Source organism: Escherichia fergusonii ATCC 35469 (genome assembly GCF_000026225.1).
Classification (GTDB): Bacteria; Pseudomonadota; Gammaproteobacteria; order Enterobacterales; family Enterobacteriaceae; genus Escherichia; species Escherichia fergusonii.
In genome coordinates, this window is sequence record NC_011740.1 from 1 (window position 1) to 57,671 (window position 57,671).

At 50.8% G+C, this 57,671-nt stretch carries 54 protein-coding genes and 1 other annotated feature (1 of these 55 running past the window's edge); of the genes, 36 read left to right on the forward strand and 18 right to left on the reverse strand.

Annotated elements, in window-relative coordinates; genetic code table 11:
• Positions 1 to 57 precede the first annotated feature (57 nt).
• From thrL to EFER_RS00280, 5 genes are all read left to right on the forward strand, one after another.
• Positions 58 to 123: a thr operon leader peptide gene (gene thrL / locus EFER_RS00255; RefSeq protein WP_001386572.1), complete on the forward strand. Its 66-nt coding sequence runs from the start codon at positions 58 to 60 to the stop codon at positions 121 to 123.
• Positions 59 to 179: a sequence feature (Thr leader region), on the forward strand. (Overlaps the previous gene by 65 nt.)
• 25 nt (positions 180 to 204) lie before the next feature.
• Positions 205 to 2,667: a bifunctional aspartate kinase/homoserine dehydrogenase I gene (thrA, locus tag EFER_RS00260; RefSeq protein ID WP_001264663.1), complete on the forward strand. Its 2,463-nt coding sequence runs from the start codon at positions 205 to 207 to the stop codon at positions 2,665 to 2,667.
• A 1-nt stretch (position 2,668) separates the two neighbouring features.
• Complete coding sequence (thrB, locus tag EFER_RS00265) at positions 2,669 to 3,598, forward strand: homoserine kinase (RefSeq protein ID WP_000252740.1); 930 nt, start codon at positions 2,669 to 2,671, stop codon at positions 3,596 to 3,598.
• A gap of 3 nt (positions 3,599 to 3,601) precedes the next feature.
• The gene (gene thrC / locus EFER_RS00270; protein WP_000781090.1) at positions 3,602 to 4,888 is read left to right on the forward strand and encodes a threonine synthase; all 1,287 of its coding nucleotides are present in this window, start codon (positions 3,602 to 3,604) and stop codon (positions 4,886 to 4,888) included.
• 212 nt (positions 4,889 to 5,100) lie between these two features.
• Positions 5,101 to 5,400, forward strand: a complete 300-nt coding sequence (locus tag EFER_RS00280; protein ID WP_000771325.1) for a DUF2502 domain-containing protein — start codon at positions 5,101 to 5,103, stop codon at positions 5,398 to 5,400.
• Positions 5,401 to 5,436: 36 nt separating this feature from the next.
• On the opposite strand, the gene yaaA is transcribed toward EFER_RS00280, so the two are convergent.
• Complete coding sequence (gene yaaA, locus EFER_RS00285) at positions 5,437 to 6,210, reverse strand: peroxide stress protein YaaA (RefSeq protein WP_000906157.1); 774 nt, start codon at positions 6,208 to 6,210, stop codon at positions 5,437 to 5,439.
• A gap of 69 nt (positions 6,211 to 6,279) precedes the next feature.
• Positions 6,280 to 7,710, reverse strand: a complete 1,431-nt coding sequence (locus EFER_RS00290) for an alanine/glycine:cation symporter family protein (protein ID WP_001112547.1) — start codon at positions 7,708 to 7,710, stop codon at positions 6,280 to 6,282.
• Positions 7,711 to 7,986: 276 nt separating this feature from the next.
• Between EFER_RS00290 and tal the strand changes: the two genes are divergently transcribed.
• Positions 7,987 to 8,940, forward strand: coding sequence for a transaldolase (gene tal, locus EFER_RS00295; RefSeq protein WP_000130195.1), 954 nt, complete (start codon positions 7,987 to 7,989; stop codon positions 8,938 to 8,940).
• 114 nt (positions 8,941 to 9,054) lie between these two features.
• Positions 9,055 to 9,642, forward strand: a complete 588-nt coding sequence (gene mog, locus EFER_RS00300) for a molybdopterin adenylyltransferase (RefSeq protein WP_002431696.1) — start codon at positions 9,055 to 9,057, stop codon at positions 9,640 to 9,642.
• A 33-nt stretch (positions 9,643 to 9,675) separates the two neighbouring features.
• On the opposite strand, the gene satP is transcribed toward mog, so the two are convergent.
• Positions 9,676 to 10,242: an acetate uptake transporter gene (gene satP, locus EFER_RS00305; RefSeq protein ID WP_000528529.1), complete on the reverse strand. Its 567-nt coding sequence runs from the start codon at positions 10,240 to 10,242 to the stop codon at positions 9,676 to 9,678.
• A 507-nt stretch (positions 10,243 to 10,749) separates the two neighbouring features.
• Here satP and dnaK point away from each other — a divergent pair.
• Together dnaK and dnaJ are read left to right on the forward strand one after the other, a co-directional pair.
• Complete coding sequence (dnaK, locus tag EFER_RS00310) at positions 10,750 to 12,666, forward strand: molecular chaperone DnaK (protein ID WP_000516135.1); 1,917 nt, start codon at positions 10,750 to 10,752, stop codon at positions 12,664 to 12,666.
• An 88-nt stretch (positions 12,667 to 12,754) separates the two neighbouring features.
• On the forward strand, positions 12,755 to 13,885 hold the full coding sequence (gene dnaJ, locus EFER_RS00315) for a molecular chaperone DnaJ (RefSeq protein WP_001118464.1): 1,131 nt from the start codon (positions 12,755 to 12,757) through the stop codon (positions 13,883 to 13,885).
• A gap of 103 nt (positions 13,886 to 13,988) precedes the next feature.
• On the opposite strand, the gene mokC is transcribed toward dnaJ, so the two are convergent.
• Positions 13,989 to 14,141, reverse strand: coding sequence for a type I toxin-antitoxin system toxin MokC (mokC, locus tag EFER_RS00320; protein WP_000809168.1), 153 nt, complete (start codon positions 14,139 to 14,141; stop codon positions 13,989 to 13,991).
• A gap of 540 nt (positions 14,142 to 14,681) precedes the next feature.
• On the opposite strand from mokC, the gene nhaA reads away from it, so the two are divergent.
• Both nhaA and nhaR read left to right on the forward strand, forming a co-directional pair.
• Entirely contained in the window at positions 14,682 to 15,848 is a 1,167-nt protein-coding gene (gene nhaA, locus EFER_RS00325) for a Na+/H+ antiporter NhaA (RefSeq protein WP_000681374.1), read from the forward strand.
• Positions 15,849 to 15,915: 67 nt separating this feature from the next.
• Positions 15,916 to 16,815: a transcriptional activator NhaR gene (nhaR, locus tag EFER_RS00330; protein WP_000019049.1), complete on the forward strand. Its 900-nt coding sequence runs from the start codon at positions 15,916 to 15,918 to the stop codon at positions 16,813 to 16,815.
• Between the two features lie 95 nt (positions 16,816 to 16,910).
• On the opposite strand, the gene rpsT is transcribed toward nhaR, so the two are convergent.
• Positions 16,911 to 17,174: a 30S ribosomal protein S20 gene (gene rpsT, locus EFER_RS00335; RefSeq protein WP_001274021.1), complete on the reverse strand. Its 264-nt coding sequence runs from the start codon at positions 17,172 to 17,174 to the stop codon at positions 16,911 to 16,913.
• A 102-nt stretch (positions 17,175 to 17,276) separates the two neighbouring features.
• On the opposite strand from rpsT, the gene EFER_RS00340 reads away from it, so the two are divergent.
• The 8 genes from EFER_RS00340 to EFER_RS00375 all read left to right on the forward strand — a co-directional run bounded on the left by EFER_RS00340 (position 17,277) and on the right by EFER_RS00375 (position 24,669).
• Positions 17,277 to 17,495 (forward strand): DUF2575 family protein, encoded by a 219-nt coding sequence (locus EFER_RS00340; protein WP_012599853.1) that lies wholly within the window; start codon positions 17,277 to 17,279, stop codon positions 17,493 to 17,495.
• 7 nt (positions 17,496 to 17,502) lie between these two features.
• On the forward strand, positions 17,503 to 18,444 hold the full coding sequence (ribF, locus tag EFER_RS00345; protein ID WP_000767329.1) for a bifunctional riboflavin kinase/FAD synthetase: 942 nt from the start codon (positions 17,503 to 17,505) through the stop codon (positions 18,442 to 18,444).
• 42 nt (positions 18,445 to 18,486) lie between these two features.
• Positions 18,487 to 21,303, forward strand: a complete 2,817-nt coding sequence (gene ileS / locus EFER_RS00350) for an isoleucine--tRNA ligase (RefSeq protein WP_001286856.1) — start codon at positions 18,487 to 18,489, stop codon at positions 21,301 to 21,303.
• Entirely contained in the window at positions 21,303 to 21,797 is a 495-nt protein-coding gene (gene lspA / locus EFER_RS00355) for a signal peptidase II (protein WP_000083381.1), read from the forward strand. Before ileS ends, lspA begins: the two co-directional genes overlap by 1 nt.
• A gap of 107 nt (positions 21,798 to 21,904) precedes the next feature.
• A complete protein-coding gene (fkpB, locus tag EFER_RS00360) occupies positions 21,905 to 22,354 on the forward strand; it encodes an FKBP-type peptidyl-prolyl cis-trans isomerase (protein ID WP_000004655.1) in 450 nt (149 codons plus the stop codon).
• 1 nt (position 22,355) lies between these two features.
• The gene (gene ispH / locus EFER_RS00365) at positions 22,356 to 23,306 is read left to right on the forward strand and encodes a 4-hydroxy-3-methylbut-2-enyl diphosphate reductase (protein WP_001166395.1); all 951 of its coding nucleotides are present in this window, start codon (positions 22,356 to 22,358) and stop codon (positions 23,304 to 23,306) included.
• Positions 23,307 to 23,371: 65 nt separating this feature from the next.
• On the forward strand, positions 23,372 to 24,286 hold the full coding sequence (gene rihC, locus EFER_RS00370; protein ID WP_001239164.1) for a ribonucleoside hydrolase RihC: 915 nt from the start codon (positions 23,372 to 23,374) through the stop codon (positions 24,284 to 24,286).
• Between the two features lie 17 nt (positions 24,287 to 24,303).
• Entirely contained in the window at positions 24,304 to 24,669 is a 366-nt protein-coding gene (locus EFER_RS00375; protein WP_001065776.1) for a DUF805 domain-containing protein, read from the forward strand.
• A gap of 45 nt (positions 24,670 to 24,714) precedes the next feature.
• Here EFER_RS00375 and citB read toward each other — a convergent pair whose 3' ends face one another.
• From citB to citS, 6 genes are all read right to left on the reverse strand, one after another.
• Positions 24,715 to 25,398 (reverse strand): citrate response regulator transcription factor CitB, encoded by a 684-nt coding sequence (citB, locus tag EFER_RS00380; protein WP_000357986.1) that lies wholly within the window; start codon positions 25,396 to 25,398, stop codon positions 24,715 to 24,717.
• Entirely contained in the window at positions 25,391 to 27,019 is a 1,629-nt protein-coding gene (gene citA, locus EFER_RS00385; RefSeq protein ID WP_012599854.1) for a citrate sensor histidine kinase CitA, read from the reverse strand. The genes citB and citA overlap by 8 nt, the downstream gene beginning before the upstream one ends.
• A gap of 142 nt (positions 27,020 to 27,161) precedes the next feature.
• Positions 27,162 to 28,463: an oxaloacetate decarboxylase subunit beta gene (locus EFER_RS00390; protein ID WP_000377761.1), complete on the reverse strand. Its 1,302-nt coding sequence runs from the start codon at positions 28,461 to 28,463 to the stop codon at positions 27,162 to 27,164.
• Between the two features lie 12 nt (positions 28,464 to 28,475).
• Complete coding sequence (gene oadA / locus EFER_RS00395; protein ID WP_000155842.1) at positions 28,476 to 30,257, reverse strand: sodium-extruding oxaloacetate decarboxylase subunit alpha; 1,782 nt, start codon at positions 30,255 to 30,257, stop codon at positions 28,476 to 28,478.
• Between the two features lie 15 nt (positions 30,258 to 30,272).
• A complete protein-coding gene (locus EFER_RS00400; protein WP_000990547.1) occupies positions 30,273 to 30,521 on the reverse strand; it encodes an oxaloacetate decarboxylase subunit gamma in 249 nt (82 codons plus the stop codon).
• A gap of 150 nt (positions 30,522 to 30,671) precedes the next feature.
• A complete protein-coding gene (citS, locus tag EFER_RS00405; protein WP_000065678.1) occupies positions 30,672 to 32,012 on the reverse strand; it encodes a citrate/sodium symporter CitS in 1,341 nt (446 codons plus the stop codon).
• 283 nt (positions 32,013 to 32,295) lie between these two features.
• Between citS and citC the strand changes: the two genes are divergently transcribed.
• The 7 genes from citC (at position 32,296) to dapB (ending at position 38,424) form a co-directional block, all read left to right on the forward strand.
• Positions 32,296 to 33,282 carry a [citrate (pro-3S)-lyase] ligase gene (gene citC, locus EFER_RS00410; protein ID WP_223672088.1) on the forward strand — a complete coding sequence of 329 codons (987 nt, stop codon included), beginning with the start codon at positions 32,296 to 32,298 and terminating at the stop codon, positions 33,280 to 33,282.
• A gap of 29 nt (positions 33,283 to 33,311) precedes the next feature.
• Complete coding sequence (citD, locus tag EFER_RS00415) at positions 33,312 to 33,605, forward strand: citrate lyase acyl carrier protein (RefSeq protein WP_000402611.1); 294 nt, start codon at positions 33,312 to 33,314, stop codon at positions 33,603 to 33,605.
• On the forward strand, positions 33,602 to 34,471 hold the full coding sequence (gene citE / locus EFER_RS00420; protein WP_000804560.1) for a citrate (pro-3S)-lyase subunit beta: 870 nt from the start codon (positions 33,602 to 33,604) through the stop codon (positions 34,469 to 34,471). The genes citD and citE overlap by 4 nt, the downstream gene beginning before the upstream one ends.
• 12 nt (positions 34,472 to 34,483) lie before the next feature.
• On the forward strand, positions 34,484 to 36,004 hold the full coding sequence (citF, locus tag EFER_RS00425; RefSeq protein ID WP_000655796.1) for a citrate lyase subunit alpha: 1,521 nt from the start codon (positions 34,484 to 34,486) through the stop codon (positions 36,002 to 36,004).
• On the forward strand, positions 36,004 to 36,555 hold the full coding sequence (gene citX, locus EFER_RS00430) for a citrate lyase holo-[acyl-carrier protein] synthase (RefSeq protein ID WP_001012528.1): 552 nt from the start codon (positions 36,004 to 36,006) through the stop codon (positions 36,553 to 36,555). Before citF ends, citX begins: the two co-directional genes overlap by 1 nt.
• Positions 36,533 to 37,444, forward strand: a complete 912-nt coding sequence (gene citG / locus EFER_RS00435) for a triphosphoribosyl-dephospho-CoA synthase CitG (RefSeq protein ID WP_001286124.1) — start codon at positions 36,533 to 36,535, stop codon at positions 37,442 to 37,444. Before citX ends, citG begins: the two co-directional genes overlap by 23 nt.
• 158 nt (positions 37,445 to 37,602) lie before the next feature.
• Positions 37,603 to 38,424 (forward strand): 4-hydroxy-tetrahydrodipicolinate reductase, encoded by an 822-nt coding sequence (gene dapB / locus EFER_RS00440; RefSeq protein ID WP_000543619.1) that lies wholly within the window; start codon positions 37,603 to 37,605, stop codon positions 38,422 to 38,424.
• Between the two features lie 25 nt (positions 38,425 to 38,449).
• Here dapB and EFER_RS22595 read toward each other — a convergent pair whose 3' ends face one another.
• Positions 38,450 to 38,761 carry a hypothetical protein gene (locus tag EFER_RS22595; protein ID WP_000501022.1) on the reverse strand — a complete coding sequence of 104 codons (312 nt, stop codon included), beginning with the start codon at positions 38,759 to 38,761 and terminating at the stop codon, positions 38,450 to 38,452.
• A gap of 117 nt (positions 38,762 to 38,878) precedes the next feature.
• Between EFER_RS22595 and carA the strand changes: the two genes are divergently transcribed.
• The 3 genes from carA (at position 38,879) to caiF (ending at position 43,922) form a co-directional block, all read left to right on the forward strand.
• Positions 38,879 to 40,027, forward strand: coding sequence for a glutamine-hydrolyzing carbamoyl-phosphate synthase small subunit (carA, locus tag EFER_RS00450; protein WP_012599856.1), 1,149 nt, complete (start codon positions 38,879 to 38,881; stop codon positions 40,025 to 40,027).
• 17 nt (positions 40,028 to 40,044) lie between these two features.
• A complete protein-coding gene (gene carB / locus EFER_RS00455) occupies positions 40,045 to 43,266 on the forward strand; it encodes a carbamoyl-phosphate synthase large subunit (RefSeq protein WP_001126399.1) in 3,222 nt (1,073 codons plus the stop codon).
• Positions 43,267 to 43,526: 260 nt separating this feature from the next.
• Positions 43,527 to 43,922: a carnitine metabolism transcriptional regulator CaiF gene (caiF, locus tag EFER_RS00460; RefSeq protein ID WP_000333113.1), complete on the forward strand. Its 396-nt coding sequence runs from the start codon at positions 43,527 to 43,529 to the stop codon at positions 43,920 to 43,922.
• Between the two features lie 85 nt (positions 43,923 to 44,007).
• On the opposite strand, the gene caiE is transcribed toward caiF, so the two are convergent.
• The 6 genes from caiE to caiT form a co-directional block, all read right to left on the reverse strand.
• Entirely contained in the window at positions 44,008 to 44,598 is a 591-nt protein-coding gene (gene caiE / locus EFER_RS00465) for a carnitine operon protein CaiE (protein WP_012599857.1), read from the reverse strand.
• A 5-nt stretch (positions 44,599 to 44,603) separates the two neighbouring features.
• Positions 44,604 to 45,389, reverse strand: a complete 786-nt coding sequence (gene caiD / locus EFER_RS00470; RefSeq protein WP_000004398.1) for a crotonobetainyl-CoA hydratase — start codon at positions 45,387 to 45,389, stop codon at positions 44,604 to 44,606.
• Positions 45,390 to 45,498: 109 nt separating this feature from the next.
• Positions 45,499 to 47,052, reverse strand: a complete 1,554-nt coding sequence (caiC, locus tag EFER_RS00475) for a crotonobetaine/carnitine-CoA ligase (RefSeq protein WP_024256367.1) — start codon at positions 47,050 to 47,052, stop codon at positions 45,499 to 45,501.
• Between the two features lie 72 nt (positions 47,053 to 47,124).
• Positions 47,125 to 48,342, reverse strand: coding sequence for an L-carnitine CoA-transferase (gene caiB, locus EFER_RS00480; RefSeq protein ID WP_000349959.1), 1,218 nt, complete (start codon positions 48,340 to 48,342; stop codon positions 47,125 to 47,127).
• 70 nt (positions 48,343 to 48,412) lie between these two features.
• On the reverse strand, positions 48,413 to 49,555 hold the full coding sequence (caiA, locus tag EFER_RS00485) for a crotonobetainyl-CoA dehydrogenase (protein ID WP_000347117.1): 1,143 nt from the start codon (positions 49,553 to 49,555) through the stop codon (positions 48,413 to 48,415).
• Between the two features lie 30 nt (positions 49,556 to 49,585).
• Positions 49,586 to 51,100: an L-carnitine/gamma-butyrobetaine antiporter gene (gene caiT, locus EFER_RS00490; RefSeq protein ID WP_000159542.1), complete on the reverse strand. Its 1,515-nt coding sequence runs from the start codon at positions 51,098 to 51,100 to the stop codon at positions 49,586 to 49,588.
• A gap of 472 nt (positions 51,101 to 51,572) precedes the next feature.
• Between caiT and EFER_RS00495 the strand changes: the two genes are divergently transcribed.
• The 7 genes from EFER_RS00495 to kefC form a co-directional block, all read left to right on the forward strand.
• The gene (locus tag EFER_RS00495) at positions 51,573 to 52,343 is read left to right on the forward strand and encodes an electron transfer flavoprotein (protein ID WP_000692220.1); all 771 of its coding nucleotides are present in this window, start codon (positions 51,573 to 51,575) and stop codon (positions 52,341 to 52,343) included.
• Between the two features lie 14 nt (positions 52,344 to 52,357).
• The gene (locus EFER_RS00500; protein WP_001091488.1) at positions 52,358 to 53,299 is read left to right on the forward strand and encodes an electron transfer flavoprotein subunit alpha/FixB family protein; all 942 of its coding nucleotides are present in this window, start codon (positions 52,358 to 52,360) and stop codon (positions 53,297 to 53,299) included.
• A 50-nt stretch (positions 53,300 to 53,349) separates the two neighbouring features.
• The gene (locus tag EFER_RS00505; protein WP_001287742.1) at positions 53,350 to 54,636 is read left to right on the forward strand and encodes an FAD-dependent oxidoreductase; all 1,287 of its coding nucleotides are present in this window, start codon (positions 53,350 to 53,352) and stop codon (positions 54,634 to 54,636) included.
• Positions 54,633 to 54,920 carry a ferredoxin-like protein FixX gene (gene fixX, locus EFER_RS00510; protein ID WP_000203743.1) on the forward strand — a complete coding sequence of 96 codons (288 nt, stop codon included), beginning with the start codon at positions 54,633 to 54,635 and terminating at the stop codon, positions 54,918 to 54,920. Before EFER_RS00505 ends, fixX begins: the two co-directional genes overlap by 4 nt.
• Positions 54,921 to 54,978: 58 nt before the next feature.
• Complete coding sequence (locus EFER_RS00515; protein ID WP_001183184.1) at positions 54,979 to 56,310, forward strand: MFS transporter; 1,332 nt, start codon at positions 54,979 to 54,981, stop codon at positions 56,308 to 56,310.
• Between the two features lie 107 nt (positions 56,311 to 56,417).
• Positions 56,418 to 56,948 (forward strand): glutathione-regulated potassium-efflux system oxidoreductase KefF, encoded by a 531-nt coding sequence (kefF, locus tag EFER_RS00520; protein ID WP_000600701.1) that lies wholly within the window; start codon positions 56,418 to 56,420, stop codon positions 56,946 to 56,948.
• Positions 56,941 to 57,671 carry the 5' end (the start) of a glutathione-regulated potassium-efflux system protein KefC gene (gene kefC / locus EFER_RS00525; RefSeq protein WP_000377102.1) on the forward strand. The gene runs 1,132 nt beyond the window's last position, so 731 of the gene's 1,863 nt are visible here — the first part of the coding sequence; the start codon lies at positions 56,941 to 56,943; its stop codon lies off the right edge, out of view. Before kefF ends, kefC begins: the two co-directional genes overlap by 8 nt.

Genomic DNA, 57,671 nt, shown 5'->3' on the forward strand with positions numbered 1-57,671 from the left:
TTAACCAATATAGGCATACAGCACAGACAGATAAAAATTACAGAGTACACAACATCCATGAAACGCATCAGCACCACCATTACCACCACCATCACCATTACCACAGGTAACGGTGCGGGCTGACGCGTACAGGAAAAACAGAAAAAAGCCCGCACCTGAACAGTGCGGGCTTTTTTTTCGACCAAAGGTAACGAGGTAACAACCATGCGAGTGTTGAAGTTCGGCGGTACATCAGTGGCAAATGCAGAACGGTTTCTGCGTGTTGCCGATATTCTGGAAAACAATGCCAGGCAGGGGCAGGTAGCGACCGTTCTTTCTGCTCCCGCAAAAATTACCAACCACCTGGTTGCGATGATCGAAAAGACCATCGGCGGTCTGGATGCCTTAACCAATATTAGCGATGCAGAACGGATCTTCTCTGAATTGTTAAGTGGGCTGGCAGCTGCGCAGCCGGGATTTCCGCAAGCACAACTGAAGGCTTTTGTTGAGCAAGAATTCGCGCAGATTAAACATGTTCTGCATGGTATCAGCCTGTTGGGGCAATGCCCGGACAGCGTTAATGCTTCAATCATTTGTCGTGGCGAAAAGATGTCCATTGCCATCATGGCAGGCCTGCTGGAGGCGCGTGGGCATAAAGTTACCGTTATTGATCCTGTTGAGAAATTATTGGCCGTCGGTCACTACCTGGAATCGACGGTTGATATTGCTGAATCTACCCGCCGTATAGCCGCTGGACGTATTCCTTCTGACCATATGGTGCTGATGGCCGGTTTTACTGCCGGTAATGAAAAAGGGGAACTTGTGGTGCTCGGGCGCAACGGTTCCGATTATTCCGCAGCGGTACTGGCAGCGTGTTTACGCGCCGATTGTTGCGAGATCTGGACTGATGTCGATGGTGTCTATACCTGCGACCCACGTCAGGTACCGGATGCCCGATTACTTAAGTCGATGTCGTACCAGGAGGCGATGGAACTCTCCTATTTCGGCGCCAAAGTCCTCCATCCTCGAACCATCACTCCCATCGCCCAGTTCCAGATTCCCTGCCTGATAAAAAATACCGGAAACCCGCAAGCACCAGGAACGCTGATTGGCGCCAGCCGCGACGAAGATGATCTGCCGGTGAAGGGCATTTCAAATCTCAATAATATGGCGATGTTCAGCGTCTCCGGGCCGGGGATGAAGGGAATGGTCGGCATGGCTGCTCGCGTGTTTGCGGCAATGTCTCGCTCAGGAATTTCGGTAGTCCTGATTACGCAATCCTCCTCTGAGTACAGCATTAGCTTCTGTGTACCGCAGGCTGACTGTGCACGTGCTAAGCGGGCATTGCAGGATGAGTTTTATCTTGAACTGAAAGAGGGCTTGCTGGAACCTCTGGCAGTCACTGAGCGTCTGGCAGTCATCTCCGTGGTAGGCGATGGTATGCGCACATTGCGTGGCATCTCGGCAAAATTCTTTGCTGCTCTGGCGCGCGCCAATATCAATATTGTTGCGATTGCTCAGGGATCTTCTGAGCGCTCCATTTCAGTGGTAGTCAATAACGATGATGTCACTACTGGTGTGCGTGTTACGCATCAGATGCTGTTCAATACTGATCAAGTGATTGAAGTGTTCGTCATTGGTGTGGGTGGCGTTGGTGGCGCATTGCTTGAGCAATTAAAACGTCAACAATCCTGGCTTAAGAGTAAACATATCGATTTACGCGTTTGTGGTGTTGCCAACTCCAAAGCGCTGTTGACTAACGTTCATGGCCTAAATCTTGAGAACTGGCAGGCGGAACTGGCCCAGGCGAAAGAGCCGTTTAATTTAGGGCGCTTAATTCGCCTGGTGAAAGAATATCATCTGCTTAATCCGGTAATTGTTGACTGTACCTCCAGCCAGGCGGTTGCGGATCAGTATGCTGACTTCCTGCGCGAAGGTTTCCATGTGGTGACGCCAAACAAAAAGGCCAACACTTCGTCGATGGACTACTACCATCAACTGCGTTATGCCGCAGCAAAATCCCGACGTAAATTCCTCTACGACACCAACGTAGGGGCAGGCTTACCCGTTATAGAAAACTTACAAAACCTGCTGAATGCAGGGGATGAGTTACTGCATTTTTCTGGCATTCTTTCCGGCTCACTCTCTTTCATATTCGGTAAGCTGGATGAAGGAATGAGTTTCTCTGAGGCGACTACACTGGCACGGGAAATGGGCTATACCGAGCCAGATCCACGAGACGATCTTTCGGGTATGGATGTTGCGCGTAAATTGTTGATCCTCGCTCGTGAAACCGGACGTGAACTGGAACTGTCAGATATCGTGATTGAGCCCGTACTGCCACAAGGTTTCGATGCTGAAGGCGATGTTCCTGCATTTATGGCGAATCTGTCACAACTCGATGACGCCTTTGCTGCTCGGGTGGCAAAAGCCCGTGATGAGGGCAAAGTATTACGTTATGTTGGCAATATCGAAGAAGACGGCGTATGTCGGGTGAAAATTGCCGATGTTGATGGCAACGATCCGCTGTTTAAAGTGAAGAATGGCGAGAATGCGCTGGCTTTCTATACCCATTATTACCAACCACTGCCGTTGGTATTGCGCGGTTACGGTGCAGGTAACGATGTTACAGCCGCCGGAGTTTTCGCGGACCTGCTGCGTACCCTTTCATGGAAGTTAGGAGTCTGAAATGGTTAGAGTTTATGCCCCAGCTTCCAGTGCTAATATGAGCGTGGGATTCGACGTGCTGGGAGCGGCTGTTACGCCAATCGATGGTTCATTGTTAGGAGATGTCGTCGGCGTTGAAGCTGCGGACAGTTTCAGTTTGCAGAATCTGGGGCGTTTCGCCAGCAAGCTTCCATCAAAGCCACGTGAAAACATCGTTTATCAGTGCTGGGAACGTTTTTGCCAGGAACTGGGTAAACAAATTCCAGTGGCAATGACCCTGGAAAAAAATATGCCGATCGGTTCGGGCTTAGGTTCAAGTGCTTGTTCCGTGGTCGCGGCGCTGGTCGCGATGAACGAATATTGCGGCAAACCGCTTAATGATACACGCCTGCTGGCGATCATGGGGGAGCTGGAAGGTCGTATTTCCGGCAGTATTCATTACGATAATGTCGCGCCATGTTTTCTCGGTGGGATGCAACTGATGATCGAAGAAAATGGCATCATCAGCCAACAAGTTCCAGGTTTCGACGAGTGGTTGTGGGTGTTGGCTTATCCGGGAATCAAAGTGTCAACGGCCGAAGCGCGGGCGATACTTCCGGCACAGTATCGCCGTCAGGATTGTATTGCCCACGGGCGGCATCTGGCGGGCTTTATCCATGCCTGTTATTCACGTCAGCCACTTTTGGCTGCGAAATTAATGAAAGATGTCATCGCTGAGCCGTATCGCGAACGCTTGCTGCCTGGCTTTAGTCAGGCCCGTCAGGCGGTGGCGGAAATTGGCGCAGTGGCGAGCGGTATCTCCGGTTCTGGCCCAACGTTATTCGCGTTGTGTGATAAACCGGATACTGCGCAGCGTGTTGCGGAGTGGCTGGCAAAAAATTATCTGCAAAATCAGGAAGGCTTTGTTCATATTTGCCGGCTGGATACGGCGGGCGCACGGGTACTGGAATAATCGATGAAACTTTATAATCTGAAAGATCACAACGAACAGGTCAGTTTTGCGCAAGCTGTTACACAAGGGCTGGGCAAAAACCAGGGGTTATTTTTTCCGCACGAGCTGCCAGAATTTAGCCTGACGCAAATCGACGAAATGCTGGAACAGGATTTTGTGCCACGTAGCGCAAAGATTCTTTCCGCTTTCATTGGTGATGAAATTCCCAATGAAATCCTTGAAGAACGTGTACGAGCGGCATTTGCGTTCCCGGCACCGGTGAGTAAGGTGGAAAAAGATGTTGGTTGTCTGGAACTCTTCCATGGGCCGACACTGGCGTTTAAAGATTTCGGTGGGCGCTTTATGGCGCAAATGTTGACGCATATCGCAGGCGACAAACCAGTCACCATCCTGACTGCGACTTCTGGCGATACTGGGGCTGCAGTGGCCCATGCGTTCTATGGTTTGCCAAATGTGAAAGTTGTCATCCTTTACCCGCGCGGCAAAATCAGCCCACTACAAGAAAAATTGTTCTGTACGTTGGGGGGCAATATTGAAACTGTCGCCATTGACGGCGATTTCGATGCCTGTCAGGCACTAGTGAAGCAGGCGTTTGATGACGAAGAGCTGAAAGTCGCGCTGGGGCTAAATTCAGCAAATTCTATTAACATCAGCCGCTTGCTGGCGCAAATCTGCTATTACTTCGAAGCTGTCGCCCAGTTACCTCAAGAGGCGCGCAATCAGCTGGTGATCTCTGTACCCAGTGGCAATTTTGGTGATTTGACTGCTGGTCTGTTGGCGAAATCACTCGGTTTGCCAGTAAAACGTTTTATCGCCGCGACCAACGTAAACGATACGGTGCCACGTTTCCTGAAAGAGGGTAAATGGTTGCCAAATGCTACCCAGGCGACGTTATCTAACGCGATGGATGTTAGCCAGCCGAACAACTGGCCGCGCGTAGAAGAACTGTTCCGGCGTAAAATCTGGCAACTGAAAGAGCTGGGTTATGCGGCGGTAGATGATGAAACTACCCGACAGACTATGCGCGAGCTCCAGGTTCTGGGTTATACCTCTGAACCACATGCCGCTGTGGCTTACCGTGCGCTGCGTGACCAGTTAAATCCAGGAGAGTATGGCTTGTTCCTGGGAACTGCGCATCCGGCGAAATTTAAAGAAAGCGTTGAAGAGATTCTTGGTACAACGTTGGATCTACCAAAAGAACTGGCGGAACGCGCTGACTTGCCATTGCTTTCGCATAATCTGCCAGCCGATTTTGCCGCGCTGCGTAAGCTGATGATGGAACGCGTTTAACGTTCTTCGCCGGAATAGACCTGACCGTGTCTATTCCGGCATTTTTACATCAAATGTGCAGAAAATATGGAGGAAATCGACAGGTAAAAAGGAGGAATTCTCAATAAATGCGGTAACTTACAGATTGGGATTGCGGATAATAACAACCCTCGTTCCGCTGGTGTACTCTCCTGTTATCGACCCATAACGGGCAGTAATAACAGGAGTAACCTATGAAACTTTTGAAGCCAGTGCTTCTTGCACTCTCCATGATGCTGGTAGCTCCCATGGCTGTTCAGGCGGCAGAAATTACCCTTGTTCCGGCAGTAAAATTACAGATTGGTGATCGAGATAATCGCGGTTATTACTGGGATGGTGGTTACTGGCGTGACCACGGCTGGTGGAATAAACACTATGAATGGCGGGGAAATCGTTGGCATCGACATGCACCGCCGCCGCCACGTCATCACAAACCTAATAAGCATCATAATGATCATCGCGGCGACCACGGGCCAGGCAGAGGTCATCGTTAATTCACCTGGAATAGCGCTACTTGCGTAGCGTTATTCTTATTGTTCGTGACGTTTAAACACCAACTCGCCATTTGCAGACGCTTCTTCATCAAAGAAATAACCTTCGCGATTAAAGTCCTTTAACTGTTCTGGCTTCGTCAGGCGATTATCAATAATAAAACGACTCATCAGGCCACGCGCTTTCTTAGCGTAAAAACTGATCACTTTAAATTTACCGTTTTTCTCGTCGAGGAAGACCGGTTTAATCAGTTCGGCATTGAGTTTTTTTGGCTTCACGGATTTGAAGTATTCATCTGACGCCAAATTAATAACAAAACGTATGCCTTGCGCGTCAATAACTTCGTTCAATTTATGGGTAATCACATCGCCCCAAAATTGATAGAGATCTTTACCTTTTGCATTTTCAAGGCGGATCCCCATTTCCAGGCGATAAGGTTGCATTAAATCCAGTGGGCGCAATACGCCGTATAGACCAGAAAGCATGCGTAAATGCTGTTGGGCAAAATCGAAATCTTCTTCACTGAACGTCTCGGCTTGCAAACCGGTATAGACGTCGCCTTTAAATGCCAGAATAGCCTGACGGGCATTTTCCAGTGTGAAATTTGGCTGCCAGTCATGAAAACGAGTGGCATTGAGATCAGCAAGCTTGTCGCTGATATTCATCAGCTTTTTAATTTGTGGAGCAGAAAGTTTACGGGCTTCATGAATGAGTTGCTGGGAGTGATCTAACAGCTCCGGCAGCGTGAAGCGCGTGGTAGCCAATGGGCTTTGATAATCGAGAGTTTTTGCAGGTGAAATAAGAATCAACATATCCAGTCCTTGCAGGAAATTTAAGGCGACTTTAGCAAAAAAACAGGATCAATTGATCGATAGTTGCAATTACTCTCGTGGTACTTCATCCCAGGCGTCCGGGGAGAGCTGCTGTTCAATATCCGGGTAGCGCATTGGATCGAACGTTGGACGCACACCAAGTTTGCGCTGTCGCAGATAATCACTGGCAATAGTGTGCACCACGGGGGAAAGCAGCAGAATTGCTGTCAGGTTAGTGATCGCCATACAGGCCATAATGATATCGGTCAGCTGCCACATTAAGGGAAAGCTCATCACTGTGCCTAAAATCACTGTGCAGCAGGTTGCTATACGCAGCCCCCATATCGCAGTTGGATTATCCAGATGCAAGAAATAGAGATTGTTTTCTGCATAAATATAATTCGCGACAATAGAGCTGAAGGCAAACAGGATCACGATAATCGCTACAAAACTGGCGCCCCATTCACCTACCAGTACAGTCATAGCTTTCTGCACAAGATGAATACCTTCTATTGGCGCAAATGGCGTACCGTGACCTGCCAGCAAAACCAGCATTGCTGTTGCGCTACACACTACCAGGGTATCGATAAAAATGCCGATCATTTGCACGATACCCTGAGCAGCAGGGTGGGGGGGCCACGATGCAGCTGCGGCGGCAGCATTTGGTGTAGAACCCATACCCGCTTCGTTAGAAAACATACCACGCTGGAAACCACTGGTAATTGCCTGACTTAGGGTATAACCCGCAACGCCTCCGGCAGCTTCCTGCCAGCCGAATGCACATTTAATAATCGTTAACAGGATCGCTGGAATCTGCTCAATATTCATGAGGCAAATCACCACGCTGGCAAGTATCCAGATCAACGCCACGACGGGTATAAACCATTGCATCAGACGGGCTACGCCTTGTATCCCTCGCAACACAGCCAACAGCATCAGTACTGCAAGTGCCACGCCGCTGATCAGAGGCGGGAAATCAAATGCAAAATGCAACGCCCGGGAAACCGAATTAGCCTGCACACCGTTAATGATTAGCCCATAAGCAATCAACAGAAAGACGGCAAACAACACGCCCATCCAACGCATCCCGAGGCCTCGTGCCATATACCATGCCGGGCCACCACGAAATTGCCCGTTACGGTCACGCTCTTTATAGAGTTGTGCGAGAGAACACTCGGCAAAAGATGTCGCCATTCCCAGGAAGGCAACGACCCACATCCAAAAGATTGCGCCGGGGCCGCCAGTGGTGATCGCCAGCGCTACGCCAGCAAGGTTACCACTCCCTATGCGCGCAGCGAGGCTGGTACAGAGTGCCTGAAAAGCGGTTAAGCCCCCGGATTGCGGATGAAGACTATTTTTCAGACTTTTGCCAAACTGGCGGATATAACGAAACTGAACGAATCCGGTACGCCATGTAAACCAGCAACCTGCCCCAAAGAGCAGGTAGATCATGACCGAACCCCAGAGAATACTATTAATAAATGAGAAAAAATCAGGCATTAACATCCCTCTTACTGCCGGTACGCCAGAACTATCCTGTGTTAACGTTATCAACTGATTAACAGTATATACCCTGAGGCATGACTTAATCGGCGCTATCATACATGAGGTCGTCATTCATAAAGGCGGGTGATATCAACGTCGAGTCAGAAAAGTTGATGTCTTTCGTGGAGTGTGCAGCGCATTGTCTGCGGTTGCGATGTCACGATGTCGTGATATCATCGGGGGCAGACCGGTTACATCCCCCTAACAAGCTGTTTAAAGAGAAATACTATCATGACGGACAAATTGACCTCCCTTCGTCAGTACACAACTGTAGTGGCCGACACCGGAGATATCGCGGCAATGAAGCTGTATCAGCCGCAGGATGCCACAACCAACCCTTCTCTCATTCTCAACGCAGCTCAGATCCCTGAATACCGCAAGTTGATTGATGATGCTGTTGCATGGGCTAAGCAGCAGAGCAGTGATCGTGCTCAGCAAATCGTTGATGCTACCGACAAACTGGCGGTAAACATTGGGCTTGAGATCCTTAAACTGGTACCAGGACGCATCTCTACAGAAGTTGATGCGCGTCTTTCTTATGACACCGAAGCCTCTATTGCCAAAGCTAAACGCCTGATCAAGCTCTATAACGATGCAGGCATCAGCAATGATCGTATTCTGATCAAGCTGGCATCTACCTGGCAGGGTATCCGCGCCGCTGAGCAACTGGAAAAAGAAGGTATCAACTGTAACCTGACTCTGCTGTTCTCCTTCGCGCAGGCGCGTGCATGTGCAGAAGCGGGTGTTTATCTGATCTCTCCGTTTGTTGGTCGTATTCTGGACTGGTACAAAGCCAATACCGATAAGAAAGAGTACGCACCGGCGGAAGATCCGGGTGTGGTTTCTGTTTCAGAAATCTACCAGTATTACAAAGAGCACGGTTACGAAACTGTCGTTATGGGGGCAAGCTTCCGTAACATGGGCGAAATCCTGGAGTTGGCTGGTTGTGACCGCCTGACTATTGCCCCAGCACTGTTGAAAGAGCTGGCAGAAAGTGAAGGTGCGGTAGAGCGTAAACTGTCCTTCTCTGGCGAAGTGAAAGCGCGTCCGGAGCGCATCACTGAATCTGAGTTCCTGTGGCAACACAACCAGGATCCGATGGCAGTAGATAAACTGGCGGATGGCATTCGTAAGTTTGCTGTTGACCAGGAAAAACTGGAAAAAATGATCGGCGAACTGCTGTAATCATACTTAGCGTGACCGTAAATTCGGTCACGCTACCTCTTCTCAAACCTGTCTGTCATTCCCTTCGCAGTGTATCATTCTGTTTAACGAGACTGTCTAAACGGAATAATCTTGATGAATACTTTACGCATTGGACTTGTGTCTATCTCTGATCGCGCCTCCAGTGGTGTCTACCAGGATAAAGGCATCCCGGCCCTGGAAGCATGGCTGGCAACAGCACTAACCACTCCTTTTGAAGTGGAGACCCGCTTAATCCCTGATGAGCAGGCTATTATTGAACAAACGCTATGTGAACTAGTCGATGAAATGAGTTGCCATCTGGTTCTGACAACGGGCGGCACTGGTCCGGCACGACGTGATGTTACACCAGATGCAACGCTGGCAGTAGCTGACCGCGAGATGCCAGGGTTTGGTGAGCAAATGCGCCAGATTAGTTTGCATTTTGTGCCGACAGCGATCCTTTCACGCCAGGTGGGAGTCATTCGTAAACAGGCGTTGATTCTTAATTTGCCTGGCCAGCCGAAATCTATTCAGGAGACACTGGAAGGGGTAAAAGATGCTGACGGTAAAGTTCTTGTACCGGGGATATTTGCCAGCGTGCCTTACTGCATACAATTACTCGAAGGGCCATACATTGAAACAGCAGCGGAAGTAGTTGCGGCATTCAGACCAAAGAGTGCAAGAAGAGAAGTTAAAGAATAAAAAATCCCCCCGGTGCGGGGGGAATTCTAACAATTAGTGAGACTCACCAATCGGCAGAACGGTACGGCCAAACTGCTCATTCAGCACTTCACCCATTGCCAGATAGATTGCACTGGCACCGCAGATCAGGCCAATCCAGCCTGCAAAATGGATAATAGCTTCATTGCCAGCAATGTTACCTACAGCCAACAATGCAAACAGTACAGTCAGGCTCAGGAATACAAACTGCAAAACGCGTGCGCCTTTCAGCGTGCCAAAGAACATAAACAGCGTAAACACACCCCAGAGCCCCAGATATACGCCAAGGAACTGAGTGTTCGGTGCATCTGTCAGACCCATTTTCGGCATCAGCAGAATAGCAACCAGTGTCAGCCAGAAAGAACCATAAGAAGTAAAAGCGGTTACGCCAAAGGTGTTGCCCTTTTTGTACTCCATCAAGCCAGCAAAAATTTGCGCGATACCGCCGTAAAAAATGCCCATGGCGATAATGATACCGTCGAGAGCAAAGAAACCCACGTTATGCAGGTTAAGCAGAATGGTGGTCATGCCGAAGCCCATCAGGCCCAGCGGTGCCGGGTTAGCCAACTTAGTGTTGCCCATAATTCCTCAGAATCATCATTGATTGAATGGTGAAATAATTTCCCTGAATAACTGTAATGATTTCAGGGCGCGGCATAATAATCAGGCAAAAGGGCACTGTCTATGATCTTATGAAGGAAATTGCATAATTTTTGCTACAGGTTGGCGGAGATCGGCGCGATTAGCAGGTGGTCAAACATACCTGCCACAACGCCGTGGAAAGCTCATGGTTGCGGGTATTAATAACTGCATTTCACTAATATTTTAATTTTATTAACTTTTTTTGATGAGATTAGCTTAATCGATTACTGTGCAAAATGCATTCTGCTGGCTGACGTCATTTTTATAAGCAAATAAACAAAAATTTTTTTGTTCTCCCCCTTGATGACGTGGGTTACGACCCCATCTAGTAGTCAACCGCATGAGTGAGTCTGCAAAAAAACGAATTGGGTAAGTTGAAACTGTCAGTTTCGCCCCTATTACAGACTCATACCACATGATGACCGAATATAAAGTGGAGACGTTTAGATGGGTAAAATTATTGGTATCGACCTGGGTACTACCAACTCTTGTGTAGCGATTATGGATGGCACCACTCCGCGTGTGCTGGAGAACGCCGAAGGCGATCGCACCACGCCTTCTATCATTGCCTATACCCAGGATGGTGAAACTCTGGTTGGTCAGCCGGCTAAACGTCAGGCAGTGACAAACCCGCAAAACACCCTGTTTGCGATTAAACGCCTGATTGGCCGCCGCTTCCAGGACGAAGAAGTACAGCGTGATGTTTCCATCATGCCGTTCAAAATTATTGCTGCTGATAACGGCGACGCTTGGGTCGAAGTTAAAGGCCAGAAAATGGCACCGCCGCAGATTTCTGCTGAAGTGCTGAAAAAAATGAAGAAAACCGCTGAAGATTACCTGGGCGAACCGGTAACTGAAGCTGTTATTACCGTACCGGCATACTTTAACGATGCTCAGCGTCAGGCAACCAAAGACGCAGGCCGTATCGCTGGTCTGGAAGTAAAACGTATCATCAACGAACCGACCGCAGCTGCGCTGGCTTACGGTCTGGACAAAGGTACTGGCAACCGTACTATCGCGGTTTATGACCTGGGTGGTGGTACTTTCGATATTTCTATTATCGAAATCGACGAAGTTGACGGCGAAAAAACCTTTGAAGTTCTGGCAACCAACGGTGATACCCACCTGGGTGGTGAAGACTTCGACAGCCGTCTGATCAACTACCTGGTTGAAGAATTCAAGAAAGATCAGGGCATTGACCTGCGCAACGATCCGCTGGCAATGCAGCGCCTGAAAGAAGCGGCAGAAAAAGCGAAAATCGAACTTTCTTCCGCTCAGCAGACCGACGTTAACCTGCCGTATATCACTGCAGACGCGACCGGTCCGAAACACATGAACATCAAAGTGACTCGTGCGAAACTGGAAAGCCTGGTTGAAGACCTGGTAAACCGTTCCATTGAGCCGCTGAAAGTTGCACTGCAGGACGCTGGCCTGTCCGTATCTGATATCGACGACGTTATCCTCGTTGGTGGTCAGACTCGTATGCCAATGGTTCAGAAGAAAGTTGCTGAATTCTTTGGTAAAGAGCCGCGTAAAGACGTTAACCCGGACGAAGCTGTAGCTATCGGTGCTGCTGTTCAGGGTGGTGTTCTGACTGGTGACGTAAAAGACGTACTGCTGCTGGACGTTACCCCGCTGTCTCTGGGTATCGAAACCATGGGCGGTGTGATGACGACGCTGATCGCGAAAAACACCACTATCCCGACCAAGCACAGCCAGGTGTTCTCTACCGCTGAAGACAACCAGTCTGCGGTAACCATCCATGTGCTGCAGGGTGAACGTAAACGTGCGGCTGATAACAAATCTCTGGGTCAGTTCAACCTGGATGGTATCAACCCAGCACCGCGCGGTATGCCGCAGATCGAAGTTACCTTCGATATCGATGCTGACGGTATCCTGCACGTTTCCGCGAAAGACAAAAACAGCGGTAAAGAGCAGAAGATCACCATCAAGGCTTCTTCTGGTCTGAACGAAGATGAAATCCAGAAAATGGTACGCGACGCAGAAGCGAACGCCGAAGCTGACCGTAAGTTTGAAGAGCTGGTACAGACCCGCAACCAGGGCGACCATCTGCTGCACAGCACCCGTAAGCAGGTTGAAGAAGCAGGCGACAAACTGCCGGCTGACGACAAAACTGCTATCGAGTCTGCGCTGACTGCACTGGAAACTGCTCTGAAAGGTGAAGACAAAGCCGCTATCGAAGCGAAAATGCAGGAACTGGCACAGGTTTCCCAGAAACTGATGGAAATCGCCCAGCAGCAACATGCCCAGCAGCAGACTGCCGGTGCTGATGCTTCTGCAAACAACGCGAAAGATGACGATGTTGTCGACGCTGAATTTGAAGAAGTCAAAGACAAAAAATAATCGCCCTATAAACGGGTAATTATACTGACACGGGCGAAGAGGAATTTCCTCTCCGCCCGTGCATTCATCTAGGGGCAAATCAAAAAAGATGGCTAAGCAAGATTATTACGAGATTTTAGGCGTTTCCAAAACAGCGGAAGAGCGTGAAATCAAAAAGGCCTACAAACGCCTGGCCATGAAATACCACCCGGACCGTAACCAGGGTGACAAAGAGGCCGAGGCGAAATTTAAAGAGATCAAGGAAGCTTATGAGGTTCTGACCGACTCGCAAAAACGTGCGGCATACGATCAGTATGGTCATGCTGCGTTTGAGCAAGGCGGCATGGGCGGCGGCGGTTTTGGCGGCGGCGCGGACTTCAGCGATATTTTTGGTGACGTTTTCGGCGATATTTTTGGCGGCGGGCGTGGTCGTCAACGTGCGGCGCGCGGTGCTGATTTACGCTATAACATGGAGCTCACCCTCGAAGAAGCTGTACGTGGCGTGACCAAAGAGATCCGCATTCCGACTCTGGAAGAGTGTGACGTTTGCCACGGTAGCGGTGCAAAACCAGGTACACAGCCGCAAACCTGTCCGACCTGTCATGGTTCTGGTCAGGTGCAGATGCGCCAGGGCTTCTTTGCTGTGCAGCAGACCTGTCCACACTGTCAGGGCCGCGGTACGCTGATCAAAGATCCGTGCAACAAATGTCATGGTCATGGTCGTGTTGAGCGCAGCAAAACGCTGTCCGTTAAAATCCCGGCAGGAGTGGACACTGGAGACCGCATCCGTCTTGCGGGCGAAGGTGAAGCGGGCGAGCATGGCGCACCGGCAGGCGATCTGTACGTTCAGGTTCAGGTTAAACAGCACCCGATTTTCGAGCGTGAAGGCAACAACCTGTATTGCGAAGTCCCGATCAACTTCGCTATGGCGGCGCTGGGTGGCGAAATCGAAGTACCGACTCTTGATGGTCGCGTCAAACTGAAAGTGCCTGGCGAAACCCAGACCGGTAAGCTGTTCCGTATGCGCGGTAAAGGCGTCAAGTCTGTCCGCGGTGGCGCACAGGGTGATTTGCTGTGCCGCGTTGTCGTCGAAACACCGGTAGGCCTGAACGAGAAGCAGAAACAGCTGCTGCAAGAGCTGCAAGAAAGCTTCGGTGGCCCAACCGGCGAGCACAACAGCCCGCGCTCAAAGAGCTTCTTTGATGGTGTGAAGAAGTTTTTCGACGACCTGACTCGCTAACCTCCCCAAAAGCCTGCCCGTGGGCAGGCCAGGTAAAAAACAGGGTGCGTTGAAGATATGCGAGCACCTGTAAAGTGGCGGGGATCACTCCCCGCCGTTGCTCTTACTCGGATTCGTAAGCCGTGAAAACAGCAACCTCCGTCTGGCCAGTTCGGATGTGAACCTCACAGAGGTCTTTTCTCGTTACCAGCGCCGCCACTACGGCGGTGATACAGATGACGATCAGGGCGACAATCATCGCCTTATGCTGCTTCATTGCTCTCTTCTCCTTGACCTTACGGTCAGTAAGAGGCACTCTACATGTGTTCAGCATATAGGGGGCCTCGGGTTGATGGTAAAATATCACTCGGGGCTTTTCTCTATCTGCCGTTCAGCTAATGCCTGAGACAGATAGCCTCAAGCACCCGCCGCTATTATACAGCGCTTTTAATTTCCCCTTACTTACTCCTTTCTGTTTCCTGAAAGCACTACGCAAAAATGAAGAATTATTTTTAATTTCTTTGTTTTTCAAAAGATTATTTGTATCTCGTCGGACTTTCTCGTGAGCAGGCTGAATATCCGCAAATTCCCCATTATGCAAAGCGTTTTCAAGGCATGATCATTTTTATCCAATATTCTTAAGATTAATCTTTTTCAGACAGTACAATACATACAATACGTGAATGACTTATGAGTGAAATTGCTCATAAAACTCGAATTATCCGAATTAAAAGCCATAAATAATCTAATTTTAGCGATTTGTTGATCGGTGTAATATAGAAATAACGAAGTGTTCACGGTGAAGAGAGAAGAAAAAGTGAAACATCTACATCGATTTTTCAGTAGCGATGCCTCGGGGGGCATCATACTTATCATTGCCGCAGTATTGGCAATGATAATGGCGAATAGCGGAGCAACCAGTGGATGGTATCACGACTTTCTGGAGACCCCAGTACAGTTGCGGGTGGGAGCCCTTGAGATCAATAAAAACATGCTGTTATGGATTAACGATGCACTTATGGCAGTGTTTTTCTTATTGGTCGGCTTAGAAGTCAAACGTGAACTGTTGCAAGGTTCTCTGGCGAGTTTGCGCCAGGCAGCATTTCCAGTGATAGCGGCGATTGGTGGGATGATTGTCCCGGCACTGCTTTATCTGGCATTTAACTATTCAGATCCCATTACTCGTGAGGGTTGGGCAATTCCTGCGGCTACAGATATCGCATTTGCTCTTGGTGTACTTGCTTTGCTGGGTAGCCGTGTACCGCTGGCGTTGAAAATCTTTTTGATGGCGTTGGCAATTATCGATGATCTGGGCGCTATCATTATCATCGCACTGTTTTACACCAATGACCTGTCGATGGCGTCACTGGGTGTTGCGGCTTGCGCCATTGCGGTATTGGCGGCGCTTAATCTTTGTGGGGTTCGTCGTACAGGTGTTTACATACTGGTTGGCGTGGTCTTGTGGACTGCCGTTCTGAAATCAGGCGTACATGCGACGTTAGCAGGCGTTATTGTCGGTTTCTTTATCCCCTTGAAAGAGAAGCATGGACGGTCTCCCGCAAAACGTCTGGAGCATGTTCTTCATCCATGGGTTGCTTATTTGATTCTGCCATTGTTTGCTTTTGCCAACGCCGGTGTTTCGTTACAAGGCGTCACTGTTAATGGGCTGACTTCGGTATTGCCTCTGGGGATCATCGCCGGGTTGTTAATCGGTAAACCTTTGGGGATCAGCTTGTTTTGCTGGCTTTCCTTGCGTCTTAAACTGGCGCATTTGCCAGAAGGGACACATTTTTCGCAAATTATGGCGGTGGGCATTTTGTGTGGCATTGGCTTCACCATGTCGATCTTTATTGCCAGCCTGGCTTTCGGCAGTGTTGATCCAGAATTGATTAACTGGGCGAAACTGGGAATATTAATCGGTTCACTACTTTCGGCGCTAATTGGTTATAGCTGGTTACGTCTTCGTTTAAACGCGACGACATGATCGGTACAAGAGAGCAGGGAGCCATGATCGGCTCCCTTTGTGGTACATATCAGGGAGAGAAAAAAGAATGTCTCATATGAATTACAACCATCTTTATTATTTCTGGCATGTGTATAAAGAAGGTTCGGTGGTTGGTGCGGCTGAGGCACTTTACTTAACGCCACAAACCATTACCGGTCAGATTAAGGCGCTGGAAGAACGCTTGCAGGGAAAACTGTTCAAACGTAAAGGGCGCGGCCTTGAGCCCAGCGAGTTGGGAGAGTTAGTTTTCCGTTATGCTGACAAAATGTTCACATTAAGCCAGGAAATGTTGGATATTGTGAACTATCGCAAAGAGTCTAACTTACTGTTTGACGTCGGTGTTGCCGATGCGTTGTCGAAGCGCCTGGTCAGCAGTGTGCTGAATGCAGCAGTGGTGGAGGAAGAGCAGATCCATCTGCGCTGTTTTGAATCGACGCATGAGATGCTATTGGAGCAGTTGAGTCAGCATAAACTGGATATGATCATCTCTGACTGTCCGATCGATTCCACTCAGCAGGAAGGTCTGTTTTCCATGAAGATAGGCGAGTGTGGTATCAGTTTCTGGTGTACTAATCCACTGCCAGAAAAACCGTTTCCTGCCTGTCTTGAAGAGCGCCGTTTACTTATTCCGGGGCGTCGCTCAATGTTGGGGCGTAAGCTATTAAACTGGTTTAACTCCCAGGGCTTGAACGTCGAAATTTTGGGTGAGTTTGATGATGCTGCGTTGATGAAAGCCTTTGGGGCGGCGCATAACGCTATTTTCGTTGCACCTTCGCTTTACGCTAATGATTTCTATAACGATGACTCGGTTGTGGAGATAGGCCGCGTTGAGAACGTGATGGAAGAGTACCACGCTATTTTCGCCGAAAGGATGATTCAGCACCCTGCAGTACAGCGTATTTGCAATACAGACTACTCAGCGCTGTTTACTCCAGCTTCAAAATAAACATTTATACTTTGCAGGCCGAATTTTGGCCTGCAGGTGGACATAAAAAAACCCGCCAGAGCGGGTTTTTTTACAAAGCTGACAACAACAGGCGATTAAGCCAGTTTGTTGATCTGTGCAGTCAGGTTAGCCTTATGACGTGCAGCTTTGTTTTTGTGGATCAGACCTTTAGCAGCCTGACGGTCCACGATCGGTTGCATTTCGTTAAATGCTTTCTGTGCAGCAGCTTTGTCGCCAGCTTCGATAGCTGCGTATACTTTCTTGATGAAAGTACGCATCATAGAGCGACGGCTTGCGTTGTGCTTACGAGCCTTTTCAGACTGAATGGCGCGCTTCTTAGCTGATTTGATATTAGCCAAGGTCCAACTCCCAAATGTGTTCTATATGGACAATTCAAAGGCCGAGGAATATGCCCTTTTAGCCTTCTTTTGTCAATGGATTTGTGCAAATAAGCGCCGTTAATGTGCCGGCACTCGTTACGTAGTGATGGCGCAGGATTCTACCAGCTTGCGGGGTGTGAATACAGCTTTTCCGCGATAAAAATTGCAGCAGGCAGTCTGTTTCTTCCCGTAATTTGCGCCATGGCAATGAAAAGCCACTTCTTTCTGATTTCGGTACTCAATCGCCGGTTAACCTTGACCGCTGTACAAGGTATACTCGGACGATTTTCACTGTTTTGAGCCAGACATGAAGCTGATACGCGGCATACATAATCTCAGCCAGGCCCCGCAAGAAGGGTGTGTGCTGACTATTGGTAATTTCGATGGCGTGCATCGCGGTCATCGCGCGCTGTTACAGGGCTTGCAGGAAGAAGGGCGCAAGCGCAACTTACCGGTGATGGTGATGCTTTTTGAACCTCAACCACTGGAACTGTTTGCTACCGATAAAGCCCCGGCACGGCTGACCCGGCTGCGGGAAAAACTGCGTTACCTTGCTGAGTGCGGCGTTGATTACGTGCTGTGCGTGCGTTTCGACAGGCGTTTCGCGGCGTTAACCGCGCAAAATTTCATCAGTGATCTTCTGGTGAAGCATTTGCGGGTAAAATTTCTTGCCGTAGGTGATGATTTCCGCTTTGGCGCTGGTCGTGAAGGCGATTTCTTGTTATTACAGAAAGCTGGCATGGAATACGGCTTCGATATCACCAGTACGCAAACTTTTTGCGAAGGTGGCGTGCGTATCAGCAGCACCGCCGTGCGTCAGGCTCTTGCGGATGACAATCTGGCTCTGGCAGAAAGTTTACTGGGGCACCCGTTTGCCATCTCCGGGCGTGTGGTCCACGGTGATGAATTAGGGCGCACTATAGGTTTCCCGACGGCGAATGTACCGCTGCGCCGTCAGGTTTCCCCGGTGAAAGGGGTTTATGCGGTAGAAGTGCTGGGCCTCGGTGAAAAGCCGTTACCCGGCGTGGCAAACATCGGAACACGCCCAACGGTTGCCGGTATTCGCCAGCAGCTGGAAGTGCATTTGTTAGATGTTGCAATGGACCTGTATGGTCGCCATATACAAGTAGTGCTGCGTAAAAAAATACGCAATGAGCAGCGATTTGCGTCGCTGGACGAACTGAAAGCGCAGATTGCGCGTGATGAATTAACCGCCCGCGAATTTTTTGGGCTAACAAAACCGGCTTAAGCCTGTTATGTAATCAAACCGAAATACGGAACCGAGAATCTGATGAGTGACTATAAATCAACCCTGAATTTGCCGGAAACAGGGTTCCCGATGCGTGGCGATCTCGCCAAGCGCGAACCGGGAATGCTGGCGCGTTGGACTGATGATGATCTGTACGGCATCATCCGTGCGGCTAAAAAAGGCAAAAAAACCTTCATTCTGCATGATGGCCCTCCTTATGCGAATGGCAGCATTCATATTGGTCACTCGGTTAACAAGATTCTGAAAGACATTATCGTGAAGTCCAAAGGGCTTTCCGGTTATGACTCGCCGTATGTGCCTGGCTGGGACTGCCACGGTCTGCCGATCGAGCTGAAAGTAGAGCAAGAATACGGCAAGCCGGGTGAGAAATTCACCGCCGCCGAGTTCCGCGCCAAGTGCCGCGAATACGCTGCGACCCAGGTTGACGGTCAGCGCAAAGACTTTATCCGTCTGGGCGTGCTGGGCGACTGGTCGCACCCGTACCTGACTATGGACTTCAAAACTGAAGCCAATATCATCCGCGCGCTGGGCAAAATCATCGGCAACGGTCACCTGCACAAAGGCGCGAAGCCGGTGCACTGGTGCGTTGACTGCCGTTCTGCACTGGCAGAAGCGGAAGTTGAGTATTACGACAAAACTTCTCCGTCCATTGACGTCGCTTTCCAGGCGGTCGATCAGGATGCGCTGAAAGCAAAATTTGCCGTAAGCAACGTTAACGGCCCAATCTCGCTGGTGATCTGGACCACCACGCCGTGGACTCTGCCTGCCAACCGCGCAATCTCTATTGCCCCTGATTTCGACTATGCGCTGGTGCAGATCGACGGTCAGGCTGTGATTCTGGCGAAAGATCTGGTTGAAAGCGTAATGCAGCGTATCGGCGTGACCGATTACACCATTCTCGGCACGGTAAAAGGTGCGGAGCTGGAGCTGCTGCGCTTTACCCATCCGTTTATGGGCTTCGACGTTCCGGCAATTCTTGGCGATCACGTTACGCTGGATGCCGGTACCGGTGCCGTTCATACCGCGCCTGGCCACGGCCCGGACGACTATGTGATCGGTCAGAAATATGGTCTGGAAACCGCTAACCCGGTTGGCCCGGACGGTACTTATCTGCCGGGTACTTACCCGACGCTGGATGGCGTTAACGTCTTCAAAGCGAACGACATCGTCGTTGCGCTGCTACAGGAAAAAGGTGCGCTGCTGCACGTTGAGAAAATGCAGCACAGCTATCCGTGCTGCTGGCGTCACAAAACGCCGATCATCTTCCGCGCTACGCCGCAGTGGTTCGTCAGCATGGATCAGAAAGGTCTGCGTGCGCAGTCACTGAAAGAGATCAAAGGCGTGCAGTGGATCCCTGACTGGGGCCAGGCGCGTATCGAGTCGATGGTCGCTAACCGTCCTGACTGGTGTATCTCCCGTCAGCGCACCTGGGGCGTACCGATGTCACTGTTCGTGCACAAAGACACTGAAGAGCTGCATCCGCGTACCCTCGAACTGATGGAAGAAGTGGCAAAACGCGTTGAAGTTGATGGCATCCAGGCGTGGTGGGATCTCGATGCGAAAGAGATCCTCGGCGACGAAGCTGACCAGTACGTGAAAGTGCCGGATACGCTGGACGTATGGTTTGACTCCGGATCTACCCACTCTTCTGTTGTTGACGTGCGTCCGGAATTTGCTGGTCACGCAGCGGACATGTATCTGGAAGGTTCTGACCAGCATCGTGGTTGGTTCATGTCTTCCCTGATGATCTCCACCGCGATGAAAGGCAAAGCGCCGTATCGTCAGGTACTGACCCACGGCTTTACCGTAGATGGTCAGGGCCGCAAGATGTCTAAATCTATCGGCAACACCGTTTCGCCGCAGGACGTGATGAACAAACTGGGCGCGGATATTCTGCGTCTGTGGGTGGCATCAACTGACTACACCGGTGAAATGGCCGTTTCTGACGAGATCCTGAAACGTGCAGCCGACAGCTATCGTCGTATCCGTAACACTGCACGTTTCCTGCTGGCAAACCTTAATGGTTTCGATCCGGCAAAAGATATGGTGAAACCGGAAGAGATGGTGGTACTGGATCGCTGGGCCGTAGGTTGTGCGAAAGCGGCGCAGGAAGACATCCTCAAGGCGTACGAAGCATACGATTTCCACGAAGTGGTACAGCGTCTGATGCGCTTCTGCTCCGTTGAGATGGGCTCTTTCTACCTCGACATCATTAAGGACCGCCAGTACACCGCGAAAGCGGACAGCGTGGCGCGTCGTAGCTGCCAGACTGCGCTGTATCACATCGCAGAAGCGCTGGTTCGCTGGATGGCACCAATCCTCTCCTTCACCGCTGATGAAGTGTGGGGCTATCTGCCGGGCGAACGTGAAAAATACGTCTTCACCGGCGAGTGGTACGAAGGCCTGTTTGGTCTGGCAGACAGCGAAGCGATGAACGATGCGTTCTGGGACGAGCTGCTGAAAGTGCGTGGCGAAGTGAACAAAGTCATTGAGCAAGCACGTGCCGACAAGAAAGTGGGTGGCTCGCTGGAAGCGGCAGTAACCTTGTATGCAGAACCGGAACTGGCGGCGAAACTGACCGCGCTGGGCGATGAATTACGATTTGTCCTGTTGACCTCCGGCGCTACCGTTGCAGACTATAACGACGCCCCTGCTGATGCTCAGCAGAGCGAAGTACTCAAAGGGCTGAAAGTCGCGTTGAGTAAAGCCGAAGGTGAGAAGTGCCCACGCTGCTGGCACTACACCCAGGATGTCGGCAAGGTAGCGGAACACGCAGAAATCTGCGGCCGCTGTGTCAGCAACGTCGCCGGTGACGGTGAAAAACGTAAGTTTGCCTGATGAGTCAATCGATCTGTTCAACAGGGCTACGCTGGCTGTGGCTGGTGGTAGTCGTGCTGATTATCGATCTGGGCAGCAAGTACCTGATCCTCCAGAACTTTGCTCTGGGGGATACGGTCCCGCTGTTCCCGTCGCTTAATCTGCATTATGCGCGTAACTATGGCGCGGCGTTTAGTTTCCTTGCCGATAGCGGCGGCTGGCAGCGTTGGTTCTTTGCCGGTATTGCGATTGGTATTAGCGTGATTCTGGTAGTGATGATGTATCGCTCGAAGGCCACGCAGAAGCTGAACAATATCGCTTACGCGCTGATTATTGGCGGCGCGCTGGGTAACCTGTTCGACCGCCTGTGGCACGGCTTCGTTGTCGATATGATCGACTTCTACGTCGGCGACTGGCACTTCGCCACCTTCAACCTCGCCGATACTGCTATCTGTGTCGGTGCGGCACTGATTGTGCTGGAAGGTTTTTTACCTTCGAAAGCGAAAAAACAATAATAAACCCTGCCGGATGCGATGCTGACGCATCTTATCCGGCCTACAGATTGCTGTGAAATCGTAGGCCGCATCCGGCAAAAATCCTCAAAATATAAGAGCAAACCTGCATGTCTGAATCTGTACAGAGCAATAGCGCCGTCCTGGTGCACTTCACGCTAAAACTCGACGATGGCACTACCGCCGAGTCTACCCGCAACAACGGTAAACCGGCGCTGTTCCGCCTGGGCGATGCTTCTCTCTCCGAAGGTCTGGAGCAACACCTGCTGGGGCTGAAAGTGGGCGATAAAACCACCTTCTCGCTGGAGCCAGATGCGGCGTTTGGCGTGCCGTCACCGGACCTGATTCAGTACTTCTCCCGCCGTGAGTTTATGGATGCAGGCGAGCCAGAAATTGGTGCAATCATGCTTTTTACCGCAATGGATGGCAGTGAGATGCCTGGCGTGATCCGCGAAATTAACGGCGACTCCATTACCGTTGATTTCAATCATCCGCTGGCCGGGCAGACCGTTCATTTTGATATTGAAGTGCTGGAAATCGATCCGGCACTGGAGGCGTAACATGCAGATCCTGTTGGCCAACCCACGTGGTTTTTGTGCCGGGGTAGACCGCGCTATCAGCATTGTTGAAAACGCGCTGGCCATTTACGGCGCACCAATTTATGTCCGTCACGAAGTAGTGCATAACCGCTACGTGGTCGATAGCCTGCGCGAGCGTGGGGCTATCTTTATTGAGCAGATCAGCGAAGTGCCGGACGGTGCGATCCTGATCTTCTCCGCACACGGTGTTTCTCAGGCGGTACGTAACGAAGCGAAAAGCCGTGATTTGACGGTATTTGACGCTACCTGTCCACTGGTGACCAAAGTGCATATGGAAGTCGCCCGCGCCAGTCGCCGTGGCGAAGAGTCGATTCTCATCGGGCACGCCGGTCACCCGGAAGTAGAAGGTACGATGGGTCAGTACAGCAACCCGGAAGGGGGAATGTATCTGGTTGAATCGCCGGACGATGTTTGGAAACTGACGGTCAAAAACGAAGAGAAGCTCTCCTTTATGACCCAAACCACGCTGTCGGTGGATGACACGTCTGATGTGATCGACGCGCTGCGTAAACGCTTCCCGAAAATTGTCGGTCCGCGCAAAGATGACATCTGCTACGCCACTACTAACCGTCAGGAAGCAGTACGCGCCCTGGCAGAACAGGCGGAAGTGGTGCTGGTGGTCGGTTCGAAAAACTCCTCCAACTCCAACCGTCTGGCGGAGCTGGCCCAGCGCATGGGCAAACGCGCGTTTTTGATTGACGATGCGAAAGACATCCAGGAAGAGTGGGTGAAAGAGGTTAAATGCGTCGGCGTCACTGCGGGTGCCTCGGCCCCGGATATTCTGGTACAGAATGTGGTTGCACGTTTACAGCAACTTGGTGGTGGTGAAGCCATCCCGCTGGAAGGCCGTGAAGAAAACATTGTTTTCGAAGTGCCGAAAGAGCTGCGTGTCGATATTCGTGAAGTCGATTAAGTCATTAGCAGCCTAAGTTATGCGAAAATGCCGGTCTTGTTACCGGCATTTTTTATGGAGAAAACATGCGTTTACCCATTTTCCTTGATACTGACCCAGGCATTGACGATGCCGTCGCCATTGCCGCCGCGATTTTTGCCCCGGAACTTGACCTGCAACTGATGACCACCGTCGCGGGTAATGTCTCGGTAGAGAAAACCACCCGCAACGCCCTGCAACTGCTGCATTTCTGGAATGCGGAGATTCCGCTTGCCCAGGGAGCCTCCGTGCCGCTGGTACGCGCACCGCGTAATGCGGCATCTGTACACGGTGAATCGGGAATGGCTGGCTACGACTTTGTTGAGCACAACCGAAAGCCACTGGAGCAACCGGCGTTTCTGGCGATTCGTGATGCCCTGATGCGTGCGCCTGAGCCTGTGACTCTGGTAGCCATCGGCCCGTTAACTAATATTGCGTTGTTACTTTCACAATGTCCTGAATGTAAACCGCATATTCGCCGGCTGGTGATCATGGGCGGTTCTGCCGGACGCGGCAACTGCACGCCAAACGCCGAGTTTAATATCGCTGCCGATCCAGAAGCGGCAGCCTGTGTCTTCCGTAGCGGCATCGAAATTGTCATGTGTGGTCTGGATGTCACAAATCAGGCAATATTAACCCCTGACTATCTCGGCACGTTGCCGGAGTTGAATCGCACCGGAAAAATGCTACACGCCCTGTTTAGCCACTACCGTAGCGGCAGTATGCAGAGCGGCCTACGAATGCACGATCTCTGCGCCATCGCCTGGTTGGTGCGCCCGGACCTGTTCACTCTCAAACCGTGTTTTGTGGCAGTGGAAACTCAGGGTGAATTTACCTCAGGCACGACGGTGGTTGATATCGACGGTTGCCTGGGCAAGCCAGCCAATGTACAGGTGGCATTGGAGCTGGATGTAAAAGGCTTCCAGCAGTGGGTGGCAGAAGTTTTGGCGAAGGCTTCATAAAATAAGGAACTAAAGGGATGAACAACAGCAAGGGAAGGCAAAATGGCTGGCGAAATGCCATAGATTTTAATGGTGTTGCCAGCCGCTATGAGTTTTGGTCATTTTTATCAGTAAGTGTGGGGATCTGTCTGTTTCCACTGTTTTGCTGGTGGCTGGCGTTAATGGCTAATCCTGATTATGGTGTTTTTATTTTCTTTGCTCTGCCACTGAGCGTATTACTCGGCTTACTCTTTCTTATACCTGTTCTTGCCATCGGTGTGCGGCGGATGCACGACATTGGCTACTCAGGATGGTGGTTTATTGCCGCAGTTCTCACGATATGGTTCATACCTGTCATCTTGTTGATATGTTGTATGAAATCGCGGACAACCTCAGAAAGTTAAACAGCACCGAACAGTAAGCAGAACTGTTGCGGTGCCTGGCGATTGTTATTTCCCGCGATAAATCCGTTCAGGTCTGCCGACTTTGCCATAAACGATTTCAGCTTCGAGAAAATTATCTTTTACCCCCTGTTCCAGGTAGCGACGAGCTGTGGTTTTACTGCTACCGAGCAGGCGAGATAGTGAGTCGGCAGTATGTACCACCTCTGGCTCGCTGAAGCATTGGCGCACGCGTTGTAATGTTGTTTCATCAATACCTCGCATTGTTGTCTCAGGTGCAATATTTTCTTCTTTTGCCTGAATATTAAATAGCGCATCGACATGCGTCTGGCTGGCTTGTTCACTTGAACGAAGTGAGCTGCGATAGCGAGAAAAGCGCTGGAGTGTATGTTGTAGTCGTTGGTAATGAACAGGTTTTATTAAATAATCAAACACGCCAAGGCGTAGCGCTTCACTAATCGTATCCATATGGTTATCTGCGGTGATAAAAATTATTCGACCGCTATAGCTGGTATTCACCGTATGGCGAATTAAATCGATACCTTTACCGTCAGGCAAAAAATTATCCAGTAAAATTAATTGTGGTTGATAAAGACGGATCATTTTTTTAGCACTTTCTTGTTTATCCGCAACGCCAATAACATCAAAAGCCGGGAGTTGCTTAAGTGTATCAACCAAAATCTCTGCCAGTAATGGCTCATCCTCAACTATCAGTGTGGTTATCTTATCCATGATGTTGTTCTCTGGTCAGGGGAATATATAAACTAAATATGGTGCCATAGGGGATGTTGTCATCAATAACGATATGCCCACCCGCCTGTTCGGTGTAGCTTTTAACCAGCCACAAACCAATACCGTGTTCAGCGTTATTACTGCTGGTAATACCACGTTCAAAAATATGATCGCGAATACTATCGTCAATACCACAGCCCTGATCGGCTACTTCAATCAGTATTTCATCGCCCTCGCTGTTAATCAGACATTCAATTTTACGGCTACCATCAGGCTGTTTCAGCGTGGCATTAAAGGCGTTATCCAGCAGATTACCAACAATGGAAATCCACTCATTATGGGTGAGCGATGTGGGTAGTGAATCTACATAGCAGGCGGGATCGAACACCAATTCAAGATCCAACTCTTTGGCGCGATAGTATTTACCGATCAACAGGCCAGCAAGGTGACTGTTTTTGAATTTTTGTGCAATAAAATCAATCACTTTTTGGTGGCTGTCAGACTGTTGTTGAATCAGGTTAAGAGCATGGTCGTAGCGTTTTAAATAAAGCAAGCCAGCAATAGTAGAAATCACGTTACGATGCTCGTGCTGAACTGCACGTAAATTATCGGCATATTGTTGAATCTGACTCAGTTGCAGGCTGAGAGTATTAATATCATCTTTACTTCGAAAGCTAATGACCCAACCTTGCGGTTTTTCATCGAGAATGACGGCCATACGGCTGGCAATAACTTTAATTTGATTAAAGGTAACTATCTCATCTTTTTTATTATTCTGCGGCTTATCGTAAAAAAAGGTATCTGGCGAAACAACATCGGATATTTTTTTGCCAATTAAATATTGCTCAGGATATGGCTGATTAAGCATCTGTCGGGCCGTCTGATTAATTGCAGTGATCTGATGTTGTGAATCAATGGCAATTAAACCTTCAAATACTGACTCAAATAACACATTTTGTTGTAATACCAGTTTCGATATTTGTTGTGGCTCCATATTAAACATCTGCCGTTTAATATGTAATGAAAACAACCGAGCAGAAAATAACAACAACAAAAGTAGGGCAAGCATGGGTAACATTAACGAACTATGTTGCAGACTCAACCAGCTTTCCAGTTGTTGCAGGGTATATCCCACCGATACAATCCCTATCACTTTACCTGTCGCGTCCTGAATCGGCGATTTTCCCCGTAACGAAGAGCCCAGCGAACCTTGCCGTACAGAAACATAACTTTTGGCATTAATCAGCGCTTCGTCGTTATCGCCACCTTCCATTTGCTGACCAATTTCATTTGGCACTACATGATAAAGTCGAATACCTTTGGCATCGCCAACGGTAATGTAGGTGGCATCGGAAAATGAATGCATTGGATCTATTAGCGCTTTAATTCGGGCCAGATCATTTTTTTCGACGGCTTCAACCAGTTCTGGCATGGCGGAGATTTGCATCGCCTGGATCAAGGCCCGTTGACCTACCTGATAGTGCAGACGCTCTTTAGTGATATTGGTTAAATACCAGGAAATCGCCAGCATCACGACAGTAGAAGTGAAAAGAATCAGCAAGAAGATGCGATTTTGAAATGAGCGTCGGGAGAACCACTGAATCACGATTTGAATTATCACCTGAGAAATAATTTACGGATATGATTTTCGCCTTTTCATTGCGGTTACGGGCCGACCTGGCGCATATTTCAATGAAATTCGGAAAACGTTTAAAAAGGAACAGTAAAAAGGCGGGAGTCGCTCCCGCCTTTTGAGGACAAAATTACATTGCCATAACGTATTTCAACATCACCCCAGCGGCGATGGCAGAGCCAATAACACCTGCCACGTTCGGCCCCATCGCGTGCATCAACAAGAAGTTCTGGGCGTCAGACTCCAGGCCCACCTTGTTGGAAACACGGGCTGCCATGGGCACTGCCGAAACACCGGCTGAACCGATCAGTGGGTTAATTTTGTTTTTGCTGAATACGTTCATCAGCTTCGCCATTAACACACCCGCTGCCGTACCGATACAGAACGCAATAACACCTAACAGCAAGATCCCCAGCGTTTGCGGCTGGAGGAACTTATCTGCCACCAGTTTTGCGCCAACGGAAAGGCCCAAAAAGATAGTTACGATGTTGATCAATGCGTTCTGTACGGTATCGCTCAGACGCTCAACTACACCACTTTCGCGCATCAGGTTGCCGAAACAGAACATCCCCAACAGCGGTGCTGCATCTGGCAATAACAGTGCAACCAACAGCAGAAGTACCAACGGGAAAATTATTTTCTCGCGCTTACTGACTGTACGCATTTGCACCATGCGGATCTTGCGTTCTTTTTCCGTGGTCAGGAGCTTCATAATCGGTGGCTGAATCAGCGGTACCAGTGCCATATAAGAGTACGCTGCAACTGCAATTGCTCCCAACAGCTCAGGCGCCAGCTTGCTTGCGAGGTAGATCGCGGTTGGGCCGTCAGCACCACCGATGATGCCAATTGCCGCAGCCTGTGGCAGGGAGAACGAAATAAAGCCGAAGTAATTCAGCGTTAATGCTCCCAGCACCGTGGCGAAGATACCAAACTGCGCAGCTGCACCCAGTAATAGCGTACGTGGATTCCCCAACAGCGGACCAAAATCAGTCATTGCGCCTACGCCCATGAAAATCACCAGCGGAGCGACGCCTGAACCAATAGCCACTTTATAGAACAACGCCAACACGCCCGGTGTATAGCCCATATCAACAGCCAGTGTTTCCAGTTGCGCCTGAACTGATGGTAATGCCAGCGCCAATGCTTCTTTAATCGCATGTACGTCTGGCACGCAGTTCAGTTTGGCTGCCACAATCGCCAGTTGCCCGGCATCATGATGTACCAGCAAACTTTCGAATGCCGTCATCGCCAGCCCGGCTTCGGGAATGTTGGAAAGCAGGCCACCGAAGCCAATGGGTAGCAGGAGTAACGGTTCGAACTTTTTCACAATGGCGAGCCACAGCAGCACCAGACTGACCAGCAACATCACGGCCTGTCCAGCGCTGAGGTGCATCAGCCCCATACCCTGAATCAGGGCATTCAGACTATCCATCTCAGTTCTCCGTTACGCCAGCGTCATCAGGGTATCGCCAACCGCAACGGCGTCTCCGGCCTTGACCGCAATACCACGAACAGTTCCCGCCTGTGCAGCGCGGATCTCGGTTTCCATTTTCATCGCTTCAAGGATCAGCAGCACATCACCTTCAGCGACGCTTTGTCCTTCGGTAGCGATGATTTTCCAGATATTCCCGGCCAGCGGTGCGGTTACCGGAGTACCACTCCCGGCAGGTGCGGCAGCTGGTGCGGAAGGTTGAGCGACGGTCGTGGTGGCAACTTGCTGAATGTCGCCACCTTCGCTTACTTTCACCACAAAAGCTTTGCCTTCAACTTCAACGGTGTAAATTCCAGAAGAAGATGGCGCTTTTGCTTCAGTTTTCGCAGGTTCTGCCGGACGAGTACTTTCAATCTGCGGTACCGGTTCAAATGCTGCCGGATTTCCGCGATTTTCGAGGAATTTCAGCCCAATTTGTGGGAACAGGGCAACTGTCAGCACGTCGTCAATGGCGTTACCAGCAAGTTTGATACCTTTTTCTGCTGCCTGGCGTTTCACTTCCTCTTCCAGTTGTGCCAGTTCAGGTTTCAGCAGATCGGCGGGGCGACAAGTGATAGCGACGTCGCCTTTTAACACTTCAGCCTGCAGAGCCGCGTTTACCGGAGCAGGCGTCAGGCCATACTCACCTTTCAGAATGCCAGCAGTTTCTTTAGCAATAGTTTTATAACGCTCACCCGTCAGAACATTAAGTACCGCCTGAGTACCAACAATTTGAGAGGTTGGTGTAACCAGCGGGATAAAGCCCAGATCTTCACGCACGCGTGGAATCTCGCTCAGCACAGCATCCAGTTTGTCGGAAGCATTTTGCTGTTTCAGCTGGCTTTCAAGGTTGGTCAACATGCCACCTGGCACTTGTGCCACCAGAATACGGCTGTCGTAACCTTTCAACTGGCCTTCAAACGCATGGTATTTCTTGCGTACATCGCGGAAATAAGCTGCGATTTTTTCCAGACGTTGAATATCCAGTCCGGTATCGAATTCCGTTCCGGCAAGTGTGGCGACCAGGGCTTCAGTTGCAGGATGGGCGTAGGTGGCACTCATTGAAGATATTGCCGTATCAACACCATCTACACCTGCTTCGATAGCTTTCAACAGTGCCATCTCTGCCATCCCGGTAGTGGCGTGGCAATGCAGATGCAGTTTCACGTCATAACGCTGTTTAATTGCGTGAACCAGTTCCCAGGATGCACCTGGTGTCAGAATGCCCGACATATCTTTAATAGCGATAGAGTCTACGCCGATCTCCAGTAACTGCTCAGTCAGATCCAGCCAGGTTTGCAGGGTATGTACCGGGCTTGTGGTGTAGGAGAGCGTTCCCTGAGCGTGAGCACCATGGCTCCGTACAGCACGCAACGCTGCCTGCATATTGCGTGGATCGTTCATCGCATCGAAAACGCGGAACACATCCATGCCGTTTTTCACCGCGCGTTCAACGAAACGTTCCACGACGTCGTCAGCGTAGTGGCGATAACCCAGGAGATTTTGTCCGCGCAGCAACATCTGCAACGGCGTTTTCGGCATCGCTTTTTTCAGTTCACGCAGGCGGACCCATGGATCTTCACCCAGAAAGCGAATGCAGGCGTCATAGGTTGCACCGCCCCAGCACTCCAGTGAACCGTAGCCGATGTTATCGAGTTCTGCGGCGATGGGGAGCATATCGTCCAGGCGCAGACGCGTGGCGAAAAGAGATTGGTGCGCATCGCGCAGGACCACGTCAGTAATGGAAATAGTCATAGGTTCCTCCCTGAATTACGAATTAAGACGGCGATGATGATGAATGGCGGCAGCGATTACCGGCTTCAGGCGGCTGAAATCATCAGCTGGTGCAGCGGTAGTGGCGGCAGGTTTTGGTGCGGCAACCGGCTCCGGGAAGAAGCGGTTAACGGCGACGGACATACTTTTAATGGCGAGGATAAGCAGGCAGAGAAAGCCCAGAACAAAACCCATCCCCAGAAACATCAGCGTGAAGCCTTCGCCTAAAAGTTGTGCAGCGTTCATAGATGTATCTCAAGCGGAGGCACAACGACGCGACAGAGCGTTAATCTTCTTTTCTTGCTAAGAAAGGGTGGACTTCCCGGAACCGCCCCTGGCTCAGGTCCCTTTCTTAGCAGAAGAATTAACGACCCATCGCGCCATTGTGCGAACAGGTTAAACCATCATCCCAAATACAATACTGGCGATAACCAGCACGATACCGCCACCCAGACGGGAGGAGATCTGTGCATAAGAGATCAGGTTCATACGGTTACAAGCAGACAGCACTTCCAGGTCACCGGAACCACCACGGTTAGCCATACACAGGCCAGCGGTAATTGCTGATTCGATCGGGAAGAAGCCAATTATCCAACCACCCAGTGCAGCACCGACGACGGCACCCACTACGATAAATGCAGCGATAACCACGTTAGCGAAGGTGATAGCGTCGATGATTTCTTGCAGGTCGGTATAGCAAACGCCAACCCCTACCATCAGCACCCACAGCAGTTGCTTGGAGAAGAAGTCAGACAGGCGTTTAGCACCCGCTTTGATTTCAGGAGAACACAGACCAGAGGCGTTCAGTGCTGCAACGATCAGAACCATCCATGCGAAGTAGTGGATAGATACGCCACCAATGCTTGGCAGGATTTTCTTCGCCATGACATAAGCCAGCAGGAAGCAGGTGGTCGCCAGTACCATACCTACAGCCGTTTCACGATGGGTTATCTGGCCTGCTTTTTCATCATCTTCTGCTCTGAAAGAGGCTTTACGAACCAGTTCGCCTTCACCGCTCAATACCGGGTATTTTTTACCGACGATATCAAGAACAGCAGCCATAACGATGGCGAAAATGTTAGCGATGGTCAGAATGGCGATTGCAGTTGAGTAGTACTCTTCACGAGAACGGCCGGTGATGGAGTGATAAATTTCAGACAGCGGAACAGCACCCGCACCGTTACCACCACCCATGATTGGCAGAACGTACAGCATCATGATGCGGTCAACTGGAATACCAAAGCACAGACCAATTAAAATACCGAATACAGATGCACCGAGAATCCCCACCAGAATGGTCGGAATATAACCCAGCAGAGATTTTATAAGCAGACGACGGTTAACCGACAAAATGGCGCCGGTAATCAGCACGGCAATAAACAAGTTAAGGAAGTTACTTTTATCCATAACATTGCTAATGGTGTCGATTTCTTTCTGAGTAAAAATACCAGCATAAACAAAATATGCCGCTACCAGAAATATCATTACTGGTGCGCCACCAATATATTTGTTAAATATCGGCAGGCGCTTACCAATCTCACCAAAAATAGCGCCAATAATAAACATGATTGCGAAACCACCGACCAGGTCGTTTGGCAATGAATCATTAAAATGCGAAAGTAATAGTGTAATTAACGCAAACGCGTAAAGCGGAAGCGGCATGCCGAATATTTTAAAACTCAGCAAGGCATTCGCGCCTTTTTTCTCCGTGACCGGAGCCTGGCTGATGTTACTCATAAACTATCCTGTTTAAGTAAAAAAGTTAAAATGGCGAGGCAGCCTGAATGGTAAGCAATCAGAAGGTGGGCAGGTTGTGATTTTGTTCACCGAATCAAGAGTGTTTTTATTGATTTAATTATTTTATTTCACCCAATTAATTAAATGCATAAAATCAATAAGCCAGATAAAAATACCCTGCAGAATGTGAGCAGAATAAAAGAATGATCCCCCCAGCAATGGCGAAATACGCCTGTATATTTTCTACAGGTGGGAAATAGTGAATATCATCTTTAAACAGTGTATTCCACAACGGGATGCCAGGAACAGGGCTCGGCTGGTTGAGTTTCTTAGCGAGTCAGGGCTGACGTTGGAAGCCGATTGCGAAGTCATGGTACTGGCAGAGCAACGTGGGCGCCTGGTCGGCTGCGGCGCTATTGCGGGTAATGTCATTAAAGATATCGCCATCGACCCTACTGCGCGTGGTGACGGCCTGAGTCTGAAATTGCTCACTGAACTACTTATACTGGCTTGTGAGATGGGACGTAACGATCTTTTTCTGTTTACCAAACCGGAAAACGTCGTGCTTTTTTCTGGCGCTGGTTTTTTCCCTATTGCGCAGACAGAGCACGTTGTTCTGATGGAAAATAGCCGTGAACGGCTGACACGTTATTGCCGACAACTTGCATTATATCGCCAGCCAGGAAATAAAATTGGCGCAATTGTAATGAATGCCAATCCATTTACCCTCGGGCATCGTTATCTCGTAGAGCAGGCATTAAAACAGTGCGACTGGTTGCATATATTTGTAGTTCAGGAAGATGCCTCTTTTTTCAGTTATCTCGATCGCTGGAAATTAATTGAACAGGGTATTTTGGGAATGGATCGTGTGACACTGCATCCAGGATCGTCATATATCATTTCTCGAGCCACTTTCCCGGGTTATTTCCTCAAGGATAAAGGCGTGATAGATGAAAGCCACAGCCAAATCGATTTACAACTCTTTCGTGATCACCTCGCGCCCGCATTAGGCATCACACACCGCTTTGTGGGTACAGAACCAAACTGCCAGCTGACCCGCGCCTATAACCAGAAAATGAAAACGCTGCTGGCACCCGCCATTGAAGTGGTGGAACTACCCAGAACAGAAAAAGAAGGCGCTGCAATTTCAGCTTCTCGCGTGCGCAAACTTTACAACGAACGAAACTGGCAGGCACTGGCGCCGCTGGTTCCTTCTTCAACACTCGCTTTTTTGACGCGTCTGGCGGCCGGTAATACGGAAACGGCATGACATTTTCTTCGTGAATAAGGAAAGAACAGATGGAAATTATTAAAGACGCCCTGGCCGGCACGCTGGAATCCAGCGATGTCATGGTCAGAATTGGCCCTTGCGATGAACCAGGAATACACCTGGAACTGGAGAGCCTGGTGAAACAACAATTTGGCAACGCCATTGAACGCGTTGCCCGCGAAACCCTGGCGAAGCTGGGCGTGGAACGTGCACACGTAGTGATTGATGACAAAGGTGCGCTGGAGTGTGTGTTACGTGCTCGCGTACAGGCAGCGGTAATGCGTGCTGCAGAACAAACGGAAATTCAGTGGGGGGCAATATGAAACCACGTCGCAGTATGTTGTTTATCCCGGGTGCAAATGCCGCCATGTTAAGTACTTCCTTCGTTTATGGCGCAGATGCCGTCATGTTCGATCTGGAAGATGCTGTTTCTCTGCGTGAAAAAGATTCCGCTCGTCTGCTGGTACATCACGCACTACAGCATCCGCTGTATCAGGATGTAGAAACCGTTGTCCGTATCAACCCACTCAATACGCCGTTTGGTCTGGCTGATCTGGAAGCTGTAGTTCGTGCCGGAGTGAATATTGTTCGCCTGCCGAAAACTGACAGTAAAGAAGATGTTCTGGAGCTGGAAGCGCACGTTGAGCGTATTGAACGTGAATGCGGACGTGAGCCTGGCAGCACGAAATTAATGGCGGCAATTGAGTCTGCTGTGGGTGTTGTCAATGCGGTTGAGATCGCGACATCTTCCCCGCGCATGGTCGCTATTGCTCTGGCGGCTTTTGACTATGTGATGGATATGGGCACCAGCCGTGGCGATGGCACTGAGCTATTTTACGCGCGTTGTGCGGTATTACATGCAGCTCGTGTGGCGAAAATTGCGGCCTACGATGTGGTGTGGTCAGACATTAACGATGAAGCGGGATTTGTCAAAGAAGCGCAACTGGCGAAAAACCTTGGTTTTAACGGTAAATCCCTGGTAAACCCTCGTCAGATCGAGATGCTGCACCAGGTTTATGCTCCGACGCGTGCTGAAGTAGGTCATGCACTGGAGGTGATTGCTGCGGCAGAAGACGCCGAAGAACGCGGCCTGGGCGTGGTGTCATTAAACGGCAAGATGATAGATGGCCCGATTATCGATCACGCACGTAAAGTGGTGGCGCTGTCGGCTTCCGGATTTCGCGACTAAGGACAGGGAACAATGAAAGACACCGTATCGATGCTGAATCAGCAATATGTTATGCCGGAAGGATTACAACCTTACGCGGGTGTGACTGCAAAAAGCCCATGGCTGGCGGATGAAAAAGAAAAACGTAGCCGTAAAATTTGTGACTCTCTGGAAGATGCCATTCGCCGCTCAGGTCTGCAAAACGGCATGACCATCTCCTTTCACCATGCGTTTCGTGGTGGCGATAAAGTTGTTAACCTGGTGGTAGCGAAACTGGCTGAAATGGGCTTTCGCGATCTGACACTGGCCTCCAGTTCACTGATTGATGCCCACTGGCCGCTGATTGAGCACATTAAAAATGGCGTCATTCGCCAGATCTACACTTCCGGCCTGCGCGGCAAACTGGGTGAAGAAATCTCTGCCGGGCTGATGGAAAATCCGGTACAAATTCACTCCCACGGTGGTCGTGCGCACCTGGTGAAATCGGGTGAGCTGAGCATTGACGTTGCATTTCTCGGTGTACCGTGCTGTGACGAATTTGGTAACGCCAACGGATTTAGCGGTAAATCTCGTTGCGGTTCACTGGGCTATGCCAAAGTGGATGCCGATGCGGCGAAATGTGTGGTACTGCTGACAGAAGAGTGGGTCGATTATCCTAACTACCCAGCGAGTATTGCTCAGGATCAGGTTGATCTCATTGTCCAGGTCGAAGAAGTCGGTGATCCGGCAAAGATCACTGCAGGTGCTATTCGCCTGACCAGCAATCCTCGCGAACTGTTAATAGCCCGCAAGGCAGCGAATGTTATTGAGCATTCTGGTTATTTCAAAGACGGATTCTCGCTACAAACCGGTACTGGCGGTGCCTCGTTGGCAGTGACGCGTTTCCTCGAAGATAAAATGCGCCGTCTTAATATTACCGCTGGTTTTGGCCTTGGCGGGATCACTGGCACGATGGTTGATCTGCATGAAAAAGGGCTGATCAAAGCGCTGCTTGATACCCAATCATTCGATGGAGATGCCGCTCGCTCGCTGGCAACTAACCCGAATCATATCGAAATTTCAGCGAATCAATATGCTAACCCCAGCTCTAAAGGTGTCTCTTGTGAGCGACTGAATGTGGTGATGCTGAGTGCGCTGGAAATTGACGTTAACTTCAACGTTAACGTCATGACTGGTTCCAATGGCGTACTGCGCGGTGCATCCGGTGGTCATAGTGACACCGCAGCTGGTGCTGATCTCACTATTATCACCGCACCCTTAGTGCGTGGTCGTATTCCGTGTGTCGTGGAAAAAGTACTGACCACCATAACACCGGGCGCCAGTGTTGACGTGCTGGTTACCGATCATGGTATTGCTGTTAACCCGGCACGTCAGGATCTGATCGACAATCTGCGTGAAGCGGGTGTGCCGTTAATGACCATTGAACAGCTCCAGGCACGTGCCGAAATGCTCACCGGCAAACCAGAACCCATCGAATTTACTGATCGGGTGGTAGCTGTGGTGCGTTATCGTGATGGATCGGTCATTGATGTGATTCGCCAGGTGAAAAACTGATGAATGGCGCAGACTTGCTGTCAGGCGGTCAGCCTGTCACGCTCGAAGAAATGCTGCTGGCTCGCGAAAAGCGGGCAGCAAGGCAACGGCATGCAGTGGCTTGCTACCGGGTGTCGTTAATCTCCCTGACGCTGGTCGCGCCGGGACAGGTAAAAAATTCACCTGTCTGGCAACGTGTGGCGGGCTATGCGCGTGAGGCTGTTCTCACGTGTTGCCAGCAACATGAGTGGGTAAGCGTCTGGGAAAAGAGCATTGATGAGCGCAGCGGGCCTGAATGGATGGCTGCGGTCTGCGCCCCGGCAAAAAACCTAAAACAGGCGATGCTACAACTGGAGGACGAACATCCTCTTGGCCGGCTCTGGGATATTGATGTCCTGGACAGCGAAGGGACGGGGATTTCCCGTCGTGCACTGGGGCTGCCACCACGTCAATGCTTGATCTGTCAGGATGATGCGCACCTTTGCGCACGTGCCAGACGGCATACGCCTGAACTGCTGTTGGAAGAAATAACTAAAAGGATTGTAAGTTATGAGCGACGTCATCACGACTGATCAACCTGCCAGTGCGACATCGTTACTACAGGCCAAAGGTATTGCAAACCTTGTAGAAAGAGCACTGCTCACCGAAGTACGTTTAACGCCAAAACCAGGTCTTGTGGATATTCGCAACTCCGGCGCCCATAAAGATATGGATTTAGCTCTGTTTGAAAAGAGTACGTTAGCGGTTGCACCGTGGATGGAAAATTTTTACCAGTTGGGATACGACACCTCTGCACTGGAAGCAGAACTCGTATTGCCGATGCTTCGCCCCATTGGTATGGCGTGCGAGGCCGATATGCTACAGGCGACAGGAGGAGTTAACACTCACCGTGGCGCAGTTTTCTCCTTTGGTTTAATCAGTGCAGTCACAGGCCGCATGGTGGCACTGGAGGAAGAGCTCGAACAGAACCGTATTTGTTACTGGGTAGCAAGAATGTGTCGGGATCTGGTCGCAAAAGAGCTATCCAGTGAAGCGACAAACGCAGCAACCAGTAAAAGTGTCGAACACTTTTTACATTACGGTCTTTCTGGTGCGCGAGGCGAAGCTGAAAGCGGATTCCAGACAGTGAGAACCGTCGCCTTGCCAATTTTTGAACGTATCCGCGCCCAAAACGAAGATATGAATCTGGCATTGCTGCAAACATTGTTGCATTTGATGGCGTGGAATAACGACACCAACCTTGTCTCTCGCGGCGCCTTAAAAGGGTTGTATTACGTACAGCAGCAGGCGCAGAAAATGTTATGGGAAGGGGGCGTATTAATGCGCGGTGGCCTGGAGGCATTACAGGCTTTCGACGATGAACTGATCGCCCGTAACCTGAGCCCAGGCGGTAGTGCTGACCTGTTAGCCGTTACCTGGTTTTTAAGCCACTTCCCGAAAGGCGAAACTTTCGCTGATTAATCTTCCTGTGATTCACCCTGCGGGGTGAATCATATCTTTTACTGATTACCTTGCCTGTTTTACATTTAATTCTAATTATCCGCGTTTTTCTGTAGCAGCGTAACGAGACGCTGGGTACTCTGAAACGGTTTACGCAAAATTAACAAGAGAGAATAACTATGCATGATGCAAACATCCGCGTTGCCATCGCGGGGGCTGGTGGTCGCATGGGGCGGCAGTTGATTCAGGCTGCTCTGGGACTGGAAGGCGTGCAGCTTGGTGCGGCGCTGGAGCGTGAAGGTTCTTCATTGTTAGGCAGTGATGCGGGTGAGCTGGCGGGAGCAGGCAAAACAGGTGTTACCGTGCAAAGCAGCCTCGATGCAGTAAAAGATGATTTTGATGTGTTTATCGATTTTACCCGCCCGGAAGGTACGCTGAATCATCTCGCTTTTTGCCGCCAGCATGGCAAAGGGATGGTGATTGGCACCACGGGTTTTGATGACGCAGGTAAACAGGCGATTGGTGAAGCTGCCAAAGATATTGCGATTGTTTTTGCCGCCAATTTTAGCGTTGGCGTTAATGTCATGCTTAAGCTGCTGGAGAAAGCAGCGAAAGTGATGGGTGACTACACCGATATCGAAATTATCGAAGCGCATCATCGACATAAAGTAGATGCGCCGTCAGGCACCGCCCTGGCAATGGGAGAGGCGATCGCCCACGCTCTTGATAAAGATCTGAAAGATTGCGCGGTCTACAGTCGTGAAGGTCATACCGGTGAACGTGTGCCCGGCACCATTGGTTTTGCCACTGTACGTGCCGGAGACATCGTGGGTGAACATACCGCCATGTTTGCCGATATCGGCGAGCGCCTGGAGATTACGCATAAGGCTTCCAGCCGCATGACTTTTGCTAACGGCGCGGTAAGATCGGCATTGTGGTTGAAAGGTAAAGATAAAGGACTTTTTGATATGAAAGATGTGCTTAATTTGAATTATTTATGATGGTTTTCAATATAATTTTATGATTTTATTTTTTGTAATATATTGATTTTAAATGGGCGATAAAGTTTCGCCCTTTATTTTTCTGGTTATTATGTGTTTTTATTGTGAGTTGATTAAAAATATCTGTTTTCCATTCTATTTTTGTTGCGTAACTGTAAATTTTGACCAAATGGTCCACTTTTTCGACGTGTTTGATAATTTTATGAATTAAACTTTTACCGCAAGCGTTTTCCAGAGTGAGTTTGCTGATGTTTTTACCTGTTAATGCCTGTAAAACATGCATGAGCCATAAAATAATATAAAAAATCCCGCCATTAAGTTGACTTTTAGCGCCCATATCTCCAGAATGCCGCCGTTTGCCAGAAATTCGTCGGTAAGCAGATTTGCATTGATTTACGTCATCATTGTGAATTAATATGCAAATAAAGTGAGTGAATATTCTCTGGAGGGTGTTTTGATTAAGTCAGCGCTATTGGTTCTGGAAGACGGAACCCAGTTTCACGGTCGGGCCATAGGGGCAACAGGTTCGGCGGTTGGGGAAGTCGTTTTCAATACTTCAATGACCGGTTATCAAGAAATCCTCACTGATCCTTCCTATTCTCGTCAAATCGTTACTCTTACTTATCCCCATATTGGCAATGTCGGCACAAATGACGCCGATGAAGAATCTTCTCAGGTACATGCTCAAGGTCTGGTGATTCGCGACCTGCCGCTGATTGCCAGCAACTTCCGTAATACCGAAGACCTCTCTTCTTACCTGAAACGCCATAACATCGTGGCGATTGCTGATATCGATACCCGTAAGCTGACGCGTTTGCTGCGTGAGAAAGGCGCACAGAATGGCTGCATTATCGCGGGCGACAACCCGGATGCGGCGCTGGCGTTAGAAAAAGCCCGCGCGTTCCCAGGTCTGAACGGCATGGATCTGGCAAAAGAAGTGACCACCGCAGAAGCCTATAGCTGGACACAAGGGAGCTGGACGCTGACCGGCGGTCTGCCAGAAGCGAAGAAAGAAGACGAGCTGCCGTACCACGTCGTGGCTTATGATTTTGGTGCCAAGCGCAACATCCTGCGGATGCTGGTGGACAGAGGCTGTCGCCTGACCATCGTTCCGGCGCAAACCTCTGCGGAAGACGTGCTGAAAATGAATCCAGACGGCATCTTCCTCTCCAACGGTCCTGGTGACCCGGCACCGTGTGATTACGCTATTACTGCCATCCAGAAATTCCTCGAAACCGACATTCCGGTATTCGGCATCTGCCTCGGTCATCAGCTGCTGGCGCTGGCGAGCGGTGCGAAGACCATCAAAATGAAATTTGGTCACCACGGCGGCAACCATCCGGTTAAAGATGTAGAGAAAAACGTGGTGATGATCACCGCCCAGAACCACGGTTTTGCGGTGGATGAAGCAACATTACCTGCAAACCTGCGTGTCACACATAAATCCCTGTTCGACGGTACGTTACAGGGCATTCATCGCACCGATAAACCGGCGTTCAGCTTCCAGGGTCACCCGGAAGCCAGCCCTGGTCCACACGACGCAGCGCCGTTGTTCGACCACTTTATCGCGTTAATTGAGCAGTACCGTAAAACCGCTAAGTAATCAGGAGTAAAAGAGCCATGCCAAAACGTACAGATATAAAAAGTATCCTGATTCTGGGTGCGGGCCCGATTGTTATCGGTCAGGCGTGTGAGTTTGACTACTCTGGCGCGCAAGCATGTAAAGCCCTGCGCGAAGAGGGTTACCGCGTCATTCTGGTGAACTCCAACCCAGCGACCATCATGACCGACCCGGAAATGGCTGATGCGACCTACATCGAGCCGATTCACTGGGAAGTGGTACGCAAGATTATTGAAAAAGAGCGTCCGGACGCGGTGCTGCCAACGATGGGCGGTCAGACAGCGCTGAACTGTGCGCTGGAGCTGGAGCGTCAGGGCGTGCTGGAAGAGTTCGGCGTCACCATGATTGGTGCTACCGCCGATGCGATTGATAAAGCCGAAGACCGCCGCCGTTTCGACGTGGCGATGAAGAAAATCGGTCTGGAAACTGCGCGTTCCGGTATCGCACACACCATGGAAGAAGCGCTGGCAGTTGCCGCTGAAGTGGGCTTCCCGTGCATTATTCGCCCATCCTTTACCATGGGTGGTAGCGGTGGCGGTATCGCTTATAACCGCGAAGAGTTTGAAGAAATTTGCGCCCGCGGTCTGGATCTCTCTCCGACCAAAGAGCTGCTGATTGATGAGTCGCTGATCGGCTGGAAAGAGTACGAGATGGAAGTGGTGCGTGATAAAAACGACAACTGCATCATCGTCTGCTCTATCGAAAACTTCGATGCGATGGGCATCCACACCGGTGACTCCATCACTGTCGCGCCAGCCCAAACGCTGACCGACAAAGAATATCAAATCATGCGTAACGCCTCGATGGCGGTACTGCGTGAAATCGGCGTTGAAACCGGTGGTTCCAACGTCCAGTTTGCGGTGAACCCGAAAAATGGTCGCCTGATTGTTATCGAAATGAACCCGCGAGTGTCCCGTTCTTCGGCGCTGGCGTCGAAAGCCACCGGTTTCCCGATTGCCAAAGTGGCGGCGAAACTGGCGGTTGGTTACACCCTCGACGAACTGATGAACGACATCACTGGCGGGCGTACTCCGGCCTCCTTCGAGCCGTCTATCGACTACGTGGTGACCAAAATTCCTCGCTTCAACTTCGAGAAATTCGCCGGTGCTAACGATCGTCTGACCACTCAGATGAAATCCGTCGGCGAAGTGATGGCGATTGGTCGCACGCAGCAGGAATCCCTGCAAAAAGCCCTGCGCGGCCTGGAAGTCGGTGCGACTGGTTTTGACCCGAAAGTCAGCCTGGACGACCCGGAAGCGCTGACCAAAATCCGCCGCGAACTGAAAGACGCAGGCGCAGAGCGTATCTGGTACATCGCCGATGCTTTCCGTGCGGGCCTGTCTGTAGACGGCGTCTTTAACCTGACCAACATTGACCGCTGGTTCCTGGTGCAGATAGAAGAACTGGTGCGTCTGGAAGAGAAAGTCGCAGAAGTGGGCATCACCGGCCTGAACGCTGACTTCCTGCGCCAGCTGAAACGCAAAGGTTTTGCCGATGCGCGTCTGGCTAAACTCGCGGGCGTGCGCGAAGCGGAAATCCGCAAGCTACGCGACCAGTATGATCTGCACCCGGTTTACAAGCGCGTGGATACCTGTGCGGCAGAGTTCGCTACCGACACCGCTTATATGTACTCCACTTATGAAGAAGAGTGCGAATCCAACCCATCTGACCGTGACAAAATCATGGTCCTCGGCGGCGGCCCGAACCGTATCGGTCAGGGTATCGAATTCGACTACTGCTGCGTACACGCCTCACTGGCGCTGCGCGAAGACGGTTACGAAACCATTATGGTTAACTGTAACCCGGAAACCGTCTCCACTGACTACGACACTTCCGATCGCCTCTACTTCGAGCCGGTAACTCTGGAAGATGTGCTGGAAATCGTGCGTATTGAGAAGCCGAAAGGCGTTATCGTTCAGTACGGCGGTCAGACCCCGCTGAAACTGGCGCGCGCACTGGAAGCCGCTGGCGTACCGGTTATCGGCACCAGCCCGGATGCTATCGACCGTGCAGAAGACCGTGAACGCTTCCAGCATGCGGTTGACCGTCTGAAACTGAAACAACCGGCGAACGCCACCGTTACCGCTATTGAAATGGCGGTAGAGAAGGCGAAAGAGATTGGCTACCCGCTGGTGGTACGTCCGTCTTACGTTCTCGGCGGTCGGGCGATGGAAATCGTCTATGACGAAGCCGACCTGCGTCGCTACTTCCAGACGGCGGTGAGCGTGTCTAACGATGCGCCAGTATTGCTGGATCACTTCCTCGATGATGCGGTAGAAGTGGATGTGGACGCCATCTGCGACGGCGAAATGGTGCTGATTGGCGGCATCATGGAGCACATCGAGCAGGCGGGCGTGCACTCCGGTGACTCCGCATGTTCGCTGCCAGCGTACACCTTAAGTCAGGAAATTCAGGATGTGATGCGCCAGCAGGTGCAGAAACTGGCCTTCGAATTGCAGGTGCGCGGCCTGATGAACGTGCAGTTTGCGGTTAAAAACAACGAAGTTTACCTGATTGAAGTTAACCCGCGTGCGGCGCGTACCGTTCCGTTCGTCTCCAAAGCCACCGGCGTACCGCTGGCAAAAGTGGCGGCGCGCGTGATGGCTGGCAAATCGCTGGCTGAGCAGGGCGTAACCAAAGAAGTTATCCCGCCGTATTACTCTGTGAAAGAAGTGGTGCTGCCGTTCAACAAATTCCCCGGCGTTGACCCGCTGTTAGGGCCAGAAATGCGCTCCACCGGGGAAGTTATGGGCGTGGGCCGCACCTTCGCTGAAGCGTTTGCCAAAGCGCAGCTGGGCAGCAACTCCACCATGAAGAAACACGGTCGTGCGCTGCTTTCCGTGCGCGAAGGCGATAAAGAACGCGTGGTAGACCTGGCGGCAAAACTGCTGAAACAGGGCTTCGAGCTGGATGCGACCCACGGCACGGCGATTGTGCTGGGCGAAGCGGGTATCAATCCGCGTCTGGTGAACAAGGTGCATGAAGGTCGTCCGCACATTCAGGACCGCATCAAGAATGGCGAATATACCTACATCATCAACACCACCTCAGGCCGTCGTGCGATTGAGGACTCCCGCGTGATTCGTCGCAGTGCGCTGCAATATAAAGTGCATTATGACACCACCCTGAACGGTGGTTTCGCTACCGCGATGGCGTTGAATGCCGATGCGACCGAGAAGGTCATTTCGGTGCAGGAAATGCACGCGCAAATCAAAAAATAATCACTGGCGGTTAATAAAATAATATAGGCCGCTAAGTAAATAATCAGAACGGTTCTCAATTGAGGGCCGTTTTTTTATGCGCAGTACAAATTTTCGCGAATCGGTTTTAATACACAATTTGAACCTAATAATCCGGATATAGCTCACACATATGGATCATTAAGTCGCATACTATCAATATATCCACAATTTTAATATGGTCTTGATTAATATATAGACAAGCCATGACAAGATTTCTAATTAGTGCAACTGGAGTTCCTATGTGTGAAGGATATGTTGAAAAACCACTCTACTTGTTAATTGCCGAATGGATGATGGCAGAAAACAGATGGATTATTGCAAGAGAGATCTCTATTCATTTTGATATTGAACACAGCAAGGCAATAAATACCCTGTCTTATATTTTGGGTGAAGTTGCTGAAATTAGCTGTGAAGTGAAAATGATCCCCAATAAGCTGGAGGGGCGAGGGTGCCAGTGTCAGCGCCTGGTAAAAGTGGTTGATATCGATGAGCAAATTTACGCCCGCCTGCGACATAACAGCCGGGAAAAAGTCGTCGGTGTCAGAAAGACGCCGCGTATTCCGGCGGTTCCCCTCGCTGAACTTAACCGTGAGCAGAAGTGGCAGATGATGTTGTCAAAGAGTATGCGCCGTTAATTTTGTCTCGTTGATACCGGGCGTCCTGCTTGCCAGATGCGATGTTGTAGCATCTTATCCAGTAACCAGGTCGCATCCGGCAAGATCACCGTTTTGGCGCCACATCCGTCGTCCCCTGCAACCGGGGGCGATTTTCCTCCATTTGCCTCAACGGCTGCGTTTCATGTAATGCTACATGGCAGCGGCCGACAAGATCCTGATACTCTTTGGTATTCAAGTGCTTCCAGCGTAATTCGTCGTCACTAACACTGCGTACAGCGCGGGCAGGCGTGCCCATCAACAACTGGCGTTTCTCGCCGCTAAAGCCCGCTTTGACAAAGCTCATGGCGGCAACAATGCTCTCTTCGCCAATGACCGCGCCATCCATAATCACGCTGTTCATCCCGACCAATGCATCGCGACCAATCACACAACCATGCAGGATCGCTCCGTGCCCGATATGGCCGTTTTCCCCAACGATGGTGTCAGTGTCGCAGTAGCCATGCATAATGCAGCCATCCTGAATATTGGCTCCCGCTTGCACGATCAACCGCCCGTAGTCACCACGCAGTGAGGCGAGTGGGCCGATGTAGACACCGGCTCCCACAATCACATCGCCAATCAATACTGCACTGGGATGGACAAACGCCGTCGGGTGAACCACCGGAATTAACCTCTCAAAGGCGTAATAGCCCACGGTTGTTAACGTCCTTTCCACACCGGATCGCGCTTCTCGGCAAACGCCAGCGGCCCTTCAATGGCATCTTCCGAATGCAGAACCGATGGATAGTGTTTCAACACGCCGCTGCGAATATAGCGATACGCTTCTTCTACTGGCATTTCGCTGGTGGTGCGGTAGATCTCTTTCAGCGCTGCGATCGCCAGCGGGGCGCTGTCAACGAGTTGCTGTGCCAGTTCGCGGGCATTATCCATCAGTTCCGCCTGACTAACCACGCGGTTGACTACCCCCCAACGCAGCGCCTCTTCTGCGCCCATTCTTCTGCCGGTCATTACCATCTCATTGACGATGGCAGGTGGCAGGATCTTCGGCAGACGCAGCACGCCGCCGCTGTCAGGAACGATGCCCAGTTTGGCTTCCGGCAGAGCGAAGCTGGCGTTATCGGCACAGACAATAAAATCTGCCGCCAGTGCCAGTTCAAAGCCGCCGCCAAAGGCGTAGCCGTTCACAGCTGCGATAACCGGTTTGTCGAGATTGAAAATTTCGGTTAATCCCGCAAAACCACCCGGGCCAAAGTCAGCATCAGGTGCTTCGCCTTCTGCTGCCGCTTTTAAATCCCAGCCCGCGGAAAAGAATTTCTCTCCGGCACCGGTAATAATGGCGACACGTAATTGCGGATCGTCACGGAAATTTAGAAATACTTCGCCCATTTCAAAGCTGGTTTTTGCATCAATAGCATTCGCTTTTGGGCGATCAAGGGTAATTTCCAGAATTGATCCATTGCGGGTCAGATGTAATGACTCACTCATTCCTTTTCTCCATTTTTGCTTTTTCAGGGACGACAACACCCCTGCAAAAAAATGCATATTATTTTTGAACGTGATTATTACCAGACAGAGTAGTACCCTGCTGTAGTGTTTATTTCAGCGCCTTTCTGATTATTTTCCCCGAGCAATTACGTGGTAAATCTTTTCTGATCTCCAGATAAGAGGGCACTTTAAATTTCGCCATATTCTGTTCGCAGAAGTTGAAGAATTCCTCTTCGCTCAATATTTCACCTTCATTCAGCACCACAAACGCTTTGATGGCTTCATCGCGAATCGAATCTTTAATACCAACAACCACGATGTCCTGAATTTTCGGGTGCGCGGCGATAATATTTTCCAACTCCACGCAGGAGACATTCTCGCCACCGCGTTTAATCATATTGCAGCGGCGATCGACGAAATAAAAAAAGCCCTCTTCGTCGCGGTATCCGGTATCGCCAGTGTGCAGCCAGCCATCGGCTTCCAGGACTCTGGCAGTGGCTTGCGGGTTAAGAAAATATTCTTTGAAGATGGTTTTCCCTGGTACGCCTTTAATGCAGATTTCACCGATTTCACCAGCCGGGAGCGGACGATTGTGATCGTCGCGGATCTCCGCTTCGTAGCAAAATCCTGCACGGCCAATTGACGGCCAGCGTCGTTTATCGCCGGGGCGATCGCCGATAATGCCAACAATGGTTTCCGTCATCCCATAAGACGTCAGCAAGCGGACGCCAAAGCGTTCACAAAATGCGTCCTTTTCCTGCTCCGACAGGTTGAGATAAAACATCACTTCCCGCAGATGGTGTTGCCGATCGTTCACAGAAGGCGGCTGCACCATCAAGGTACGGATCATCATCGGAATGCATTCGGTAACGGTGGCGCGGTACTTTTGTACCTGTCCCCAGAAGGCGCGGGCGCTGTATTTCTCGACCAGCACAAAAGTGGCTCCGGCAGAAAACGCCGCCATCGCCGCAGTACACTGACAATCGATATGAAACGCAGGCATTACTGTCAGGTAGACGTCATCGTCACGTAGTGCGCACTGCCAGGCGGAGTAATATCCGGCGAAGCGCAGGTTGTAATGGGTAATCACCACCCCTTTCGGCCGGGAAGTGGTACCGGAGGTAAAGAGAATTTCCGCCGTATCGTCAGTCGATAGCGGCGGTGCATAGCACAAGGTTACAGGTTGTTGATTTTTCAGTTGAGTAAACGAACTCACGCCATCATCAGCGGGAAGCTCCACATCTGTCAGGCAAATGTGCCGCAGTTGCGTGGCATCTTCCTGCTGAATCTGTTGATACATGGGATAGAACTGCGCACTGGTCACCAGCAGGCACGCCTGGCTATTTTGCAGGATCCACGCGCTTTCTTCGCGCAACAGGCGGGCGTTAATCGGCACCATAATTGCGCCAATTTTTACCAGCCCGAACCAGCAAAAGATAAATTCCGGGCAGTTGTCGAGATGTAGAGCAACCTTGTCGCCTTTGCGAATCCCCAGCGTATAAAACAGGTTTGCCGTGCGGTTAATTTCCTGATTTAACTCAAGATAACTGTACCGGTTAACGACTCCGCCGCTGGATTCACAAATCAACGCCGTTTTATGACCGTAAACGTCAGCCAGATCGTCCCACATTTGACGTAGATGTTGTCCGCCAATGATATCCATTGCACCTCTATCCATTTTAGTCATTTGTTATTGGGCGGGCGCTAGTCAGACAAGCCGACTGACGCCACGCGTTTAGTCCTCAACTTTGGCCAGACCTTTGCTGACCAACTCCTGAATGTCGTTTTCGCTGTAGCCGATATTTTTCAAAATGGCGGCTGTGTCCATGCCATGTGATGGCATTCCGCGCCAGATTTGACCGGGGTTATTTTTGAATTTCGGCATCACATTCGGCCCTTTGCAGGTGCGACCATCCATTGTTTGCCACTGGGTGATCGATTCACGGGCCACATACTGTGGATTACTTTCCAGTTCCGGTACGGTCAGCACTTTGGCGCAGGCGATATTCAGTTCAGCAAAGCGTTCTTTTACTTCCGCGATGGTATGTGCCGCCAGCCAGGCGTCGAGTTTCTCTTCAACCAGTGGGCCGTAAGAGCATTCGATACGGTGGATAAGCTGAGTGCCTTCCGGGATTTCTGGCGTGCCAAGCAGATGTGCGAGGCCAATATCTTTAAAACATTCTGCAATCTGAGTAATGCCTACCAGTTCCATTACGATGTAGCCGTCGGCGCATTTGTACAGACCGCAACCGGCATAGTAGGGATCTTTACCTTTGGTCATGCGCGGGCACATTTCGCCGCCGTTGAAGTAATCCATCATGAAGTACTGGCCCATACGCAGCATCACCTCATACATGGCGATGTCGATACTTTCGCCTTTACTGGTTTCACGCACTTTATGCAGTGCTGCCAGCGCCGCAGTGGTTGCGGTCAGGCCAGAAAAGTAATCGGCGGTATACGGGAAGGCAGGCATTGGCTGGTCAACATCACCGTTCTGAATCAGGTAACCACTGAAGGCCTGGGCGATGGTGTTATAGGCCGGAAGATTGGTGTACTCCTCGGTGCCGTACTGACCAAATCCGGACAGGTGAGCGATAACCAGTTTCGGGTTGTGCTGCCACAGGACTTCATCGGTAATGCCACGACGGGCAAAGGCCGGACCTTTACTGGCTTCGATGAAGATATCGGTGGTTTCCATTAATTTCAGAAACGCTTCGCGGCCTTCATCTTTGAAAATATTTAACGACAGCGCGTGCAAATTACGGCGGGAGAGCTGCGGGTAGTTCGGTTGAACGCGAATGGTGTCGGCCCAGGCGACGTTTTCGATCCAGATAACTTCCGCCCCCCATTCTGCGAACATTTGCCCGGCGAACGGTCCGGCGATTTCGATACCGGAGAAGACAACGCGCAATCCGGCCAGCGGCCCGAATTTCGGCATGGGTAGATGATCCATTATTAGCTCCTGAAAAATTTGGTTATGCCTGATAAGACGCAACAAGCGCCCTATCAGGTTGCGCATTGACTTAACGGTATTGCTTCAGCACCGCACGACCCAGCGTCAGGATCTGCATTTCGTCAGATCCCCCGGAAACGCGGTCTACACGCAGGTCACGCCAGAAGCGGCTGATGCGGTGGTTGCCCGCAATCCCAACACCGCCCAGCACCTGCATTGCGCTATCCACCACTTCAAATGCCGCATTGGCGCAGAAGTATTTGCACATCGCTGCATCGCCAGAGGTGATGGTGCCGTTGTCTGCTTTCCACGCTGCTTCATACAGCATGTTTTTCATGGAGTTTAATTTGATCGCCATGTGGGCGAATTTTTCCTGAATCAACTGGAAACGACCAATAGCCTCGCCAAACTGCACGCGCTGGTTGGCGTAGCGCGCCGCATCTTCAAAGGCGCACATCGCCGTACCATAGTTGGTGAGAGCTACCAGGAAACGTTCATGATCGAACTCTTCTTTGACGCGGTTAAAGCCGTTACCTTCCCGACCGAACATGTCTTTCTCGTCCAGTTCCACATCGTCAAAGGTGATTTCACAGCAGCTATCCATACGCAGACCGAGCTTCTCAAGTTTGGTCACTTTGATGCCCGGTTTGCTCATATCAACAAACCATTCGGTGTAGACAGGTTTGTCCGGAGAAGCCCCGTCACGCGCCATCACCACGATGTACGGTGTGTAGGCGCTGCTGGTAATAAAACACTTACTACCATTAAGATAAATCTTACCATTTCTACGGGTATAAGTCGTTTTCAGGCTACCCACGTCAGAGCCAGCCCCTGGTTCGGTAATCGCTGAGTTCCACATCTGCTTACCAGTACCACGAAACGCCATAATCTTGTCGATCTGCTCTTGTGTGCCTTCGCGCAGGAAGGTGTTGAATCCACCCGGCAACTGGTACAGCACGTAGGTTGGTGCTCCCAAACGACCCAATTCCATCCACACGGCGGCGAGGGTGACAAAACCTGCGTCCAGCCCGCCGTGCTCTTCCGGGATAAGCAGGCTGTCGATACCCATATCTGCCAGTGCTTTGACAAAACGTTCCGGGTAGACGCTGTCACGGTCGCACTCGGCAAAATAGGCCTCCCAGTTTTCGCTGGCCATCAGTTCGCGGATACCGGCGACAAACAGTTCCTGCTCATCATTTAAATTAAAATCCATCTTTCAACCTCTTGATATTTTGTGGGTTAATTAATCTTTCCAGTTCTGTTTCGCGTCTTTTATAAAGGAGAGCGTCACCATAATATTGACGAAGAACAGCGGGCATCCTCCGGCGATAATGGCGGTTTGAATCGGTTTCAGGCCGCCGAGCGCCAACAGAACGATGCCGATAATGCCGACCAGAATTGACCAGCCGATACGCACCAGCAGCGGTGGTTCTTCGCCGTCGCGCACTTCGCGGCAGGTGGACATCGCCAGGGTGTAAGAGCAGGCATTAATCAGGGTAACGGTGGCAATAAAGCAGAGAATGAAGAAGCCCCACATGGTGGCAGTGCTGAGCGGCAGAGCGGCCCAGGTTTCGATGATGGCGCGCGCGACACCGTACTGTTCGATCAGATTTGGAATGTTGATGATGTTTTTATCCATCAACAGCAGAGTGTTACTGCCGAGTACAGTCCACAGGATCCAGGTGGATGCTGTCAGCCCCATCACCATACCGAAGCACAGTTCACGCACGGTACGACCACGGGAGATGCGGGCAAGGAAGATACTCATCTGGATAGCGTAAATTACCCACCATGCCCAGTAGAATACGGTCCAGCCCTGCGGGAAGCCGCCTTTGCCAACGGCATCGGTATAGAACAACATGCGCGGCAGATACATCAGCAACATCCCCACCGAGTCGGTGAAGTAGTTCATGATGAAGCTGGCGCCGCTGACGATAAATACCCAGCCGAGCATCAGGAAACTCAGATAGCTGCGCACATCGCTGGCGATTTTTACCCCTTTTTGCAGACCACAGGCCACGCAGATAGCGTTGAGGATGATCCAGCAGGTAATGATAATGGCGTCCAGTTGCAGGGTATGCGGAATACCAAACAACCACTGCATACACTCGGTTACCAGCGGCGTGGCAAGACCCAGACTGGTGCCCATTGCGAAGATCAGTGCTACCAGATAGAAGTTATCGACGATAGTGCCAAACAAGCCTTTGGCATGTTTTTCACCCACCAGCGGCACCAGAGTGGAGCTGGGGCGAATCACATCCATTTTGCGGACAAAGAAGAAGTACGCGAAGGCGACGGAAAGGAAGCTGTAAGTGGCCCACGGTAGAGGTCCCCAGTGGAACAAACTGTAGGCCAGCCCCAACTCTTTCGCGCCAGTGGAGTTTGGCTCTAAAGCAAATGGTGGCGTGGAGATGTAGTAGTAGATCTCAATTGACCCCCAGAACAGTACTGCGGCAGAGGTACAGGAGGCGAACATCATAAAGATCCAACTGGCGGTACTGAACTCGGGCGGTTCGTTACCTAAACGCTTTTTGGCATACGGGCCGAATACCAGCCAGAACCAGCCGAAAAGCATTACCACCATATACCATTCAAATGCCCATCCCCATACATTGGTGACGTAACTGAATACAGCATTAATAACGACATTCGCCGCATCCAGATCTCTGACTGTAAGCCAACAAAGTATGCCAACGATTATTAATGGCGGAAAGAACACCTTCGGTTCTATTCCCGTTTTTTTCTTTTCTTTTGTCATGAGTTAATTCCACTGTAAAAATAAATATTTATTTGGCGTTCCCGTTTGTTTTATTTTTGTTAACATTTAATATAATTATTATTAACCTCGTGGACGCGTTAATGGCTAACTCATAATGGGTATTCAATGGGTTGCATTCTGTGATGTAAATCACGGTTTTTTATCGAGTAAAAACAGGGTGTCTTTGTGCAAATATTAATTATTAATCAATAAGATGTGTTTGATTGTGAGTGAAAAAATAGCATCTGACTTTCAATATTGGTGATCCATAAAACAATATTGAAAATTTCTTTTTGCTACGCCACGTTTTCAATATTGGTGAGGAGCTTAACAATATTGAAAGTTGGATTTATCTGCGTGTGACATTTTCAATATTGGTGATTAAAGTTTTATTCCCGAATTAAAGGACGTGATATCTGTAATTAACACCACCGATATGAACGACGTTTCCTTCATGATTTCTGGAGATGCAATGAAGATTATTACTTGCTATAAGTGCGTGCCTGATGAACAGGATATTGCGGTCAATAATGCTGATGGTTCATTAGACTTCAGTAAAGCCGATGCCAAAATAAGCCAATACGATCTCAACGCTATTGAAGCGGCTTGTCAGTTAAAACAGCAGGCGGCAGAAGCGCAGGTGACGGCCTTAAGTGTGGGCGGTAAAGCCCTGACCAACGCCAAAGGGCGTAAAGATGTGCTATCACGCGGTCCGGATGAACTGATTGTGGTGATTGATGACCAGTTCGAGCAGGCACTGCCGCAACAAACGGCGACTGCACTGGCTGCAGCCGCCCAGAAAGCAGGGTTTGATCTGATCCTCTGCGGCGATGGTTCTTCCGACCTTTATGCCCAACAGGTTGGTTTGCTGGTGGGCGAAATCCTCGATATTCCAGTCGTTAACGGTGTCAGCAAAATTATTTCCCTGACGACAGATACCCTCACCGTTGAACGCGAACTGGAAGATGAAACAGAAACGTTAAGCATTCCGTTGCCTGCGGTTGTTGCTGTTTCCACTGATATCAACTCCCCACAAATTCCTTCGATGAAAGCCATTCTCGGCGCGGCGAAAAAGCCAGTCCAGGTATGGTCGGCGGCGGATATTGGCTTTAACGCCGTGGAAGCCTGGTCTGAACAACAGGTTGCCGCACCGAAACAGCGCGAGCGTCAGCGCATCGTGATTGAAGGCGACGGCGAAGAACAGATCGCCGCATTTGCTGAAAATCTTCGCAAAGTCATTTAATTACAGGGGATGCTATGAACACGTTTTCTCAAGTCTGGGTATTCAGCGATACCCCTTCTCGTCTGCCGGAACTGATGAACGGTGCGCAGGCTTTAGCTAATCAAATCAACACATTTGTCCTCAATGATGCCGACGGCGCACTGGCAATCCAGTTTGGCGCTAATCATGTCTGGAAATTAAGCGGCAAACCGGACGATCGGATGATCGAAGATTACGCCGGTGTCATGGCTGACACTATTCGCCAGCACGGCGCAGACGGTCTGGTGCTGTTGCCGAATACCCGTCGCGGCAAATTACTGGCGGCAAAACTGGGTTATCGCCTTAAAGCGGCGGTGTCTAACGATGCCAGCGCCGTTAGCGTGCAGGACGGTAAAGCGACAGTGAAACACATGGTTTACGGCGGTCTGGCGATTGGCGAAGAACGCATTGCCACGCCGTATGCGGTACTGACCATCAGCAGCGGCACGTTTGATGCGGCTCAGCCAGACGCGTCACGTACTGGCGAAACACACACCGTGGCGTGGCAGGCTCCGGCGGTGGCGATTACCCGCACGGCAACGCAGGCGCGCCAGAGCAACAGCGTCGATCTGGATAAAGCCCGTCTGGTGGTCAGCGTCGGTCGCGGCATTGGCAGCAAAGAAAACATTGCGCTGGCAGAACAGCTTTGCAAGGCGATAGGTGCGGAGTTGGCCTGTTCTCGTCCGGTGGCGGAAAACGAAAAATGGATGGAGCACGAACGCTATGTCGGTATCTCCAACCTGATGCTGAAACCTGAACTGTACCTGGCGGTGGGGATCTCCGGGCAGATCCAGCACATGGTTGGCGCTAACGCATCGCAAACCATTTTCGCCATCAACAAAGATAAAAATGCGCCGATCTTCCAGTACGCGGATTACGGCATTGTTGGCGACGCCGTGAAGATCCTTCCGGCACTGACCGCAGCTTTTGCGCGTTGATCCACTCTGGCAGGGCTGCATTTTGGCCCTGCCGCTGACAGGGAGCTCTTATGTCCGAAGATATCTTTGACGCCATCATCGTCGGTGCAGGGCTTGCCGGTTCGGTTGCCGCACTGGTGCTCGCCCGCGAAGGTGCGCAAGTGTTAGTTATCGAGCGTGGCAATTCCGCAGGTGCCAAGAACGTCACCGGCGGGCGTCTCTATGCCCACAGTCTGGAACACATTATTCCTGGTTTCGCCGAATCCGCCCCCGTAGAACGCCTGATCACCCATGAAAAACTCGCGTTTATGACGGAAAAGTCAGCGATGACTATGGACTACTGCAACGGTGACGAAACCTCACCATCACAGCGTTCTTACTCCGTTTTGCGCAGTAAATTTGATGCCTGGCTGATGGAGCAGGCCGAAGAAGCGGGTGCGCAGTTAATTACCGGGATTCGTGTCGATAACCTCGTACAGCGCGATGGCAAAGTCGTCGGTGTAGAAGCCGATGGCGATGTGATTGAAGCGAAAACGGTGATCCTTGCTGACGGAGTGAATTCCATCCTTGCCGAAAAGCTGGGGATGGCAAAACGCGTCAAACCGACGGATGTGGCGGTTGGCGTGAAGGAACTGATCGAGTTACCGAAGTCGGTTATCGAAGACCGTTTTCAGTTGCAGGGTAATCAGGGGGCGGCTTGCCTGTTTGCGGGATCACCTACTGATGGCCTGATGGGCGGCGGCTTTCTTTATACCAATGAAAACACTCTGTCGCTGGGGTTGGTTTGTGGTCTGCATCATCTGCATGACGCAAAAAAATCGGTGCCGCAAATGCTGGAAGATTTCAAACAGCATCCGGCCGTTGCACCGCTGATCGCAGGCGGCAAGCTGGTGGAATATTCCGCTCACGTAGTGCCGGAAGCCGGCATCAACATGTTGCCGGAGCTGGTCGGTGACGGCGTGTTGATTGCCGGTGATGCTGCCGGAATGTGTATGAACCTCGGTTTTACTATTCGCGGTATGGATCTGGCGATTGCCGCCGGGGAAGCTGCTGCAAAAACCGTGCTTTCAGCGATGAAAAGCGACGATTTCAGTAAGCAAAAACTAGCGGAATATCGTCAGTATCTGGAGAGTGGCCCACTGCGCGATATGCGCATGTACCAGAAACTACCGGCGTTCCTTGATAACCCACGCATGTTTAGCGGTTACCCGGAACTGGCGGTGGGCGTGGCGCGTGACCTGTTCACCATTGACGGCAGCGCGCCGGAACTGATGCGCAAGAAAATCCTCCGCCACGGCAAGAAAGTGGGCTTCATCAATCTGATCAAGGATGGCATGAAAGGAGTGACCGTTTTATGACTTCTCCCGTAAATGTGGACGTCAAACTGGGCGTCAATAAATTCAATGTCGATGAAGAGCATCCGCACATTGTTGTAAAGGCCGACGCGGATAAACAGGCGCTGGAGCTGCTGGTGAAAGCGTGCCCCGCAGGTCTGTATAAGAAGCAGGATGATGGCAGTGTGCGCTTCGATTACGCCGGATGTCTGGAGTGCGGCACCTGTCGCATTCTGGGGCTGGTGTCGGCGTTGGAACAGTGGGAATACCCGCGCGGCACCTTTGGTGTGGAGTTTCGTTACGGTTGATGTTGGTTTGATACGTAACGCCGTACTGACTCTCATTGTAAAAAAACAGGAATAACCCATGCAACCGTCCAGAAACTTTGACGATCTCAAATTCTCCTCAATTCACCGCCGCATTTTGCTGTGGGGAAGCGGTGGCCCGTTTCTGGATGGTTATGTACTGGTAATGATTGGCGTGGCGCTGGAGCAACTGACTCCTGCGCTGAAGCTGGACGCAGACTGGATTGGCTTGCTGGGGGCGGGAACGCTCGCCGGGCTGTTTGTCGGTACATCGCTGTTTGGCTATATCTCCGATAAGGTCGGACGGCGCAAAATGTTCCTCATTGATATCATCGCCATCGGTGTGATATCGGTAGCAACGATGTTTGTCTCATCCCCCATCGAACTACTGGTGATGCGGGTACTCATCGGCATTGTCATCGGTGCGGATTATCCCATCGCGACTTCGATGATCACCGAGTTCTCCAGCACCCGTCAGCGGGCGTTTTCCATCAGCTTTATCGCCGCTATGTGGTATGTCGGCGCGACCTGTGCCGATCTGGTCGGCTACTGGCTTTATGATGTGGAAGGCGGCTGGCGCTGGATGCTGGGTAGCGCGGCGATCCCCTGTTTGTTGATTTTGATTGGTCGATTCGAACTGCCAGAATCTCCCCGCTGGTTATTACGCAAGGGGCGAGTGAAAGAGTGCGAAGAGATGATGATCAAACTGTTTGGTGAGCCGGTGGCTTTCGACGAAGAGCCGCCGCAGCAAGCCCGTTTTCGCGATCTGTTTAATCGCCGCCATTTTCCTTTTGTTCTGTTTGTTGCCGCCATCTGGACCTGCCAGGTGATCCCGATGTTCGCTATTTACACCTTTGGCCCGCAAATTGTTGGTTTGTTGGGATTGGGGGTTGGCAAAAACGCGGCGCTGGGGAACGTGGTGATTAGCCTGTTCTTTATGCTCGGCTGTATTCCGCCGATGCTGTGGCTAAACACTGCCGGACGGCGTCCGTTGTTGATTGGCAGCTTTGCCATGATGACGCTGGCGTTGGCGGTTTTGGGGCTGATCCCGGATATGGGGATCTGGCTGGTAGTGATGGCATTTGCGGTGTATGCCTTTTTCTCTGGTGGGCCGGGTAATTTGCAGTGGCTCTATCCTAATGAACTCTTCCCGACGGATATCCGCGCCTCTGCTGTGGGCGTTATTATGTCCTTAAGCCGTATTGGCACCATTGTTTCAACCTGGGCGCTGCCGATCTTTATCAATAATTACGGCATCAGTAACACGATGCTGATGGGAGCAGGTATCTCGCTGTTTGGTTTGTTGATTTCCATTGCGTTTGCGCCAGAGACACGGGGGATGTCGCTGGCCCAGACCAGCAATATGACGATTCGCAGGCAACGAATGGGGTAATTTATTCAGATTTCTGCCTTTTTTGAATCAATATTATTGACTATTAGCTGCGTGAATATGTGACTACACTTTGTGGGAAAACAAAGGCGTAAACACGCGAGTTAACTATGATCCTCATAATTTATGCGCATCCGTATCCGCATCATTCTCATGCGAATAAACGGATGCTTGAACACGCAAGGACGCTGGAAGGCGTCGAAGTTCGCTCTCTTTATCAACTCTATCCTGACTTCAATATCGATATTGCTGCCGAGCAGGAGGCGTTGTCTCGCGCCGACCTGATCGTCTGGCAGCACCCGATGCAGTGGTACAGCATTCCACCGCTCCTCAAACTTTGGATCGATAAAGTTTTCTCGCACGGCTGGGCTTACGGTCACGGCGGCACGGCACTGCATGGTAAACATTTGCTGTGGGCGGTGACGACCGGCGGCGGGGAAAGTCATTTTGAGATTGGCGCGCATCCGGGCTTTGATGTGCTGTCGCAGCCGCTACAGGCGACGGCAATCTACTGCGGGCTGAACTGGCTGCCACCGTTTGCTATGCACTGCACCTTTATTTGTGACGACGAAACCCTCGAAGGGCAGGCGCGTCATTATAAGCAACGTCTGCTGGAATGGCAGGAGGCATATCATGGATAGCCATACGCTGATTCAGGCGCTGATTTATCTCGGTTCGGCGGCGCTGATTGTACCTATTGCGGTGCGTCTTGGGCTTGGCTCGGTTCTTGGCTACCTGATCGCGGGCTGCATTATTGGCCCGTGGGGGCTGCGACTGGTGACCGATGCCGAATCTATCCTCCACTTTGCCGAGATTGGCGTGGTGCTGATGCTGTTTATCATCGGCCTCGAACTCGATCCACAAAGGCTGTGGAAGTTGCGTGCGGCAGTGTTTGGTGGTGGTGCGCTGCAGATGGTGATTTGCGGTGGCCTGCTGGGGCTGTTCTGCATGTTCCTTGGTCTGCGCTGGCAGGTAGCGGAACTGATCGGCATGACACTGGCGCTCTCATCAACGGCAATTGCCATGCAGGCGATGAATGAACGCAACCTGATGGTGACACAAATGGGCCGTAGCGCCTTTGCGGTGCTGCTGTTCCAGGATATCGCCGCGATCCCGCTGGTAGCGATGATCCCGCTACTGGCGGCGAGCAGTGCCTCGACGACGATGGGCGCATTTGCTCTCTCGGCGTTAAAAGTGGCGGGTGCACTGGTGCTGGTGGTACTGCTGGGGCGCTATGTCACGCGTCCGGCGCTGCGTTTTGTTGCCCGCTCTGGCTTGCGGGAAGTGTTTAGTGCCGTGGCGTTATTCCTCGTGTTTGGCTTTGGTTTGCTGCTGGAAGAGGTCGGCTTGTCGATGGCGATGGG

What these genes read in the sequence shown, in the direction of transcription:
- thrA (WP_001264663.1), top strand. Translation starts at nt 205, where the DNA reads ATGCGAGTGTTGAAGTTCGGCGGTACATCAGTGGCAAATGCAGAACGG.
- thrB (WP_000252740.1), top strand. Translation starts at nt 2,669, where the DNA reads ATGGTTAGAGTTTATGCCCCAGCTTCCAGTGCTAATATGAGCGTGGGA.
- thrC (WP_000781090.1), top strand. Translation starts at nt 3,602, where the DNA reads ATGAAACTTTATAATCTGAAAGATCACAACGAACAGGTCAGTTTTGCG.
- EFER_RS00280 (WP_000771325.1), top strand. Translation starts at nt 5,101, where the DNA reads ATGAAACTTTTGAAGCCAGTGCTTCTTGCACTCTCCATGATGCTGGTA.
- yaaA (WP_000906157.1), bottom strand. Translation starts at nt 6,210, where the DNA reads ATGTTGATTCTTATTTCACCTGCAAAAACTCTCGATTATCAAAGCCCA.
- EFER_RS00290 (WP_001112547.1), bottom strand. Translation starts at nt 7,710, where the DNA reads ATGCCTGATTTTTTCTCATTTATTAATAGTATTCTCTGGGGTTCGGTC.
- tal (WP_000130195.1), top strand. Translation starts at nt 7,987, where the DNA reads ATGACGGACAAATTGACCTCCCTTCGTCAGTACACAACTGTAGTGGCC.
- mog (WP_002431696.1), top strand. Translation starts at nt 9,055, where the DNA reads ATGAATACTTTACGCATTGGACTTGTGTCTATCTCTGATCGCGCCTCC.
- satP (WP_000528529.1), bottom strand. Translation starts at nt 10,242, where the DNA reads ATGGGCAACACTAAGTTGGCTAACCCGGCACCGCTGGGCCTGATGGGC.
- dnaK (WP_000516135.1), top strand. Translation starts at nt 10,750, where the DNA reads ATGGGTAAAATTATTGGTATCGACCTGGGTACTACCAACTCTTGTGTA.
- dnaJ (WP_001118464.1), top strand. Translation starts at nt 12,755, where the DNA reads ATGGCTAAGCAAGATTATTACGAGATTTTAGGCGTTTCCAAAACAGCG.
- mokC (WP_000809168.1), bottom strand. Translation starts at nt 14,141, where the DNA reads ATGAAGCAGCATAAGGCGATGATTGTCGCCCTGATCGTCATCTGTATC.
- nhaR (WP_000019049.1), top strand. Translation starts at nt 15,916, where the DNA reads ATGTCTCATATGAATTACAACCATCTTTATTATTTCTGGCATGTGTAT.
- EFER_RS00340 (WP_012599853.1), top strand. Translation starts at nt 17,277, where the DNA reads ATGTGCCGGCACTCGTTACGTAGTGATGGCGCAGGATTCTACCAGCTT.
- ribF (WP_000767329.1), top strand. Translation starts at nt 17,503, where the DNA reads ATGAAGCTGATACGCGGCATACATAATCTCAGCCAGGCCCCGCAAGAA.
- ileS (WP_001286856.1), top strand. Translation starts at nt 18,487, where the DNA reads ATGAGTGACTATAAATCAACCCTGAATTTGCCGGAAACAGGGTTCCCG.
- lspA (WP_000083381.1), top strand. Translation starts at nt 21,303, where the DNA reads ATGAGTCAATCGATCTGTTCAACAGGGCTACGCTGGCTGTGGCTGGTG.
- fkpB (WP_000004655.1), top strand. Translation starts at nt 21,905, where the DNA reads ATGTCTGAATCTGTACAGAGCAATAGCGCCGTCCTGGTGCACTTCACG.
- ispH (WP_001166395.1), top strand. Translation starts at nt 22,356, where the DNA reads ATGCAGATCCTGTTGGCCAACCCACGTGGTTTTTGTGCCGGGGTAGAC.
- rihC (WP_001239164.1), top strand. Translation starts at nt 23,372, where the DNA reads ATGCGTTTACCCATTTTCCTTGATACTGACCCAGGCATTGACGATGCC.
- EFER_RS00375 (WP_001065776.1), top strand. Translation starts at nt 24,304, where the DNA reads ATGAACAACAGCAAGGGAAGGCAAAATGGCTGGCGAAATGCCATAGAT.
- citB (WP_000357986.1), bottom strand. Translation starts at nt 25,398, where the DNA reads ATGGATAAGATAACCACACTGATAGTTGAGGATGAGCCATTACTGGCA.
- EFER_RS00390 (WP_000377761.1), bottom strand. Translation starts at nt 28,463, where the DNA reads ATGGATAGTCTGAATGCCCTGATTCAGGGTATGGGGCTGATGCACCTC.
- oadA (WP_000155842.1), bottom strand. Translation starts at nt 30,257, where the DNA reads ATGACTATTTCCATTACTGACGTGGTCCTGCGCGATGCGCACCAATCT.
- EFER_RS00400 (WP_000990547.1), bottom strand. Translation starts at nt 30,521, where the DNA reads ATGAACGCTGCACAACTTTTAGGCGAAGGCTTCACGCTGATGTTTCTG.
- citS (WP_000065678.1), bottom strand. Translation starts at nt 32,012, where the DNA reads ATGAGTAACATCAGCCAGGCTCCGGTCACGGAGAAAAAAGGCGCGAAT.
- citD (WP_000402611.1), top strand. Translation starts at nt 33,312, where the DNA reads ATGGAAATTATTAAAGACGCCCTGGCCGGCACGCTGGAATCCAGCGAT.
- citE (WP_000804560.1), top strand. Translation starts at nt 33,602, where the DNA reads ATGAAACCACGTCGCAGTATGTTGTTTATCCCGGGTGCAAATGCCGCC.
- citF (WP_000655796.1), top strand. Translation starts at nt 34,484, where the DNA reads ATGAAAGACACCGTATCGATGCTGAATCAGCAATATGTTATGCCGGAA.
- citX (WP_001012528.1), top strand. Translation starts at nt 36,004, where the DNA reads ATGAATGGCGCAGACTTGCTGTCAGGCGGTCAGCCTGTCACGCTCGAA.
- citG (WP_001286124.1), top strand. Translation starts at nt 36,533, where the DNA reads ATGAGCGACGTCATCACGACTGATCAACCTGCCAGTGCGACATCGTTA.
- dapB (WP_000543619.1), top strand. Translation starts at nt 37,603, where the DNA reads ATGCATGATGCAAACATCCGCGTTGCCATCGCGGGGGCTGGTGGTCGC.
- EFER_RS22595 (WP_000501022.1), bottom strand. Translation starts at nt 38,761, where the DNA reads ATGGGCGCTAAAAGTCAACTTAATGGCGGGATTTTTTATATTATTTTA.
- carB (WP_001126399.1), top strand. Translation starts at nt 40,045, where the DNA reads ATGCCAAAACGTACAGATATAAAAAGTATCCTGATTCTGGGTGCGGGC.
- caiF (WP_000333113.1), top strand. Translation starts at nt 43,527, where the DNA reads ATGTGTGAAGGATATGTTGAAAAACCACTCTACTTGTTAATTGCCGAA.
- caiD (WP_000004398.1), bottom strand. Translation starts at nt 45,389, where the DNA reads ATGAGTGAGTCATTACATCTGACCCGCAATGGATCAATTCTGGAAATT.
- caiC (WP_024256367.1), bottom strand. Translation starts at nt 47,052, where the DNA reads ATGGATATCATTGGCGGACAACATCTACGTCAAATGTGGGACGATCTG.
- caiB (WP_000349959.1), bottom strand. Translation starts at nt 48,342, where the DNA reads ATGGATCATCTACCCATGCCGAAATTCGGGCCGCTGGCCGGATTGCGC.
- caiA (WP_000347117.1), bottom strand. Translation starts at nt 49,555, where the DNA reads ATGGATTTTAATTTAAATGATGAGCAGGAACTGTTTGTCGCCGGTATC.
- caiT (WP_000159542.1), bottom strand. Translation starts at nt 51,100, where the DNA reads ATGACAAAAGAAAAGAAAAAAACGGGAATAGAACCGAAGGTGTTCTTT.
- EFER_RS00495 (WP_000692220.1), top strand. Translation starts at nt 51,573, where the DNA reads ATGAAGATTATTACTTGCTATAAGTGCGTGCCTGATGAACAGGATATT.
- EFER_RS00500 (WP_001091488.1), top strand. Translation starts at nt 52,358, where the DNA reads ATGAACACGTTTTCTCAAGTCTGGGTATTCAGCGATACCCCTTCTCGT.
- EFER_RS00505 (WP_001287742.1), top strand. Translation starts at nt 53,350, where the DNA reads ATGTCCGAAGATATCTTTGACGCCATCATCGTCGGTGCAGGGCTTGCC.
- fixX (WP_000203743.1), top strand. Translation starts at nt 54,633, where the DNA reads ATGACTTCTCCCGTAAATGTGGACGTCAAACTGGGCGTCAATAAATTC.
- EFER_RS00515 (WP_001183184.1), top strand. Translation starts at nt 54,979, where the DNA reads ATGCAACCGTCCAGAAACTTTGACGATCTCAAATTCTCCTCAATTCAC.
- kefF (WP_000600701.1), top strand. Translation starts at nt 56,418, where the DNA reads ATGATCCTCATAATTTATGCGCATCCGTATCCGCATCATTCTCATGCG.